Raw genomic sequence first — 57,671 nt, 5'->3', positions numbered from 1 at the left:
GACGTTCCCCGAGTTGTAGGCGCGGAGGTAGGCGTCATCCGTGGCCCGGATTGCGTTCTCGGCGTCCTTTTGTGATGCTGTGCCACCGGCATCCCCGGCCGGTCTCGGCTGATCGGCGTGCGCCGATCCAGGGACGTTCGTGATGAGGGCGATCACCACGAGGGAGAGGGCCATTCGCATGAGACTACATTCCTCCAGAGCGGCGGCCGGATTCCGAAACGGATCGAAGCCTGTCGCGTGACGTCCCCGAGGTCGCCTCGGACGTATCCCGCGATGACCGCGACCGGTGCCCGACGCGGTCGGCCTTCGGCGTCGAACAACCGTCGGTGCGCGCGAAGCACCGTCTCGATTGGCACGTGAGCCAGTTGATCCTAGGACGGATGTTCGGCCTATTCAAGTCGGCCGCACTTCGGGGCTCACGAGACTCGCAAGGAGCGTATCGGTCACCGTCGAATTGGCCGCGAAAGGTATTGATGAATCGCACATGGCAATCGCGGTTGCGTCGACTGGCGTGGGGGGGACTCCCGTTCTTCCTCGGATATGTGACGTTCCGCGGGGCCCAGCGGAGCAACGACTTCAAATATCCGTATAACGTGGCCCGACACGTGTGGAAGACGGGCGAGTTCGCGGTCGAGGCCCAGCCTCGATATCCCGTCACCTTTCACGCCTTGCTCTCGCCCATCGCGAGCCTCCCGATCGGCTGGGCGGCGGCGATCTGGGCGATCCTCTCGATCGCTGCGGTCCTGGCCTTGCCCGGGAAGCTCGCGAGGCTGACCGGGATCGAACCCGTCCGACAGCGACTCTCTTGGCTCCTGGTCCTCCCCGCCTTCGTCGATGCCCTCGTCCTCGGACAAGGGGATCCGATCAATATCTTCCTGGTTTCCGCAGGCCTTGCGGCGGTCAAGGAAGGGAAGGCCCTCGTCGGCACGGGGTTGGTCGGGTTCGCGGGCCTCATTAAGATCCTCCCCATCCTCTATTGGACGACGATCGTCTCCAGATGCCGAGCCCGAGCGGTCTGGGCAGGGATGCTGCTGACCCTGTCCTTAGCCTTGAGCCTGGTCATCGGCGCGGCGGGATGGTCGGGCGGGCGCACGGCCATCCTCGAGCAGTGGGAATGGATCCAGGACCACGAGAAACCCTGGCACCTCGTCGCGCGACACACCGACCTCCGCGCCAACAACGAGAGCCTGCCCATCGTCCTGGCCAGGACCTTCGGTGAGATCGGGATGCCTCGGCCGAGCCATTGCGTCTCAGTAGCCCGATGGCCCCTCGACACCGTCTGGATGGCGTGGTTCGGGATACTCGCCCTCATGATCGTCGTTTGGTGCGCCTCGATTCGTCCGGCGAGTCGGCTAACCCCGGGGCGAGGCTGGCTGGCGATGTTCGCACTCACGGCGTCTCTGATGCTCGCCAGCACGCCGATCTGCTGGCATCACTATTTCCTCTGGAACCTCCCGGCGGCGCTCTATCTCGCGGATCGGCGTCGACTGCTCATCGCCTTGGTCGGCGTCTCACTGCTCGGCACGCTATCACAGACCGCCCGAGGGGTCGGATGTCATATGGCCCTGACCTTGTTCCTCTTCGCGGTCGTCGCCTACGACGTCAGACGATCCTCAAGGACGGTCGGGGCGAGCCCTTCCGACGCGTGAGGATCGTCCGACTCTGATCCGCCCAGCCGGCTCAGGCCCTATGGTGGCCGTTGCTGGACTGGGCGTTCAGGATTTCGTCGGTGTAGTGCGACCCCTCGATCAACTCGGCCTGGTGCTCGTCGTGGGCGTGCCCCGCGGGTGCGGGGAAGAAGCTGTAAAGGACGGGCATCAAGTATCGGGTGAGCATCAAGGTGACGGTCATCCCCCCCACCACAACGATCGCGAGCGGCTTCTGCGCCTGCGAGCCGATCGACTCGGCCAGGGCGGCAGGGAATAGCCCGAGCGCGGCCGTCAACGAGGTCATGACCACGGGCCGGACGCGGAGCTCGGCCCCTCGCATGACGGCTTCGCGGACCGGGATCCCGACGGCTCGCATCTGGTTGAAGTAGGAGATGAGCAGCACGCCGTCCTGCACGGCGACGCCGAAGATCGAGATGAAGCCCACCGCCGCGGAGATGCTGAAGTGTGTCCCCGTGAGTCGGAGCGCCCAGACGCCCCCCATGGTCGCGGCGACGACGTTGGCCATGACGAGCAGCGCGTCCTTGAGCGAGTTGAAGGCCGTGTAGAGCAGGATCATGATGAGGGTGATCGAGAGCGGCACCATCCACATCAGCCTCGCGTTGGCCTCCTGCATCTGTTCGAACTCGCCCGACCAGACGATCGTGTACCCCTGGGGGAGTTTCGCCCCTGTTTTGGGGTCAAGCACCTTTCGCTGGGCCTCGGCGATCGCCCCGGCGAGGTCTCGGTCGCGGACGGCGAACTTGATGGGAATATATCGTCGGTTGTTCTCGCGATAGATATAAGACGCCCCCGACTTGTGCGGGTTGATCTTGGCCAGTTGCGAGAGCGGGATGCGCGTCCCCGGCCCGCCGTCCGAGCTGGGGACGTCGATCGGGATCCGGCCGATCACGGTCGGGTCGTCGCGGAGGTCGTGGGGGAGCCTCAGGACGATGTCGTAGAGCTTCTCGCCCTCGACCATCTGCGTGAATGCTCGACCTCCGATCGCTACCTGGATGACCGCCTCGACGTCGGCCACGTTGACGCCGTAGTACGCGCACGCATCGCGATCGATCGCGATTTCAAGGTTGGGCTGGCCGACAATGTGGAACAACCCGACGTTTTCGATCCCCCGAACGGTTCGGAGGATGTTGACGATCCTCTGGCCGGTCTCTTCCAGGGTGTTGAGGTCATTCCCGCGGAGCTTCACCGAGTTCGCCCCCTTCACGCCGGAGAGGGCTTCCTCGACGTTGTCGCGGATGAGCTGCGAGAAGTTGAAGTCGAGCCCCGGGAACTCCTTGAACCGAGCCATGAGCTCGTCCTGGATCTTCTCGCGGGTCATCCCTTTCCGCCACTGCTCCATCGGTTTCAACGGGACGTTGAATTCGATGTTGAAGAAGCTGGTGACGTCCGTGCCGTCATCGGGGCGTCCCACGTGCGACATCACGCCGCGAACTTCGGGGATCGACGCGATGACCTCGCGGAGCCTCGGGGCCATCCGGGCCGACTCCTCGAGCGAGACCGTCCTCGGCATCAAGGCCCGGATCCAGAGGTTCCCTTCCTCGAGCTCCGGCATGAACTCGGCACCGAGGCCGGGGATCAGGGTGATGGTGAACGCGAGTAGGCCCCCCATGATCATGAGCGTCAGGTAGCGATGGTCCAGGACCCGGTTCAAGGCCTTGAGGTAGCGCCGCTTCATCAAGCGGTCGACGAACGTGTCGGTCTCTTCTTTCTTGTTCTGGAAGAGGAACGAGCAGAGCACCGGCGCGAGGGTGAGCGCCAGGCAGAGGGCCCCGAAGATCGCGAACGCATAGGTGTTCGCCATCGGCCCGAAGAGGGCCCCTTCCGGGCCGGTCATCACGAAGAGCGGCAGGAAGGCGCACACGATGATCGCGGCCGAGAAGAAGAGCGCCCGCTCGATCTCGTGGGAGGCATCCGCGATCCGCTCGATCAACGGTCGAGTCCGGTCGGCAGTCCTCGCGGTGATGTGGCGATAGATGTTCTCGACGATGATCACCGAGCTGTCGACGATGATGCCGAAGTCGACCGCGCCGATCGACAGCAGGTTCGCCGACTTGCCCTGGGCGAAGAGCACCGCCACGGAGAACAGCAATGCCAGCGGGATCATCACCGCGACGATACCCGCGCTCGCGAGGTCGCCGAGGAAGACGAAGAGGACCGCCACGACCAGGGCCATACCCACGACCAGGTTGTGCAGCACGTTGTGGGTGGTGACGTGGACCAGGTCGGTCCGCTGGTTGAAGACGCGGATCTTCATCCCCTTGGGCAGGAGCTTCTCCCGCTCGATCTCCTGGAGCTTCTCCTGGACCTTTTCCGAAGTGGGCAAACTCTTTTCATATTTGCGCATCAGAACGATGCCTTCGACGACGTCGTTCTCGTCGCCACGGCCGACGAGGCCGAGTCGGGGACGGTGGCCGACGATCGCCTGGGCGACCTGCCTGACGTAGATCGGCACCCCACCGGACGTCGCCACGATGACCTTGTTGATGTCGTCGAGCTTCTCCGCCTCGATCTCGAATGCGCGATCGACGTTCGCGGGGTCGAGCGGGTCGATCCCCTCGCCGAGCAGGCCGATGGCCCGAACGTTGTGCGACTGGCTCCCCAGCATGAGCAGGTCGCCGCCGACATTCGCATTCGACTTCGTGAGTGCGTCCTCGACCTGCTGCAAGGTCACGTTGTACTGGCGGAGCAACCTCGGGCTGACCAGCACCTGGTATTGCTTGACCGTCCCGCCGTACCCCGTGACGTCGATGACGCCGGGCACGGTCTTAAGCGCCCGGGTCAAGACCCAGTCCTGGATGGCCTTGAGCTGATTCGTCGTATACCCGGGCCCTTCGAGGACGTAGCGCACGATTTCGCCCGTCGGGCTCCAGGGCGAGAGGCCCGGGGTCACACCCGGCGGGAGGTTGCCGACGGCGGCGATCCGGTTGATAACCTCCTGGCGAGCCGCTTTGTAGTCGGTCCCATAAGCGAACTGGCATTTGATGTCGTTCAGGCCGGCGACCGAGGTGCTGCGCATGTCCTCGAGGTCGGGCATGCCGTTGAGCGCGGTCTCGAGGGGGATTCCGACGAGGCGCTCCATCTCCTCGGGGCTCGCGCCCGGGTTCTGGGTGATGACCTCCACCAGCGGAGGGGTCGGGTCGGGGTAGGCTTCGACGTTGAGGTTGTTCGCCGAATGGATCCCGATCCCCACAAGTGCGATGACCCCGAGGATCACCACGAGTCGATTGTGAAGACTCCACGTAATGATGGCGCGGACCATGACGGTAGGGCCTCGCTGAGCGGGTCGAAGAGGGGAAGCAACGGCCACCAAGCCCCCCATAGGAGGGCGATTCGGCTAGGGCCACGTTGGGGAGGGGCGGCGGAAGTCGCCGGGCGATGGGGTGGGAGAAACGCCGGTGCCGATTAGCAGCGCAATCGAGTGGTGGACGATCCCAGGGGCGAGGAGGCCAGGGTGCGAGGGGGGAGACCCGAGGAGGAAGGCCGTTCCTGCCGAATGGTTGTTGGTCTGCTCGACAGACCCTTGACGGGTTTGAACGTCTTCCAACGCTCGTCGTCGTCTTCCAACCCGTCGAGTCGCTCACGGTCGAGGGCGGAGACGGCGACCGTTTTCGAATGCAATCCGTGCTCGCGGTGGAGCGTCGCGTGTCGAGGAACCTCGGAATCGGTTCGGGGGGAATCCCGGTTCCAGCTGGACCCGAGCACGATCAGCAAGGCGGCCAGGCAGAGCCAGGCCCCGAGGATCCATGCGATCGGTCTCGCCGAACGTAGGGGTGAGCTCACGCTTCAAAACCTTCGGAAGGTTGCGCCGGAATGGCCAATGTGGTCATTCTACGAAAAATCTCTTCCAATGTTCTACAGAGGAGTTTTCGGGTTGGGACAACTCGTTCCAGGGTCGGGACGGATGGGCGGATTATTCCGCCGAGGGAGGGCGGGGTTCCGGCTTGAGATCACGGCCTCCTTGCCACAAACTCGTCCAAAGCGAGTGCCCATCACCTTCGGACCGGGGCGGCGAGGAGCGGTTGGCTATGACGTTGCGATATCTCGGCGCGATACTCGTCGCGGCAAGTTTCGTCCGGGTCTCCTTCGGAGCAACCGGAGACCGGCCGAACGTCGTCGTGATCATCACCGACGACCAGGGGTACGGCGACCTGAGCTTGAACGGCAACCCGAAGCTCCGGACTCCCCACCTCGACCGACTCGCGAGCGAAGGGGCTCGGTTTTCCCGGTTCTACGTCATGCCCGTCTGCGCCCCGACACGGGCGTGCTTGCTCACGGGACGATACGCTTATCGAACGGGGGTCGTCGACACCTACCTCGGCCGAGCGATGATGCACTCCGACGAGGTGACGCTGGCCGAGATGCTCTCGGCCGCCGGATATCGGACGGGGATCTTCGGGAAGTGGCACCTCGGTGACAATTACCCGCTTCGCCCCCAAGATCAGGGATTCCAGGAGTCGCTGGTCCTCCGAGGCGGCGGCATCGGGCAGCCTTCCGACCCGCCCGAACCGGGGGGGAGCAGCTACTTCAACCCGGTCCTCCAGCACGACGGCCGAGAAGAGACGCGAAAGGGGTATTGCAGCGACGTCTTTACCGACGCCGCGATCGAATTCGTCTCGAACACGCACGACCGCCCGTTCTTCGCCTACCTCGCCTTCAACGCGCCACATACGCCACTCCAGGTCCCCGAACCCGATTACCAGGTCTACAAGGCGATGGACCTGAGGCGCGAGGCCCTGCCGACCGGCGGCTTTCCCTTGCCGAACGAGGTAGAACCCGACACCACGGCCCGGGTCTACGGCATGGTGGCCAACATCGACGCGAATGTCGGCCGTCTCATGAAGCATCTCGACGATCGGGGACTGGCTCGAAACACCATCGTCGTCTTCCTGACCGACAACGGGCCGCAGCAACCTCGATACAACGCCGGGATGCGAGGGCTGAAGGGGACCGTGTACGAGGGAGGGATCCGAGTCCCTTGCCTGATCCGGTGGCCTGGACGTGTGCCGGCGGGGCGAATCGTGGGGCCGATCGCGGGGGCCGTCGATTTGACCCCGACACTCCTCGACGCCTGCCGGGTCCAGAAACCCTCGGAAATCGCCTTCGATGGCCGCAGCCTCTTACCACTACTGTCCGGGGACGCTCGCGAATGGCCGGAGCGGACCCTGTTTGCCCAGTGGCACCGCGGTGATACCCCGCAACGCGAACGGGCGTTCGCCGCAATCACGGATCGTTACAAGCTCCTTCGGCCCGAAGTGACCCCCCTTCGTCCCGTCGAGCCTCCGTTGGAGCTCTACGACCTCAAGGACGACCCTGACGAACTCCACAACCTCGCCGAAGGCTCACCCGACGTGGTTGCGAGCCTCCGATCTCGTTACGACGCCTGGTACGACGACGTGAGTAAGACGCGTCAATTCGTTCCACCACGGATCATTCTCGGGGCGCCCGAGGAAAACCCGACCGCCCTGACTCGCCAGGATTGGCGAGGGCCCCGAGCCGGATGGGGGGCCGATGATCTCGGATACTGGGAGGTCGAAGTCGCCAGAGAAGGACGTTATCGGGTCGATCTCAGGTTCGCCGCACGCCCGGCCCCCGGCTCCGCGGACCTGACCATTGGCGATGTCCATCTTCACAAAGACCTCGATGCCGGTGCGGCCTCCTGCTCGTTCGACACGGTCAGTTTCCCCGCCGGATCGGGTCGTCTGGAACCCTCGATTACCGTCGCAGGGAAGACGACCGGCGCGATGTATGTCGTCGTCCAGCGGCTTCCCTGACAAGTCCGAATGTGCAGGCCTTCGGAGACGCTCGTCTCCGTCGAGGAGCCTGGGACCGATCCCGCGGACCACCCGGTCGGATTGCAAATCGGGCCGAGTCCTCGAATACTGGAACCCGGGACGTTCGGGGACATCCCCCGGTGTGGTGAGTGGGCTTTCGTTGGGTTGATCAGGGACAGAGGCGAGTCCGTGTCTAAAGCCATTAACGAGTCGGGTGTCGTCTACCAGGGTTCCGGCCGTCGGATCCTCCGGCTTCGGGCCATCCCGGTTGGCGTGGTGGGTGTTGCGGTCGCCTCGGTGATGTTCGTGACCTTCGGGTGTGGCGAGGCTCCGAATGCGCCGGCCGATTCGACGGTCGCTAAGCCGACCACTCGCCCCGTCCTGGAGCCGACCGTAGCCGAGGAAACGCCCGAGTATCCTCCGACGCCGGTCCCTTCGGCTCCGGCACCCGGAGGGATGGTCTGGATCCCCGGAGGGACCTTTTCGATGGGCGCCGAGGACGCGACGTCCTCGGATGCCCAACCCGTCCATCGCGTGGATCTCGATGGCTACTGGATGGACCGCTCCGAGGTGACCAACCGGCAGTTCGAGCAGTTCGTCCGCGAGACGGGCTACGTGACCGTCGCCGAGAAGGCCCCCGATCCGAAGGACTTCCCCGGGGCGCCCAAGGAGCTGCTCGTGCCTGGCTCGCTCGTCTTCACGCCCCCCTCAGGCCGGGTCTCCCTGGACGAGCCGTACTCGTGGTGGCGGTATGTCCCCGGGGCCAACTGGAAGCACCCGGAAGGTCCTGAGAGCTCGATTCAGGGGCGAGAAGATCACCCGGTCGTTCAGGTCTGCTGGGACGATGCCGCGGCCTATGCGAAATGGGCCGGCAAACGGCTCCCGACCGAAGCCGAGTGGGAATTCGCCGCCAGGGGCGGCCTCGACCGCAAGCGCTACTGCTGGGGTGACGAACTCCTGCCGGAGGGCAAGTGGCGCGTGAACAACTGGCAGGGCCAGTTCCCGGTCGAGAATACCGTCGGGGATGGCTATTCAAGGTCCGCACCCGCGGGCTCCTTTCCTGCCAACGGCTACGGCCTGCAGGACATGGCGGGCAACGTCTGGGAGTGGTGCTCCGACTGGTATCGACCCGGGTACGACGTCCGAAAACGCCACGACCCGCGCGGGCCCGAGTCGAGCCACGACCCCGACGAGCCCGGGATCCCCAAACGGGTGCAAAGGGGCGGCTCGTTTCTTTGCAGCGACCTCTACTGCACCCGCTATCTCCCGGGTGCCCGAGGCAAAGGAGCGACCGATAGCGGGGCTTCCCACCTCGGATTCCGTTGCGTACTCACCCCTCCCCGCACGCAGCCCGGCGCGTGATAGACTTCCACGGGGTGGACTCCCGCAATATCGAGAACAACCCACCCGTCACCCGCGCCCAACGCCCTGCCCCTCGATCGTCCCGGTGCGGTGCCGGACTCGTCCGAGTGCCGGAGCCGGGAAGAGGTTCGTTGCGTGTCGGATTACCTGCCTCACGATCACTACTGGCTCTTACCGCCCCTCCTCACGACCCTCGGTTTCGGCCTCGCGCTGATCTTGTTGGCCCACCTGCTCCGGTCGCAGCGTTCTCCCTCGAGCACCATCGCCTGGCTCCTCGTGATCCTGCTGATCCCTTACGTCGGCGTCCCGCTCTACTTGACGTTCGGCGGCCGGAAGATGCGGCAGAGGGCCAGGAGGAAGGAGCCCGTCTATCGCAACCGCCGACCTCCCCCCGCCCACACCCTGGGAGGTACGACCGAGCGCATCCTCCAGACGCATGGAGTTTCGCCGCCGACGACCGGGAACCGGATCCGGGTCGTGACGAGCGGCGAGGACGCCTATCGAGAACTTATCGCGCTCATCGACCGGGCCAACGAGACGATCTACATCACTACCTATATCCTTGGACCGGACGAGGTCGGCACCGCGATCGTCGCGCGGCTCGCGGCACGGGCCAGGGCGGGAGTCGAGGTGCGGCTCTTGATGGATGACGTCGGCTCCTGGCGCGTGCGGGTTCGCCGCCGTTTCCTTGCTCCCCTGCTCGCTTCGGGGGCAAAGATCGCGTACTTCATGCCGATCCTCCACATCCCATTTCGAGGCCGGACGAATCTCCGCAATCATCGCAAGATCGTGGTCGTCGACGGTCGGCATGCCCTAACCGGCGGAATGAACCTGGCCGAAGAGTACATGGGGGCGACCCCCTCGGTCACGCGATGGCGGGACTATTCGCTGGTGATCTCCGGCCCGGCAGTCGCCGACTTCACCGAACTGTTCCATTCGGATTGGAAGTTCGCCACCAGTGAGGACCTCAGGCGTCGTGAGATCGGCTTCGAGCCGACGGAATCCGGGGGCAGCGTCGCCCAGGTTGTTGCCAGCGGCCCCGATGTGGCCGGCGACCCGCTCTACGAAGCGCTCGTCTCCGCTGCCTTCGCCTCCACCCGCCGGCTCTGGGTGGTGACGCCCTACTTCGTCCCCGACGAGACCCTGGCCAAGGCCCTCGACCTCGCCGCTCGACGAGGGGTCGACGTTCGCCTGGTCATCCCCGCGCACTCGAATCACCTGATGGCCGACCTCGCCCGTGCGAGCTATATGCGGCAGGTCCACGAGTCGGGCGGTCGAGTCCTCCTCTTCCGCCCCGGCATGCTCCACGCCAAGGTCGTCCTGATCGACGACCAAATGGCGATCGTGGGGTCGGCCAACATGGACATGAGGAGCCTCTTCCTCAACTACGAAGTGGCGACCTTCCTCTATTCCCGCCCCGAGATCGAGGCGACCGCTGAGTGGATTCACGGCCTCATGGCCGAGTCCTCGAGCGGGCTCCCGGTCCGGGACCGGCTCCGTGCCCTCGCCGAGGATGTCGTCCGACTCCTCTCTCCGCTCCTGTGATCACAAGGGTCGGGCCAGGCCGGAGCCTGTTGCACTTTGAATCAAGACAAAATTCAATTAAATGATAATAACATGTGGCGTCGAGGTTGTCCGTGGAACACGGAATAACCGCGATCGGTCGCATGACGGCCCCCGTCTTGCTACGATGAGCGCGAACCTGAGGACACACAGGAAAGCGGCTCGAGGAAACGTGCGATCTCCGGAAAAGATCGGGCGGAAACCTACGAATGACTGGCCGACGGCCAACTCTCTGAGTCTTCGGGAGAAAGGAACGACGATGAAATGGCGGATATTGAGCATCCTGGTCCTTTCCCTCGTCTCCTCGACGGGTTGGGGACAGGTCGTGGATCCCCGCGTCGGCGTCCATGACAAGGCCGGCTTATTTTCGCCCGACGCCATTCGTCGGGCCGACGAGGCACTACGTGCCATCCACCGGGAGACCCGTTGGCAGGTTGCGATCGACACCGTCGACTCGCTCGAAGGCCGCCCGATCCAGGAGCAGGCCATCGCCAACGCGGCCGCAATCAAGATCCACGGGCTGTATGTTCTGATCTCCAAGGAACCGCACCGGATCTGGATTGAGCCCAGCCGGTCGGCGGAGGCGACGTTCTCCAAGTCGAAGGTCGACGGGGTCGTCCAGGCTTTCCTCGGGGCCTTCAAGGCCCGCGACTTCGATCGAGGCCTGAGCGAGGCCATCGCGGAAATACGAAAGTCCGCCGAACCGACTCAAGCGTCAACGGGTCGTGCGGGCCAAGTCGCAATCCCGACGCCCGCCGAGGGTGCCGGAGCGAAAACCCCTGCACCCCCGGCGCCGGGTGCCATCCCGGCGGAGGCACCAGTCGAGGGGAGTGGAATGACCTGGATTTGGATCCTTGGGGCCGGTGCCGGAATCCTCCTTGTGCTTTGGCTCGTGAGCAAGGGCTCATCGAACCGGGCACAGCCGCAGGATATGTATACCCCGCCTCCGAGACCACAGGAAGCTCCGCAGCCTTCCACGCCCGGTTACGGCGCTGCGAGAGGCCCTGCCCCAGGCATGGGTGGTCCGCCGACTTATTACGGGCCGGGTGCCGGTTATCCCCAAGGGGGATATCCCGGATCTCAGCCCCCATATCCCCCGGGGGGATATCCCGGTCAGCAACCCCCATACCCTCCGGCCGGCTATGCTCCGGGATACCCCGCCCCGCCGCCGGCGCATTCTGGAGGGGGCCTCATGAGCGGGGTGTTGGGGGGCATCGGAGGAGCCATCGCCGGGAACATCCTTTACGACCAGTTCGGCAGGCCGCACCAGGCCCCGGCCGATGTCCTCCCCCCTCACCACGAGTCGGGGGCGGTCCTACCGCCCTCCCCTCCCGTGATCGAGCCGAGTCCGCCCGAGGAACAATACGACCGGAACGCAGGTTCGGGCGGCGACTGGTCTGGGGGAGAGAGTGCACCCCCTGACGATGTTGGGGCCTGGTCCGAGCCCGGCGCCGATGGGAACCGGGATTCTCCCTCCCCTGAGTCCGACGAAGGTGTATCGGGTGACTGGGGAAATGATCCCAATTCGGGCTTGCCCGAAGAGTCTGGAACCTCAGGCGACTGGGGCTCTTCGACGGACGACTCCGACGCCTCGGGAGACTGGGGTGGCGAGGCCTCGGACGAGGACAAGGGACAGGGAGGTTCCTGGTAAGACGTTGCTGGCTTCGCGAGGCGATCGAGCTTCGAGACCTATTCGATCGGACGGAGAGTCCTGGTGAGTCCTCGACTCGCCAGGACTCTCCTTTGGAATTCGAGATTCAAAGTTCGTTTATGTGAGCGATTCCATTCGTGAAAGGAATCCTCAAAGCCCGCATGTGCTGGTTCGCTGGTCAAGTCTTTCCCACACCTCGCACGGGCGCTTCGTCGAGCCCGGCATCCGGGATCAATGCGTCGAGGACGTACCGGTAGACCTCGGTCATCTCGAGAGTTCCCGCCCCCGAGGGGGCCGGGCCATCACCGATGAAGATCGGACGATCTTCCACGAGATCGGCCAGGAGTCCATGGCTCCCGCGGACCAGGCCTGTGTCGAGCGGGACGACGTCGAAGAGCGTGCGGAATCCGAGTTTCTTCTGGATTAGTCTCATCATCGCCCTCCCTTTGGGCCAGGCCAGATGCGGGTCGAAGAAGAGCTCGCAAGGGTCGTATCCTGGCTTGCGGTGGATGTCGACGGTCCTCGCGAAGTCGGGGGCGACCTTGTCGTCGAGCCAGTAGGGGTAGGCGAACCACGCATCGGCCTCGGACAGGACCACGAGCTCTCCCGACCTCGGGTGATCGAGGCCGACCTCTCGACGTTCCTCGCCTCCGAAAACCCGGGCGATCCCGGCCTCAGCCCCGAGCAGGTCCCGGACACGCCCAAGGTCCTGAGTGTCTCGGACATAGACGTGGGCGAGTTGATGGTCGCAAACCGCGAACGCGCGGCTGCCGAACGTGTCGAGCACTTCTCCGAACGGACCGGGACGGGCCTGGAGTAGTCCGGCGCGACGCAGTATCTGATTGATCGGGATCGCGCGATTGACCTGGATGTGTCCATACTCACTGACGACCCACACCCTGGCTCCGATACGACTCGCGGCGTCGAGGATTTCTCCGCACGCGTCGTCGAGCTCTCGGACGAGTCGCGGGAGGTCGGAACCCTCGGGGCCGAAGCGTTGGGGGTCGTAGTCGAGGTGGGGCAGATAGACGAGGGAGAGCTCGGGGCGTTCGGCCTCGAGCAACGCCGACGCACATCGAGCGATCCAGCGGGTGCAAGGGAGGCCGGCCGTCGGTCCCCAGAAGGTGCGGAAGGGGAAAGGGCCGAGATCGCGTTCGAGCCGATCGGTCAGGCCCTCCGGCGTGCCGGAGATCCCGAAGGCCTTGTTGCCGTCAGCGCCGTAGTGGGGTTTCGGAGTGACGCTGAAGTCGACGTCTGCCCCCTGATTGAACCACCAAAAGAGCTTCGCCGTCCGGAACTTTTGGCCCCGAGCCTCGGCCAGCCGTCGCGCGGTGGTATAGAGCGGCTCGGCCTGGATCAGCGCGTTCGACTGCTGCCAGAATCGGACCTCGCCCGTGTCCCGATAGAGCCAGCCGTTCCCGACGACCCCATGCGTATCGGGCGATCGGCCCGTGAGGAAGGTCGCCTGTGCCGTGCAGGTCACCGCGGGCAGGACTTCGCGGAGCGGACGTTGCCAGCCCGATCCGGCGAGCGAGCTTAGCCTCGGGGCCAGGGCGAGTAGCCGGCCCGTCAGGCCGACGGCGTTGATCAAGACGAGCGGGGTGATGTCGTGCAAGGGACGGGATCCGTGGTCGGGCTCGCCCACGAGATCGGCCTTCGCAACGGGGCGGAGAGACCGGATCCGCGAGCGTCGAGGATTGGAATGGCCAGGAGCCGAGAAGGAGGGAAGACCTCGCCCTACCCGGTCCGTAACTCTCGGAGATCGATTTTAGCAAAGCGTGCTTCGTTTCTCCCCCGATCGGGCCGCCTCGACAGAAAGTCCCGGAGTGTCGCACCGGCCCGCCGTGTCCTGCAACTTATCGATCGGGGGCTTCAGAAGGTCGCGGCCCAAAGGAAAACGGCCGGGATCCCTGGGGATCCCGACCGTTGATTGCGGGCGTATCGGAATGCCGGCTCGATTAGCGGGCTGCGCCGGGCACGGGTGACCGGCCCGGCGCGAGTCCCGCTCTCGTCCCTGGAAGGACTTACGAGGTCTTCTTGGTGCCGTTCAGCGAGGAGAGCGAGTTGGCAAGGCCCTGGATGGCCTGTGCGACCGAGGTTTGCTGGTTGCTGGTGCTGCTGCTCGAGTTGGTGCTCGAAGTGCTGCTGGACGTCGAGCTCGAACTGGTGCTCGTCTGACTGGATGAGCTCTTCGTGCCGGTCGAGGCGACGGATGTCGACCCCGTGCCCGAGGTGCTCTGTCCGGTCGCGCCGGTGCCGGTCGAGGTTGTGCTCTGTCCGGACGTCGAGGATCCCGAGCCGCTCGAGCTCGAGGTGTTCGACTGCTGGACGTTGCCTCCGTCGAACAGGACGTAGGCGGGGAGATAGTTGGCAGGCGTGTCGACACCGACGACGTTCTGGTTGACCTTGAGGTTGTCGGGCGCGAGTCCTCGGTACTTCGCGACCTGACGTGCGGAGACCCACGCGTACTGCGGTTGCAGATGCTGCAAGCCGTTGTAGTCGCGGATCGCGGTCGGGTCGACCAGGTATCCGGCGTTCGTGGCACGCTGGCGATTCGTGATGACGAACGCCTTCGGGGAGGGGAGGAGCGTCTTCCCTTCCATCTTGAACTGGGCGATCGAGACCGAGCCGTTGAGCTGGCCGTCGGCCGCATAGTCGAAGAAGTTGAAGCGTCGCTGGAGCACGTCGGGTTGGTCGGGCTGATCTCCCGCAATGGTCGTCGCGTTGAACGGGACGCGATCGGTGCCACCCAGGAACCGGGCCATGGCCCCGGCTTCGGCCAAGCCCATCGACGCCGCGTTGTTCTGGAAGTCCTGGATCTCCTGGGCCGTGATAAGCCCGTTGTGGTTCTCGTCGATGTACGTGAAGTCGTTGTGCTTGAGCAGATAGTCGATCGCGATCGTCCCTTCGATCGCCGCGATTGCGTTCCCGATATCGATCCGGGAGTACGATCGGTAGTGAGTGCTGCCGGTCAGCGTCGGCGGAGCCGAACTGCTGATGCCGTCGTTGGGATCGAGGACAGGCACCGCCGTCCACTGGAGGATGGAGTTGATGCCGTCGGGGTTGTCGTACTTCAGGAGGTTCTTGAGACCACCCACCCCGAAGTTCAGGGTCCGCGCCCCGACCGGAGTCGTCAGGTACGCATCGGAGGTGACGCCCTGGGCGTTGATGTTCGCCCAGTAGTCCAGGGCGGAGGCGACCATCGCGAACGATCCCGCCACCTCGGCCGAAGAAAGCGATGTTCCCCCCGCCGTGAACGTCAGGTGGTCATTCGGATCGGTGACTCCACCGCTGCTGCTGCTGCTCGAACCGCTCGAGGTCGACGTGGAACCAGGAGCAACGGTGCTTGCTCGCCGACGGAACGTCGGGACGTCGATCGCCGGGGCGGCATAGTCGGTCGTCGTGCTGCGGTTCGACGAGGCCAGGATCCGGTCGCTATAGAGGACGGGGTTGCCCAGGGTCAAGGCCCCGACTGCGGTCGTTGCGCCCGTCGTCGAGCTGCCGGTGCTCCCGGACGAACTCGAGGTGGCGGACCCACCCAACGTGATCCCAGCCATGGTGGATGGGAAGAGTTGCGCGTTGAGATCGAGGGTCCCAATCGTCGGATCGTTCGGAGTCGTCGAGGCGGTGTTCACGAACGGCAGCGGGTTGGTCCCGGTGACCGACACGAACTCGCTGAGGATCGCGGGGAACGACATCCCGTTGGCGTCGCCAACGTTCGGGTTCTGGGAGTTGTTGCCGGCCGCCTGGGAATTGGCCGTCCCGCCCCCTGAAGTACTCGTCCCACCACCGGTGCCGCCCGTCCCTCCGGTGCCGCCTGTGCCAGAGCTGCTGCTGCTGCCCGACAAGTTGGACCCGAGCGGTGAGCCGAATTGGCCTGCGGCACCGACCGCGGTGATGCCCAGCGACCGGAACTTCTTCAACTGATTCTTGAAGGCCGCCACGATCTGAGGATACCGCCGGTACGCCGTCCCCTCCGTGTCGAACGTTTCGGATGTCCCGAACCCATACACCGCCGCGATCACGCGGTCGGTCTTGTTGGGCCGAACCGGGTCGTTGACGAACGGGTGGCTTGCGACGTACGCGGTCCCTTGATAAACCAAATTCGAGGTCGTCAACGCATTCGTCGGGGGAACCAGCGAGCCGGTCGAGCCGGTCCCTGAGCTGCCCGAGCTGGTGCCGCCGGAACTGCTGCTGGTCGCGCCGGTGCCGACGAAGAATGGATAGAAGACGTTCACCGGGTCGAGCGTCGCCTGTGGCACGAACTGGGCCACGACGCCCGCGACGAGCGTCCCGTGACCATCTATGGTCACCGGCGTGAGCGTGCTGTTGCCGCCCGACGAACTGGATCCACTCGTCCCCGTGCCGCCGGTGCTGCCTGTTCCACTGCTGCTAGTTCCGGTACCGGCGGGAGCCGTGTCGGAGTTGCCGTTACCCCCGATGGCCAGGTTCGTCCCCGGGGCGACGCGACCTCGGAAGGGCGGCGACGTGCCGTCCACACCGGTGTCGACGATGGCGACCGCGCTCCCCGATCCGTCGTAGGGAACGCCCATCGTCCGCAAGTCGTTCAGGCCGATCAACGAGCCGGTCGTCGAACTGGCGAGGCTCGCAATCGACTTGAACTGCCAGATCCCGTCGTCGTCCGAGGCATAGAGAGCCGTGCCGTCGGCCGAGAACGTGATGCTTAGGCTCGATTGATCGAACGCACTCGCCCCCGAGGCACCGGAGGTATTGAACCCCGCGGCGAAGACCGTGATCTGGCCGCTTGGGGTGATGCGGAGGATTCGACCGCCTTCATTCGTGCCGCCCGTCAAAACGGATTGCACGTTGCCTTCGGCGTCCGTGACGAAGCTCAGGTGGCTTCCATCGTTCTGGATCGGGACGTTCACAGCAGTCGTCGGGAGCGGGGCGACTGGCGCGATGTTCAGGACGACACCCGTCGCCAGGTCGGAGACGAAGAGATTGCCGGCGGAAACGGGAGTCGAGAGAGCTGCCCCGCTCGTGCCGGAAGCGGTGCCGCTCGTGCTGGTGGAACTGCCGCTCGCGAGCGACTGCCCTTGCGAGAAGTAGCCGTACTGGTCGAACGCAATGTCTTCAAAGCGTCGGGCTTGAGTCGTGACCAAATCGGTTTGGTCGGGAATCAGGGTTGTCGAGCTCGCGGCCAGGGCCGTCGTCACGATCAGGGATTCGCCGTTGAGCCCCTGGACACCGCTAAGGCCAGGTCGTGCCGCGATACCGCCGCCCGCCGGGGTCCCGAAGTCGGTAAAGGCCGAGTAGACCGGGGAGAAGTAATCCTGGTTGGCGGCCGTCAGGCCGACGATCGGACCCTGATTGAGCGCCGTCGAATTGACGCCCGTGGGCAGCGTCGTGGAGCTGATGTTCTGCCCCGGCGAGTAGCCGTTCGCGTTGAAGTAGAGTGCGGTGAAGGTCGTCGAACCTGAACCGGATGCCATACCGGTCCCGCTGCCAGCGATCAAGCCGCGGAGGAACGACTGGTCTTCGACAGGCGGCACGAGGACGGCGGACGGGTTGAGGTCGAACTTCACGCCCGAAGAGTTGGCCGTCTCGGAGACGAACATCCCGAGGAAGCTACCGTCCGGCCCGATCTGATAGATGACGTTCTTGTTCGGGTCGGTGCGGTCGACACTGCTGACGAACATCGACGGCGAGCCGTTGAAGTATCCTTCGGGGTCGAACGTGATGTCATACCAGTTCGTGAGCCCGGTGGATCCACCGGCCGACTCCGAGGCCGTGCCGCCGGGCTCGAGCTGGTTGATCACCGTGTTGAGGTCGAAGAACACCGTGGACTTGCCGGTAACCGGGTCGACGCGATAAATCACGCCCGGCCGATTCACGGCCCCGGTGTTCTCGCCGGCCCCTCGCGAGATCGCGTAGACCACGTTGCCGAAGACGCCCCCCGGACCTGCCTCGATCCGGACGATGTCCCCGCCGAACGAGGACGCAGGGGTCAACAAGTTGACCGAAGTCGTCGGCGCTGCTGAGGGATAAGGAGTGGGAGTCGTCGACGTGGCGGGGACGAGGGTGACGGTCCCCATGTTCGCGTCGGTCTGGGTTGCCGGGGCGATCAGTGACGCCTGCAGCGGCGAGGTCGCCAAGAAGGGGGCCAATAGGGCTCGCTGTTCCAGGGTCTGCACGGAATCGAGCCGAATATCACGGCGACGCCGCCGCGCTGGGCCACGCGCCTGCGGTCGGGATGGGTGAGACATTCCATTCTCTCCTTAGGCTGGACGGGGTCCTTCCTGGACCGAGGCCGATACGCCCGGCAGTCTACGATATCGGTGCAATCGGCGATGACGGTTGAGCCGAAAACTCCAGCAAGGCCTGAGAACCGGCCCGACCGTCATGCGCGGAAAGCTTCTTTGGTCTTGAATCGGCCGAAAGGGGGGAGGAGAATTACCCAAAGATCTGATAGGACCCGCGGAATCGTCAAAGACGTGATAGAGCGGTGGATCTCTGAATCAGGCACGAAGCCCGGAGGACCGGTCGGTATTGGATGCGAATGCCCGCGATGGGCATCCGGGACGCCGACGAAGAAGGCGGGATCGACGGGCGGTCTTGAGAAAGGAAGCCCCCCACCCCAGCCTCCCCCATTTGATGAGGGGAGACTCGAAGGGATGTCGGGATCAGGGGGCGGAGACGAAACCGAGGAAGGCGCCTCCTCATTGCGGAGGCACTGGGGAGGGCGCGAGCTCGATTACTCGACGATGCCTTGCGGCCCGGAGGGGGGCCGGCCGACCACTGGCGAGGAGAACGCTTGTTGGGCCGAGCCGGCCCGACGGCGGACGTCCAGCTCGATCGAGCCGAAGGTCTGCTCGTGGCGCTGGATCGTCATCCCGAGCGCGCTCAGCAGTCGCTTCGCCGTGTAGAAGTTCATGACGATCCGCTGATTCGCCTTCACTTCCTGACGTCCGGTGGCGAACGGCTGGGGGTTCAGGCCGAAGTCCAGGATCACTTCTTCCGGGGTGGCCGTCACTCGGCAGAAGTTCGAGTACGACGGCAACGTTCCCGAGTCATCGACGACCACTTCGGTCGTCTGTTGCTGGATCGGCTGGTGCTGGGGATTGATCGCACCTTCCGGCAGGTCTTTTTCGCTCATGTCGATCTCCCGTGACGGTTTATCCCTCCGCTCTGGCGAAGAAGGGCGAGCCTACCATACCTCCCGGCAATGCGACAACCACGCCTGCACACCCCTGACGAATTTCCCCGACGTCGGGTCGGCTTGCGTTAATACAACGAGGCCGGGTCGGGGCTTGCGACACGCCAAAGCCCCCTCGAGGTTTGGGGGTTTGGCCTTCGCATGTTCCGATCCGGCCAATTTGTTTCAAGGCCTTCCACGCGGCACTCGGCCATGGTGACCAGCAGGTCGTCCGTGCCATCGTTTGAGCGGCGGGGCGGGGATTCAGATCCCGACGAGGACCGATGGCTCGACGAGTCGGTCGAGCTCGGCCATCGTCCGGTCGGATGCCCCGTTCTGGGCGAGGACGTGGGCACGACCGGCCTCCCCGCGCGTTGCTGCCGTTTCGGGGTCGTCGAGGTCCGCGATCAGGCAGGTGGTCAACTCTTGGGCATTGGCCACTCGGCGCGCCCCGCCAACGCTGAGGAGTTGCTCGACCGTCTCCCGGAAATTCTCGGTGTGCGGCCCAAACAGGACCGACGCCCCAAACGCGGCGGGTTCCATCATGTTCTGCCCCCCCCTGCCCGGCATGAGACTCCCGCCCACGAACGCGACATCCGCCAAACCCCAGATTGCCGAGAGCTCGCCGAGGGTGTCGACCAGGATCACGGGAGGCGGCTCGATCCGAGTCTTGGGGACGTAAGGCTGGCTTCGGCGAATCAGCGGTTCGCCCTGGTCGCGGAGCCACGACGCCACCTTCTCGAAACGGTCCGCGTGTCGGGGGACGATGACAAGGCGAAGCCGAGGATGTCGCACCCTGGCCGCCCGGTAAGCGTTCAGGGCGGCCGACTCCTCGCCTTCCATCGTACTACCCGCGACGAAGACGAGGTCCACGGCCGAGAGACCAAGCTCCCGACGAAGGGCCAGGGTCTTCGGATTGTCTCGGTCGCACTCGAGGCCATCGTATTTAATGGAGCCCGTCACCCGGACGTTCTGCCGGGGGATCCCAAGATCGACGAATCGCGCCGCGTATTCGTCGTTCTGGGCGGCCACGGTGTCGATCCGGCGGAGCGTCGGGCCGAGGGGGCCACGCAACCGGCTGTAGCCGCGATGGCTCCGGGAGCTTAGTCGGCCGTTCACGATCGCCACGCGGGCGCCTGCCTCCTTCGCCGATAAGACGAGGTTCGGCCAGAGCTCGAGCTCGACGAGGGCGAGGACCGTCGGCCGAATCCGGGAGACCGCCCGGCGCGTCGCCCAGCTAAAGTCGAGCGGGGCGTAGAAAGTGACCAGGTCCGGGAATGTCCGCCTCGCCACCGAAAGCCCCGTACTCGTCGTGGTGGAGATCACCACATCCCAGCCGGGCCTTCGACGTGCCAATTCGGCCACGATCGGCTTCAGGAGAAGAACTTCACCCACGCTCACCGCGTGGAACCAAAGGCAAGGACCATCGCCGATCCGCAGCGGTGACTCGCCGAAGACCTTCTCGGACCAGCCCTCGCGATAACGACCGGTTCGGAGAGATCGGACGATGAGGATCGGTGCGAGAGCAAGGAGGAAGGCCAGGTAGATTAGATTCAGCACGAACGGCATGGGGGAATCCTTTCCCGGACCAACATCTCAAAGACGAGCGCAATCGGCGGCAACTCTCCTTAAGCAAGTCATGTGCCCACCGTACCGACTCGAGCCCTTCGGTTCAGACCCGTTTCCAATCCGTCGTAAGCTCAGGCACAGCTCGGACGCCGGTCAATCGCGGAATGAAGAGTCAAAGGTTGTCCCAAAGCTTTGCTGGATCGAGAGATCGGTTCCAATCAGTCGTGATACGACGCGGCCGCACGGGCAGGGTTGCACGTGCGGCTCGCAGGGCGTGGTCGGCCAGAAGTTGTCGTCCTGACGCGACTCCGTCAGAAAGAATCGGTCGCCGCTTCCTTCCGCATGCAGCAGGCTTTGAATTTTTTACCGGAACCGCAGGGGCAAGGGTCGTTTCGACCGACTTTCTTGCCAAGGTTCCGAACCGGCTCGCTCTTCTTCTCCGTCGACTGCTGGCTCGCGGCGATCGCACTCTCCTGCTGGGCACGGACCCCGGAGGCCGGAGCCGCCGCCAACTCGGAGGGTGCGGACTGGTGGATCGTCTGCGCACGATCCAGGTTGAACCTCGAGCCGAGATAGTTGAGGAAGTCGGGATCGAACTGCTCGACGCGGAAGATCAGGTCGGTCACCTTGTCCGAGACGCCGTCCCACATCTCGGAGAAGATCCTCATCCCCTCACGCTTGTATTCGACCTTGGGGTCGATCTGGGCATACCCCTGGAGACCGATCGAGCTCCGGAGGTGGTCCATCGCCCGGAGGTGTTCCATCCAGCTCGAGTCGAGGATCTGGAGGACGAGCACCTTCTCCATCTCGCGCATTTCGGGGCGATGTCGAGAGTCGAGTGCGTTGACGAGGAGGAGACGGGCATCGTCGCGTGACATGCCGGTAAACGCGTCCGCGGTCGTCTCGACTCCGAGCTCTTGCTTGGCCCAACTCGCCAGCTCGGCGATGGCCTTGGCGTTAGGCGACGAGACAGACTTCGGGTTCACGACCTCGGGCCCGAACGCGGCGTCAATCCGACGTTCGAGCTCCGCCGAGAGCTGGGCCCCCGCATAGTGCTTGTGGGCGACCTCGACCAGCAGCGACTCGATTTCCGGCCGAAGCAAGGGCCGCAGCTCTTCGGGATCGATCGCCGTATGGAACCGGTCCGAAGCCCAGGCCGCCAGCCCTTCTCGGTCGTAGCGCGGAGCCTGGCTCTGCGACCGCTCCGCGAGGAAGCGGGTCAGGGCGACACGCACCGGAAACTCGGCCTCCTTCTGGCCGTAGAGGACACGACTCTGCGACTGGATCTTCTCGACGACGGACGACTTCGAGAGGTTGGCCCACTCCGTCGGATCGACTGCGATCCCGAACTTGTGGTGGAGCCAACCGGCCAACGAGCGACGTCCCCAATCCTCCTGGAGGAACTCCCGCGCCGGCGTCAGGTCGACGGCGGTGATCGCGGCGACGGCCCGTTCGCCGAGGAGATCTTCGAGCCCCTGGCGGTCGAAGTCGAATTCGCCGCGCTCGTAGCGAGCGAACTTCCGGAGATCCTTGTCCTTCAGGGTCAGGCCATAGCGGGCGTTGACCCACGAGACGAGAGTCTGCCAGGTCCAGTCGGACGGGTCCGCGTCGGACGGCAGGTTTTTCTCGACCTCTTCCCGGATCAGGTCGGTCGCCTGGCTTTCGGCCTGCCGCCTGGCCTCTTCTTCGGCCTCTTCAAAAGCTTCGCCGCGGAAGTCGCGAGCGTTCAACTCGACGCCCAGCCGCTGGCCGACCCACTCCGCGAAGCTCGAGGTCCCGTAGTCGTCGGCGAGGAACCGATCGGCGGCGGAGGCGACTTGGGAGTCGATCATCTCGAGGATCGAATCCTTGGGCGGGAAGCCGTCGAGCAGGCGTTGGCGGAACGAATAGATCCGCTTCCGCTGCTCGTCCATGACCTCGTCATACTCGAGGAGGTTTTTCCGCGAGTCGAAGTTCCGCTCCTCGACCTTCTTCTGGGCTCCTTCGATCCGGCGCGAGACGAGCTTGCTCTCGATCGCCTCTCCTTCTTCCATCCCGAGGCGGGTGAGCACGGCCGACACCCATTCGCCGGCGAACTTCCGCATCAGGTCGTCTTCGAGCGAAAGGAAGAAACGCGAGGTACCCGGGTCTCCTTGCCGACCGGCCCGCCCTCGGAGCTGATTGTCGATCCGACGGCTCTCGTGCCGTTCGGTGCCGATGATGTGCAGGCCGCCGAGCGTCGCGACTTCGCGCCCTTCGGCTTTCATCTCGGGCTCGTACTTGCCGACAGCCTGGACCCAGACTTCGGGGGGGACTTCGAGCCGGGTCGGATAAAGGGGCCGACCGTCTTCGTCGTTGAGCCGCTTGAGGTCGGCCCAGGCCATGAATTCGGGATTCCCGCCGAGGATGATGTCGGTGCCCCGGCCGGCCATGTTGGTGGCGATGGTCACCGCCCCTTTGCGGCCGGCCTGCGCGACGATCTCGGCCTCGCGCTCGTGATACTTCGCGTTCAGGACCTGGTGGGTGATCCCATGTCGCGCAAGGATTTCGGCGATTTCCTCGGACTTCTCGATCGACGTCGTCCCGACAAGGATCGGTCGGCCGGCGGCGTGGACCTCGCGGATCTCGGTGAGGATCGAGCCGAACTTCTCCCGGTCGGTCCGATAGATGACGTCGGCGAAGCTCTGCCGGGTCAACGTCCGGTTCGTCGGGATCGCGATGACGTCGAGCTTGTAAACCTTGTAGAACTCATTCGCCTCGGTCATGGCCGTGCCGGTCATTCCCGAGAGCTTCTTGTAGAGCTTGAAGAAGTTCTGGAGCGTGATCGTGGCGAGCGTCTGATTCTCTTCTTTGATTCGGACCCGTTCCTTGGCCTCGACGGCCTGGTGCAGCCCGTCGGACCATTGCCGACCGGTCATGAGTCGGCCGGTGAACTCGTCGACGATCACGATCTCGCCTTCAAGCTCGACGTAATCGCGGTCGCGCTTGTACAGGAAGTGCGCCTTGAGGGCGTTGTCGATCAGGTGCGGCCATTCCATGTTGCCGGGAGTGTAGAAGCTCTCGATCCCGGCGATGCGTTCGGCCTCGCGGACCCCGTCGTCGTTGAGGTGACAGGTCCGCTCCTTCTCCTTGACCTCGAAGTGGGTATCCTTCCTCAAGAGCCGGGCGATCCGGTCGGCCTCGGCATACTTGCGGACGTCGTCGAAGGCCGGGCCCGAGATGATGAGCGGGGTCCTCGCCTCGTCGATCAGGATGCTGTCGACCTCGTCGATGATCGCGTAGTAGAGCGGGCCTTGGGCCTGCTGCTCCTTGGTCGGCTTCATGTTATCGCGGAGATAATCGAAGCCGAACTCGTTGTTGGTCCCGTAGGTGATGTCGCATCCGTACACCGCCTGCCGATCGTCGGCGTCCATGTCCGACTGGATCGCGCCGACGGTCATGCCGAGGGCCACGTACAGGGGGCTCATCCACTCGGCGTCGCGTCGGGCGAGGTAATCGTTGACCGTGACGACGTGGACCCCTTTCCCTTCGAGCGCGTTCAGGTACGCGGCAAGGGTCGCGACCAGCGTCTTACCTTCCCCGGTCACCATCTCCGCGATGTTGCCACCGTGGAGGACCATCGCTCCCATGAGCTGGACATCGTAGTGACGCATCTTGAGGAACCGGCGGCCCGCCTCGCGACAGGCCGCGAAGGCTTCGGGGAGGAGCTCGTCGAGGGTCTCCCCCTTGGCGAGCCGGCCCCGGAACACCTCGGTCTTGCCGCGCAGGTCGGCGTCGGAGAGGGCCTGCATCGCCGGCTCGAGCTCATTGATTTGAGCGACGACGGGGCGCATCCGACGGATCTGACGCTCGTTGGAATTGCCGAAGAGCCGAATCAGGCCCTCGGAAACGCCCTCAGACATCGCGCTGAACGCGTCGGTCGTCTTATCCCAAATATCACTAAGCAGTTCCATTGCCGGGTCGCCTTGCGCCGAAGATCCGGAAGAGTCGCAATAAGTCGATTGTACCGACGATCTTACAACCGACAACGTGTCACCGTCAAGCCGGATGGAAGTCCACCGGAATCGTCCAAAATGCCCGATTGCTCACGAGTTAATAGGACGATCATCGGCGAGATTATCGCAGCCGAAGCTCCCGCTTCGTCCGAACGGCATGGGGTTTTCTCGAATCGGAACGAATCGCCGAGCGTCGGGACCGGCGGTCGCGCGTCAACAACTTGGCATCGATGCCCTGCCGAGGGTTACGTACAATCCCAAGGGTCGGTTCAGGATGAGGTTGGATCGGGCTCTCGTCTGGGAGGGAGGGTTGTCGATTGGTGGAGCGCGAGGCGACGAAACCCCGGCGATTGGTATTCCTCGGCAGCGGGACGTCGACCGGCGTACCCGTCTTCGGCTGCGACTGCGACGTTTGCCTGTCGGATGACCCGCGCAACAAGCGAACCCGCCCGAGCGTCTTGCTCCAGTTGCCGGGGGGAAACCTCGTCATCGACACGACGCCCGAGATGCGGCTGCAACTGCTCCGCGAACGGATCACCCGGGTCCACGCGATCGCATTTACGCACAATCATGCCGACCACCTGTTCGGCCTCGACGATGCTCGCCTCTTCCCCAAATACCTGGGTGGTCCGGTTCCCGTTTATTGCGAAGCGGAGACCGAGGACAGCATCCGTCGAGTCTTCCACTACGCCTTCCATGAGCGGACCGCCTCATTCCCGCCCGGGAGCGTGCCCAAGCTCCAATTCGAACGGATTGTCCCAGGCCACCGTTTCGACACGCTCGGCGAGTCGATCCTGCCGATCCGACTCGAGCACGGTCGTCTCGACGTCCTCGGGTTCCGAATCGGCGACCTTGCTTACTGCACCGACGTGAGCCGGATCCCCGACCAAAGCTGGGAATGGTTGGAAGGGCTCGACATCCTGATCCTCGACGCCCTCCGGTACGAGCCTCATCCCACCCATTTTAACCTCGAGCAGGCGTTGGCCGTCGTCGAGCGGGTCCGGCCGAAACGTACGTTCTTCACACACCTTTCGCACGGTTTCGACCACGGTTCGCTCGACTCCACCTTGCCCCCCCAAGTCGCTTTGGCCTACGATGGGCTGACTTTGGATTTCTGAGAAAATCCCGCCTCGAAACTGACGTCTCGGCCCCTCGGTTGGTGCCGACGTCGGCGCGAATACCGGTTGGAGTTGGAGCGCATGGCCCCCGATCGATCGCTCGTCGAACGCCTGTCCAAGCACGGTCAATCCCACCTCCTGAGCTGGTGGGATGATCTTGGAGAGGGTGATCGGGCTCGGCTACTTGGCGAGGTCGAGGCGATCGACCTCGAAGAGATCGAATCCCTGGTCAAGGAACTCGTCAACCCCGAGGCGTCGGGGTCGCAGGCACTCGGCCGGGTCGAGCCGATCGAGGTCTTCCGACTTCCGAAGACCGACGGGGAACGCGTGACCCGGCGGCACGTCGCCGAGATCGGCGCCGAGGCCCTCGCCGCCGGCGAGGTCGGGGTGATCCTCGTTGCCGGCGGCTCCGGGACTCGACTGGGCTTCGAGGGGCCGAAAGGGACGTATCCCATCGGTGCGGTCTCGTCGGCAAGCCTGTTCCAGATCCACGCCGAGAAGGTCCTCGCGCTCGGGCGTCGGCACGGCAAGGTGATTCCGCTCTACATCATGACCAGCCCGGAGAACCACGAGGCGACCTCGCAGTTCTTCTCCGAGCATGACAACTTCGGGTTGAAGCACGTCCGCTTCTTCGTCCAGGGGCAGATGCCCGCCGTGGATCGCGAGTCGGGCAAGATCTTCCTGGCGAACCAGGGCCACGTCGCCCTCAGCCCCGATGGCCACGGCGGTACCTTGAACGCCCTCGCCGCTCCCGGTCCGAACGGAGGCTCGAGTTGTCTCGACGAAATGCGGGAGTGGGGAGTACGGACTCTCTTTTACTTCCAGGTCGACAACCCGCTGGTGAAGGTCGCCGACCCCGCGTTCCTCGGGCTCCATCGGCAGGCCGACGCCGAGATGTCTTTCAAGGTGATCGAGAAGCTTGCCCCCGACGAGAAGGTTGGTGTAGTCGTCCGGGTCGACGGGCGTCCGCAGGTCATCGAGTACTCCGACCTCCCCACCGAACTCGCCGAACGGCGTGAACCCGACGGCGGCCTCGAGCTTTGGGCCGGGAGCATCGCCGTGCACATCCTGGAACGCGAGTTCATCGAACGACTCCTGACCGACCTCCGGCTCCCCTTCCATCGCGCGATCAAGAAGGTCCCCTACGTGGGCGAGGCCGGGGCGATCGTCCAGCCTGCGTCGCCGAACGCGATCAAGTTCGAGCGGTTCATCTTCGACGCCCTTCCCCTGGCGACGCGATGGACCCTGGTCGAAACCGACCGCGCGGTCGAATTCGAGCCGCTCAAAAATGCGACCGGTCCGGATTCGCCCTCGACCGTCCGCCAACGCATGAGCGATCTCTTCGCCGGTTGGCTCGAACGGGCCGGGGCCATCGTCCGGCGCAACCCCGACGGGTCGGTCCCCTTCGGGATCGAGATCAGCCCGCTCTACGCGCTCGACGCCGAAGAATTGAAGTCGAAGGTCGCTCCGGGGCTCCAGGTCGAGGATGCGCTCTATCTTCATTGAAGAGGAGTCGAAGACGGTCGGCATTCGACCGAACGGCGTTCCCGATCCGAACTACCCCTGCCCTAGCCCCATATATTTCGAGAGATTGGACCGACCATGCTTCATGCCGTCGTGATGGCCGGAGGAAGTGGCACCCGTTTCTGGCCCAAGAGCCGTCGGAACCGCCCCAAGCAACTGCTCCGACTCTACGGCGACGCGACCATGCTCCAGCAGACGGTCGCCCGGATCGAGCCGCTGGTGACCGCCGAACGGGTCCTGATCATCACCGGGGCGGACCAGGCCGAGGCGGTCCGCGCCCAACTCCCCCAACTGCCCCCCGAGAACGTGGTCGCCGAACCCTGTCCCAGGGACACGGCCCCTTGCGTCGGCTTGGCGGCCCGGATCGTCGCCAATCGTGATCCCGAGGGTACGATGATCGTGATGCCGGCCGATCACGTCATCGAGCCCCCTCAAAAGTTTCAGGCCACCGTGAAGGCGGCTGTCAGCGTGATCGACGCAGATCCAACGGCGTTCGTCACCTTCGGAATCAAGCCCACGCACCCCGAGACCGGTTACGGCTACATCGAACGCGGTGAGGAACTCAACTCGATCGACGGGATCGCCTTGCATCGCGTGGTGCAGTTTCGCGAGAAGCCCGACTATGAGACCGCCAAGGCTTTCCTCGCCGAAGGTCGGTTCGCGTGGAACTCGGGGATCTTCGTCTGGCGCGCCCAGGCGATCCTCGACGCTTTGAAAACGCATCGCCCCGGACTTGCCGAGGCGATCGAACGCGTCGGCCAGTCGCTGGGCGGTGCCGACGAACAGGCGACGATCGCCCGCGAATATCCGAACATGGAAAAGGTCCCGATCGACAAGGCCGTCATGGAGAAGGCGACCAACGTCCGGGTGCTCGAGGTCGTCTACGACTGGAACGACGTCGGCGACTGGCGGGCACTCACGGCACTCGTGCCTCCCGACGCTTCGGGGAACACGATCCAGGGGCAAGTGCTCGCGACCGAGACGACCGGGTCGATCATCGTCTCGGACGACGGCGGGTTGGTCGCGACGCTCGGTGTCGAAGACCTCGTCATCGTCCAGTCGGGCGGCGCCACCTTGATCGCCAAGAAGGATCAGCTCGACAAGCTCAAGGCGCTCGTCGAAGGCCTCGACAAGGCCGGGTACAAGTCCCTGCTCTGAACGCCCCCTTGTTGATAGACGCGTCTCGATCGCGGGGAGACTCATGCCCAGGGTGCTTGGACTCGATTTCGGTACGAGGCGGGTGGGCGCGGCGTTAAGCGACCCGCGCCTGCTCATCGCCACTCCCCTCGAGGTGTATGAACGGCAAGACCCCGCGCGCGACGCCCGGCATTACCAACACCTGATCCAGGAAAATGAGGTCGACAGGCTCGTGGTCGGCCTCCCCCTCCACACCGGCGGGCGCGAGGGGACCTCGGCCGTACTCGCTCGAACCTGGGGAGCCTGGCTCTCGGCCGCGACCAGCTTGCCGGTCTACTACTTCGACGAGCGCTACACCACGTCCGAGGCCGAGGACAGCCTCATCGCCGTCGGCTTCAAGCGGAGCAAGCGCAAAGGCCTACGAGATATGCTCGCGGCCCGGATCCTCCTCCAAAATTACCTCGATGCGGGTTGTCCCGTCTCCGAGGCGCCTGGAACTCCCCTCGCCGACCCCATCGAGGAACCCTCGTGACTGGGCCGACGACTCTGATCGTCGGCTGCGGTTACCTCGGGCGAGTCGTCGGCCGCCGCCTGATCGATCGGGGTGATCGCGTCTTCGGTACGACCCGTACCGCCGAAAAAGCGAAGGGCCTGGCCCTCGACGGGATCGAGCCCGTTGTCGCCGAAGTCCTCGATCCCAACACGTTGGGCGGCTTTCCGGAGGCGGGCCGGGTCCTGTATTGCGTCGGTTTCGACCGGCGTTCGGGGGCCTCGATGCGGTCCGTCTACCTCGACGGACTGGCAAATGCTCTCTCTGTTCTGGATTTGAAAAAGACTTTGTTCGTTTACGTGAGCTCGACGGGCGTCTACGGCCAGGATGACGGTTCCTGGGTCGACGAAGACTCGGAGACGCGGCCGACTCACGAGTCCGGACGTGTCTGCCTCGAGGCGGAGCAGCTCGTGAGAGCGAGGATCATCGAGAGGGGCGGGGCGGCCGTCATCCTGCGCCTCTCTGGACTCTACGGGCCGGGCCGGATCATCGGTCGGGCGGGTCTCGAGCGGGGCGAACCCGTGGTGGGCGACCCGAAACGCTTCCTGAACCTGATCCATGTCGAGGACGCCGCGAGGGCCGCCGTGGCCGCCCTGGATCGGGGGCAGGACGGCCGGACTTACCTCGCCTCCGACGACTTGCCCCTCCCTCGACTTGAGTATTACGAGCGGGCCGCCGGCCTCCTTGGTGCTCCTCCGCCTCGATTCGTCCCGGCTCCCGAGGGGAGCCCCGAGGCCAGACGCCAGGAATCCAACAAGCGGATCTCGAATCGCCGAATGAAGGCCGAGCTGAATGTCGTGCTGGACTACCCCACCATCACGATTGGACTCGAGGCCGAGCTCAGCAACGACGGGCGTACGACGCTCTCCTGACGGATTTCTCGCAAATCGGCCTGTCGCTTGCATGTCCGCCTCTCAAGGGCGCGACGACGAATTCGGAGCGGTGGGCTTCCGAGATCGAACGATGAGACCGTTCGGCGTCCGACACTCTCTAATGAGGAGCCTCGACTGATGGCGAACGCATCGTTCGAGAAGGCGATGAAGTTGGCGCTGCTAAGCGGCCTGAAGGTGACCTTTGGCCCCGCGCTCTTGAAGACGTCCCAACGGCAGCCGGACGCCGACCTCTGGGTCAAGGCGGCGATGGCTGAAATGGTCTTCGACAAGCTTCCCTTCGTCCCGAGTCGATCCAACCTCGCCGTGCTGATCCCCCGCGCCGTCTCGGGAGCCTGGGTCGCCCGCGAGAGTATGCGTGCGGACGGTGTGGAAGACCCGTTGGCCGCGCCGATGGGGGCTGCGGTCGCCGCCGGCGCCGCCCTGATCGCCCCGATGCTCCGTTATTCGCTGCGAAAGGTCCTCGGGATTCCCGACCCGATCCTCGCGGTCGCCGAGGATTACATCGCTCTGAGGATCGGCACAGAGGCCGTCGGCCTCTCGATGGACGAGGTGACCCAGGTCGCGCGAGAGGCGGTCGAGGACATCAAGGATCAGGTCGTGCCGGCGCTTCAATCGGTCGGGGCCGGTTCGATGTAACAGCCGAGGGGGCCCTTCGAGATCGACATACTCAGATCGGGCCCGTAAGCCAGGACCTGATCACGCTTCAACTCGGCCTTCTCGCGATGTGTCGTGTAGACGATCGCCCGGCCGGTCCTGTCGATCCGCGAGGTGAGTTCCTGGGCCGTCGTCAGCGGATGGCCGAAGAGTTTAACGAGCATCTCGATCACGTAGGGGAAGCTGTGCTCCTCATCATTCAAGATGATGACGTTGTACGGCGGTTGTCGACGAGTTCTCGTGTCCGGGTTCGTTTCGGATTTGGGCGCGGAGCTCGTCGATACGATGGGTTCTGCCGTGGCCGTATCGCTCTCGTAGGCGTCGCTCATCGGTCGGCTCCCGAACCGTGGTTGTCTCGGTGGCAAACTCTCGCATAGTATATCCTTGGACTCTCCGCCAATCATTGGCAACCTCATTCGCGAAAAGGTCCGAGGAGAATTGATGTCAGAGATGAGCCCCGGGACGGCCTTGCGTCAGCTCCAACAAGCCCAGGCCGGATTGAAGAAGGCAAGGCAAGTCCTCCGGCTGGCGAAAGGGGACCCCAACGCCTCGCGAGGCGTCTTGAAAGCGGGTTGGGAGAGCCTCGCCGCCTGCCATCGACTGCTCGCGACCATCCCCCTCGCCGCGGCGAACGAGCCGGTGATGACCAAGCAACTCGCCGTCCAGCGCTATGCCACGGCCCTGCTCGTCCGACTCCGTCGGTTCTCGAAGAACGGAATTCTCGTCGACGACGATGACGACGACTTCGAAGGTGACGAGGATTGAAGACCGAGGTCGCGATCGAAGCTCGGGATTGTTCGGGGCTTTAGGCTTCCCGAGTCTCGCGACTGACCGTAAGTAGAACTGGCCGTGCTGTGCACATGGTCGATCCTCAAGGGATCGCGATCCGGGTCGCTCGAGTGGTTGCGGCCCCCGCGCGAGGATCCCGTCGTCAAGTCGCGAAATTCCACGATAGTCAAGGTATGATCCTCCACGAAACCCGCGGCACTTCGACGTGCCGTGTTCCTCGTGGAGCGAGAGTTCTTCGAGACCGAAGACCGAGGTCGGATTTGCAACGCCGAGACGCGACTCAAGATCAGGGGCCCGGGCCGAGGCGCCCCAGGCCCGAAGGACGAAACCGACCGGGCGAGTCGGTCGTCGATGAGATTCCCAACCGTTCGCTCGAAACCTCGGGCGAATTGCCGATCGTGGCGATTCGGGCGTCGGGTCACCATCCGTTCGTTTATCGGAAGATGGTCATCGGTACGGTCGGATCCATTCGCCCCAATGATGGCGACCTCGTGCGGGTCGTCGATCGCGACCACATCCCGGTCGGCTTCGGTCTTTGGAATGGCCGTTCCCAGATCAGCCTCAGGCTTCTCGCCCAGGGGATCGACCCGCCCGGCCAGGGCTTCTGGGATGGTCGAGTCGACCGGGCGTTGGCCCTCCGCCGTGAGTTTCTCCGCCTCGATGAGGTCACCAATGCCTATCGCGTCCTCCACGCCGAGGGCGACGGCCTCTCCGGCTTGATCCTCGACCGCTTCGACGACGTCCTCTCCGCCGAGATTTTCAGCCTCGGGATGTATCATCGGATCGGCCCAATCCTCTCCATGTTCGCGGAACGACTCGGGACGCGGCATTTCCGGGTCCGGGTCGACGAGAGGATCGCCCTCGCCGAGGATTTCCCAGGTCGACCCCTCGCCAGTGAGAAGCTTCCTCCTCGCGTGACGATCCACGAAAACGGGGTCCGTTATCGGGTCGTCTTCGAAGAGAGCCACAAAACAGGCTTCTTCTGCGACCAACGCGAGAATCGCCGGGAACTGACCCGCTACTGCGCCGGGAAATCGGTCCTCGACCTCTGTTGCTACACGGGTGGGTTCGGGATCTCCGCGCTCGTCCGGGGCGGGGCGACCGAAGTCACATGCGTCGACCTCGATGAGAAGGCCATCGCCCTGGCGAAGGACAACGGGAATCTGAACCAGGTTCGCCCGACATTCGTCCATGCTGACGCCTTCGGCTACATGCGGCAGATGGGCCTGAATGAGCGCAAATACGGAGTCGTCGTCCTCGACCCTCCCAAACTCATCCCGGGTCGCCTCGACATCTCGTCGGGGAAGCGGAAATACTTCGACCTGAACGTCCTGGCCATGAATCTCGTTGAGCCTGGTGGATTGCTGCTGACCTGCTCCTGCTCGGGCTTGCTCGGCCCTGAAGAGTTCCTCATCCTCCTCCGCGCCGCGGCCCGCAAGGCGGGTCGATCCGCCCAGATCCTCGCGGTGACGGGGGCGTCGGCCGATCATCCGGTCGGCCTCGAGGCCCTCGAAGGTTCCTACCTCAAGGCCGTCTGGATTCGCATGGGCGACCCCACGGGGGCCGGACGGATCGAACTTACCGACGACGACTCGCCGGAGTACGAGGACGAAACCTCGTGACCTCGGACGGTTACTTTCTCGATCGAGCGAGTTTTGTTCGCGTCTTCATGGTTTGTCCCGTACGACATTCGACTTGACGTTCGACTTATCGATTGCGGTTCCTCGCCGGTTGTCCGCTCAGACATGATTCGGCATTTGATCGTGGATGAAAAGCAAATGCGGTTCTTTTTCGATCCTCAATCGAGTCGGCGGACCAGGGACGCGTCACGACTTCGATGCGCGTCCTGGACTGACTTCGCGCAACAACCGTCGTCGCCGGTCGGTTTGTCGGTCAACTTGACTTCCTCGCCCGGCACGAGTCGCTTAGGATAAGGCCGCGCCCGCGGAGGGAAATGCTCCGACCGCCCTGATTCTGCTCTCGCGAAAGGGTACCTCGTGCCGAGCCTGACCGTCGAAAACTACGTGAAGGCCATCGCCCTGATCGCCGCTCGGAATCCGTCAGGGACGACCGTCGCCACCGGGGAATTGGCCCACGCGCTGAACGTCTCCCCTGGGACGGTCACGGGCATGCTCAAGACGCTCTCCGAGGCGAGCCTCGCGACCTATACGCCTTACGAAGGGGCCAGGCTGACTGACGCCGGCCAGCGCCTGGCGATGAAGATCATCCGACGGCATCGCCTCCTCGAGCTCTTCCTCGTGCGGACCCTCAAAATGTCCTGGGACGAGGTCCACGAGGAGGCCGAGCACATGGAGCATGCGGCCTCCGAGCGGCTCGTCGATCGGATCGACGCCTTCCTCGGACATCCGGCCGTCGACCCCCACGGCGATCCTATCCCCGGCGCCGATGGCTCCCTGACCGAACCCCAAGGGACTCCGCTCGCAAGGTTGCTCCCCAAGGAACGCTTCAAAATCGTCCGAGTCGTCGATCAGGACCCGGCATTCCTTCGTTATCTCAGCGAATGTGGGCTCGACCTCCACGCCAATGGAGAGCTCGCAGAGAACCGTCCCGAGGCGGGTGCCCTGGTGATTCGACTCGGAGATCGCTCCATCGCCCTCGGGGTCGAAGCCGCCGGCAAGGTACTGGTCGCTCCGCTCGTCGAGGACTGACGGGCAAAGCGACCCGCTCGAGTCGTCGACTCGAGCGGGGACAGCCTCAGGCTCGCGCACGCCCGGGCCATGACGCGCGAAAGACCGGGCTCCTCAATTCGTGTAACGTGAGCGCGCGAGGTTCGCCGCGATCGATCGATCCCACTATTGAAAGGGATCCCAGTCGACGCCCCAGGTTTGGTACATCGCTTTCAGATTCACCATCTCTTTCCGGGCACGTTCGCTCGGTTGCGAGATCGTGAGGGGTCTTGGGGCGATCAGGGCCGCGAGCTGGGCGACATCGAAGTCGCGGAGCAATCCGAAGCAGAAAAGCTCCGGAGAATGCTCGTAAGGGGTTTTGTCTTCGAGCAATTCTTTCAAGCTACCCGACGGCCGAGACAATTCGACGCGGTCGATTGCCAAGTCTTCAAGCCCGGCGGCGACGAGCGCCATGCAACTGGTTCTCGGTCCGATCGCCCGCAGCGTGAGCTTCGTCGACGGGTTGGACGACTTCGCCCAGCGGGCCACCGTCGCCAACTGCTCGGCTTCGATCCCCAGGCAACGAGATCCCACCGACTCCAGCAGCATTGAATAGAGATAGGCATGGTCGGCGACTTGCGCTTCGCCGATCGAGAACGGGTCGACGACCACGACACGACGTCCCTGGTCGAGAAGGCCCCGAACCTCATCCACGGTCCGAGCCCGCCCGCCATCGTTGACGAGCAGGGTTGTGGCATCCTTCGTCCCTTTGGTGAATTCAACGACCGGGACCGACCAATCGCCCAACTGAAGTCGCCAGGACGTCGCTAGGACTCCATCCTTGTCCGACTCGCCGACCTTGGTCGCTCGCACGTCGTACCGAGGGGCACGGACGATCTCGCGCAGCTTGGCCGCCCGATCAGCCCGCCACGTTTTGGCCGATTCCACGCCTGTTGGCATCTTGATTTGAAGCGGCAGTGAACGGCTCAGCTCAATGGCCAATGAGTGGAGGCTCGCGTTCTCCTTGGGAAGCGGGACATCGAGCACGCTCGAGGCCTTGACTTCCGAATCCGACGGGATTTCCTGGGGATTGAACTGACGATCGTCTTTATAGAAGTTGTCGCCGACCATCTGGTAGAACGCCTGACGGTTGTCGACGAGGTAGTTGTGCGTGCCGGGATCCGAGTTGATGTGGGTCCGGAGCTGGGCGTCCTTGCCGTAGAGGGAAAAGATGGGCTGGGCGGCCTGAAGCAACGGTGGGAGTGCATGTCCGGCGGCGAAGCAGCAATTATCCTCGGCATTGAATGTGAGGAGGGCAGCTCGGGGCGCCAGCAATGCGGTCATCCCGGCGTAATCGGTGACGGTCGCGAGGTCGCAGGGGGTCTGCTCGGAGTCTCCGAGGTCGCTCGAGTGGCGGCAACGCGTCCGGAAGCTCGAGTATCCGGCAACGGGATTGGTGAGAGTAATCCTGGTGTCGAAGGCGCTGGCGAAAATCGTCTGCCAACCCCCACCCGATAGTCCCGTCATCGCGACGCGGCCGGGGTCGGCATTTTCGTGGGAGAGGAGCACGTCGATGGCACGGGTCATGGCAAGGTAGTGCGTGGCGATCCCCGACGTCCCGCAGAGATCAATGTGATTGATCAAGTCGTGGCGATAGTCGCCCCCACCAAACTGGCCCATGCCAAACCACTCGGTGTTCAGGACGAGCATGCCTCGCTTGGCCTGATTGATGCAGATCACCTGCTTGTAGTCGGCGGACTTGCCTTCCTTGTCATGACCGTTGACGTTGAGCACGACGGGGACCTTGCCCGAAAGTGACGTTGGCTCGTACAGGAGTGCGGGGATCCAGAGCCCCGGGACCGCTTCGTACCGGAGCTTCTTAATCCGATAACCGGGCCCCCCCTCGACCGTGTCGAGCCATTGGACCTGGAGTTTCGAACGTCGCCAGGCGTCTGCCTCGCCTCGGAAGATGACACGTCGGAGGCTTTCCTCGCGAAGTCGCTTCGCCTCCAGCTCCCACTGGCCCACCGACTTCACCGACGGGGTCCGGGGAATGGCGAGCTCGCAGTAATCCGCAGCCTCGGCGAGCGTCTGCTTGGGCCCGATGATCGGGCGCGTGAGGGCGGTCGAGATGGCATCTTCCGCAAAGGCATGAGGCGCGAGCCACGCGGTCGTCAAGAAGAAGAGTGGGAGGGCGGGAAGTATCGTTGAGCGTCGGGGCATGGATGACCTCGAGTCCCGAGGGGTGGGGAAGGCGCTTCGCGATTAGAGCCGAGGTCAGATCCGCTCGCAAGACTCTGTCCGGATTCCCCAGAACCTCCAGGTTCCGTACAAGTTACAACTCATGACCTGACGGCTTTCGAGCAAGGCATTTTTGCGGTATCTCTTGGCCTGACGGGAGGTCTGGTGGAGTTGTCCGGCATCGCACGATCGGCTAAGCTGAGCGAATGTCCGAGAAGACCGCGACCGTCCGCCCACGAGGTGTGGGGAAGGTGGTTGTTAACCGCCGGGGAGCCTTGGATCCCATGTCGTTGATCCGCCGCCAAAGGGTGGTCGCCACGACCATTTTGTTGAGCGTGTTGCTGCCCGCCACCGCCTGGTCGCAAGGTGCGGGGACGCCGGCGGTTGCCGAGCGAGTCGAGACGTCGAAGTCCTTCTTTCAGTGGATGATCGAAGCGTCGGGGCCGATCGGGCTGGTCATCATGGTGATGTCCTTCTACCTGATCGCGCTCCTGGTCTGGATGGCCTTCCAGTACCGCCGATCGGTGGCGCTCCCGACCGCACTGATCCAGGAAATCACGATGCTGGTCGGCCAGAAGCATTTCGCCGAAGCGTACCAGCGACTCGTCATGGACACGTCGTTCCTGGCCAGGGTCCTCGCGGCCGGAATCCGCAAGCTCCCCTCCGGTGCGGTGCCCGCCCAGCGTGCCATGGAAATGGCCAATGACGAGGCGACGATGGAGATGGAGCACCGGACGACGTACCTCGCGACGGTCGGCACGCTCGGCCCGATGATCGGCCTGGTCGGCACGGTTTACGGCATGATCAAGAGCTTCCGAATCATCGCCACGGCCGGGGCCTCGCCGCAGGCGAGCCAGTTGGCCGAGGGGATCTCGACGGCCCTCTTCGCGACGCTCGAGGGGATTGCGCTTTCGATCCCCGCGATTTATTTCTACGCCCTGTTCCGCAACCGAATCGCAAGGCTCTCGCTCGAGGTCACGATCACGGCCGAGTCCTTGATCGAACAATTCGGTCCTCCCGGTCGGACGTCGCAACATCCGCTGGCCGCGGCGGCCATCCCCCCCTCCCGGACGGCGTTGCCTCCGTCGGACAAGCCCTGATCGCCCCCGCCGGATCGAGGTTGTTCCCCGTCGAGCCAAAGCGCACGAGATCCGCAAGGCGAGTGCAGTGAGGGTCGGCTCCTCTTCCGCCTGATGTCCCAAGGAATCCAATAATGAGCCTCCGTCGCCGATACCGAGATGCGGAGGAGTTCACCATTAACTTGACTCCTCTCCTCGACATCGTGCTCCAGCTCATCACGTTCTTCATGATGCTGATCCACTTCGGCAACAAGCTCGAGGGCGAGACGAAGGAGATTCGGCTTCCCGTCGCCCCCGCCGCGCTGCCGGGGTCGGACCTCAGCCTGGATCGACTGCTCGTCGTGATGGATCGCGGCGGCCGGCTCCTCATCGAAGACTCGGCCCTCGAGGGCAGGGAAGCCGAGACGTGGTGGGCCGACCAGGCGAAACGACGGCTTGCGGGCCTCGAAACCCTGGGTGGTCGGTCCGAAGAACTCCCGACCGTCGTGATTCTGCGAGCCGACAAGGACGTGGCCTACGGCACCGTCCGTAGGACCCTCGCCCTTGCCCAGGAGCGAGGCTTTGCCCACTTCAGCTTGGTCGTACTCCGGAGTCCCCAACGATGAGTACCGGGACGGGCCGATCGAGGTCTCGCCGCCCTGGACCTCCGGCGGAGGTTCAATTCCCGGTCACGCCGATGCTCGACATGGCCTTTCAACTCCTCGCGTTCTTCATTTTGACATTTCAAGCGCCGTCATCGGAAACTCACGTCGACCTCGAGTTGCCGGCCAAGCCCCTGGCCCTGCCGGGCGAGACGACGGGGAAGGCCCAGCCCGCCCCCGCCCGAGCGGTGGACACCGACCTCGAGAACGATCTGTACGTACGCGCCACGGCCAACGAATTGGGCGACCTCAAGTCCCTGAAACTCGGCGAGGCGGTCTTGAATGATGCGAGAATGCTCGGGAATCGGCTACGCCGATACGTGACCGTCCTCGACGGCCGTCCCTTGCGAGTGCGTCTCGTCGCCGACGACAATCTGCGGTACGAGCCGGCCGCCCGGATCCTCGCGGCTATCTCCTCGGCGGGTGTCTCCTCCGTCAGGCTGACCAGCCCTTCCGTACAACCTGAGCCCAGCCCGAGCTCCCTCGGTACCACGCCATGAGGACGACGTGTTGCCCTGCCTTGCTCGGTCTCGGACTGGCGTTGTCAGCCATGAACTCCTTCGCCCAGTCGGAATCTGGGCTAAGTCTCGCCGACCTCGCGGAATATCGGACGGCCCTGATCGATCGCGGGGAATCGAAGCCTGTCGCGGTCTCGTTCACCGAACTCTGGAACCACCCCGAGTCCTATCGAGGACGCCGGGTCGAAGTCGTCGGTAAGGTCGCGAGAACATTTCACCAAGGGGCGATCGGGACATTTCCCCCTCTCGTTGAACTGTTTGCCGTCACCCCCAGCGGGAACCCATACACCCTCGTGTACCCGACGGAGGCTGGAGGGTCGAACCCTGCCCCGACTGCGGCGAACGTCCGCTTTGTCGGCACCTACATCCGCACGATCACGTACCAGGCCGGCGATGGCCCGAGGCTCGTTCCGCTGATCGTGGGAGCCCATCCCCCCAATCCGATCAGAATCGAAGCCTCGGCCGAGACGAAGTCATCGATTTCGCAGATGGACCTGTTCGTCGGGTTGGCCGGTGCTTTGGTCGTGGCGATCATCCTCGCACGACAGCACCTGAAGCGACCGGTTCCCAGGTCGTTCGACGGCCTGCACAACGTCCCGTCGGATTGGACGCACGGAAGTCTCGAAGACCTTCAAACTCCGGAGAAGGCTCAGATCGACTCGCGGACCGAGGCCGAAAGGTTGGAGGAGTGATCCCGATCGGTCGGTGCGTCGCCGAGTTCCTGATCCGTCGAAGGGTGATTGGCCATCGAGTTGTCCGGTGAAGGAGCGCCGATGTGCTGCCGGCTGAAGACGAACCAGCGCGCCATGGAGAAGCTGATGCCGGTCGCCGCGACAATTCCGACGAGAGCCGCCGCGAGCCGGTGCCGCTCGAAGTAAGGCACGTGGCTCGGGAGGAGCAATCGGAGCACCAGGCTTACCCCGATCCCGAGTGCATTGCTCAGGGCATAGGCGACGTATTGACGGAGAAGTGACTGCTCGCGTGCGTAGCTGAACGTGAGTCGACGGTTGAGCGAGAAGTTCCAGGTGAGTGCGATCGCGATGGCGAGGATGCCCGAGATGGCCAGCGATAGCGGGCCACCGACCATCGGGGTCGTCTTATCCGCGAGCGTCGTGTACGACAGGACCCATTGGAAGAAGGCGTAGAACGTCAGGTCCACGACCATCCCGGACGCACCGACGACGCAGAACTGGATCAGTCGCGAGAAGTTTCCGAAGCGGTCGTCGGTCATCCGCTTGACATGTCGCAAGTCGTCGACCGTCAACGTCCGAGGTTGTCGCCGCTGGTAGTCCGGCACGAAGACGTCGAGCCGAGGCGCGGTGGTCCTCGCGAGGATCTCGAGGGTAAACAGGGAGCCGACGGGAGAGAAGTGGGTCCGTCGGGCGAGGGCTCGACTGACCCCGAACAAGCCGGAGAAGGGCGCCGAGGTCCCGAGCAACCGTTTCGAGAATCGCCGAAGCCAGTCCGTGACGGACAAGAGCCTCGGCTTCGATGAGATCGAGCGACCCCGGCTCGCGATCACGACTTGCGTGCCGTCCGCATCCAGAGTGTCGAGCACTCGAGCGATATCCTCGGCCGAGTAACCATCTTCGAGGTCGGCCACGACGAGGTGTTCGCCCTTCGCGGCCTGCAAACCGGCAACGGCGGCGGGAGAAAGTCCCGGCTTCTCCCCGGCCGTCGAAGACCACCAGTCTTCGGTCAACGAGAGGGGGGCGGTCGCCTTGACGTCACTCACACTCACGATGTCGATCGTGTGTCCTAATGCCTCCAACCTCGCATGAAGGTTTCGGATTTGATCCACCCCGATGGTGGTCCGGTCCGAGAGTGGTAGGATCAGACTGGCACGCGCCATGGGAGTTTAAGTTCCGTTCGGACTCGATAGCTTTGGTAACCGGCGATGCGAGCCCATGGAACAAAGGCCCATGGCCACATCGCCGAATCGCTTGTGTGCGTGTAGGACCGAGGGCATCGTGCCCTTGGGGGCTCTCAATCGCCGAGAGTCTCAAAAAATCCTAGTATGCATTCCGGGGCTTGGCAATGCATGTTCAGGCGGGTCGCCCAATCTCCTCGGAACGTGGGTAGATCTTGTGCCTGGGGCTCGTCCGGAGGACCTGCTCTCGTCCCCAGGTGGTGACCTGGCGAAATGTCTCGGAACGGATGAACGTGTAAAACGCCTGATCGTCAACCCACTCGCTCAGGACCGCGTAAGAGAAGGGGTCGTCGACCCTTTGATAGAGGAAGCTGGACTTATGACCAGGGATCGTATTCATCAAGGCGAGGACGTCTTGGAACTTGGAGGTGAAGAGCGACGCCTTCTCGGGGATGACGTCGTAATACATTCCAACGGTAACCATGTCGAGATACTCCGAGCCTTTCGTCTCTCCGAGGATCGATTCTGCCTGATTCGGAGGGTGTCAAGAATCGAGGGGGGCTGACGCATCGAGGTCGATCGCCCCGTCGATCCACCCTCCGCCGAGGACGAGGTCCTCTTGATAGAGCGTCACGACCTGTCCGGGAGTGATGGCCGACTGGGGGGTGTCGAATACGACGCGTACCCGACCGTCGTCGAGCGTCTCGACCGTGGCGGGAGCGGCCGAGTGTCGGGCTCGGATCTGGGCCAGGCACGCAGTCCGACTTTCGGGAACGTTCCCCTGCCAATTAAATCGAGACGCGACTAATGCCGATTTCTCGAGGGAACCGCGCTGGCCGAGCGTCACGGTCTTGGATACCGGCTCAATCTGCACGACGTATCGCGGCGAACCGACGGCCACCCCAAGCCCTCGTCGTTGCCCGATCGTGAACCCCTCGATCCCGGTGTGCTCCCCCAGGACCGTCCCATCTTCATCCACGAGCTTGCCCGCGGTGTTGAGGTCAGGTCGGCGTGCCCGGACGAAGCCGAGATAGTTGTCGTCGGGGACGAAGCAGATCTCCTGGCTATCGGGCTTATCGTGGACCGGCAGGTCGCACTGCTTCGCGATGGCACGGATCTCGGACTTCGGCATCGACCCGACAGGGAACAGGACGTGGGGGAGCAACTCTCGGCGGAGGCCGAAGAGGACATAGGACTGATCTTTGGAGCGGTCGATCGCCCGCGCGACACGAGGCACCCCCTCCGAATCCTCGGCGATCCGCGCGTAGTGCCCCGTGGCGACGAAGTCGGCCCCGACTTGCTTCCCATACGACCAAAGTTTGCCGAACTTCAGCCAAATATTGCACATGACGCAGGGATTAGGCGTGCGTCCCCTCGCATACTCGTCGGAAAACTGATCCATGATCCGCTCGAACTCTTTTTCGAAGTCGAGCGCATAAAAAGGAATATCCAGCCGGTCGGCGACGAGTTGGGCGTCGATGGAGTCGGTTGCGCTGCAGCATGTCTTGGCTCGGCGTTCGACATCGTCGGAGTGGGCGCCGGTGCGCATGAAGAGACCGATGACGTCGTAGCCTTGCTGTTTCAGCAGGTACGCCGCCACGGAACTGTCGACACCCCCACTCATCGCCAGGACGACCCGCTTGCCCATTGCCTCACCTTGCCCTCGACCCTTCGCGTGTTCTCCGGACCCTATCCTAGTCCAGAGGCCCCGAAATCGACAATGGCGGTCGTGTCGCCGAGGACTGAGACCGAGGCCTCTCGACCTGTTTGGACCGACTCGGGGCGAGCCGAGTCGATTGCCAGCGAACTCGAGAGGCTCGGCTATCGAGGGGGTGGAATCGTGGGCCCGAGGGCCTTAACCGAGGTGTCGAGGATGGAGGAGTCGACGCTGCCAACGGTTCAAGGTGATCACCCACGACGTCGCCATGTAGAACGCCGGGTAGAACAAGGACGTCAGCGCGAGTGTCCGCGCCAGTTCGTTCGCACTTGCCGAGTGCTCCCGGCGCAGTTGCCAGAGGATGCCGGCGAGCAGGCACGCCCAGACCACTCCCAGGATGTTGCTGAGGACGTTGAGCAGACCTGGTTGCGACGGGTAGAGGTATCGACTCGGCACGAACGTCAGGAGGCTCAGCGTGACCACAACCCCCAGCGACGTCCATTCGGGAAGATGCAACACATAGAGATAAAAGGCGACGACATTCCACAGCGAGGGGAAGCCGAGGAAATAGCCGTCCTCGGTCTTCGCCTCGACCTGGCAGAATCCGTAGGCGCTGGCCAGGAGAGGGAAGAGGAGCCAGGCTTCCTGGCCGGTCGGGAGGATCCCCGCCCGCCAGATGAGGAGGAGCGGCAGGAAGGTGTAAGTCAGGAAGTCGGTCAGGTCATCGAGCTTCCGGCCGTCGAAGTTGGGCAGCACCTTCTTGACCCCGATCCTTCGGGCGAACGTCCCGTCGGTGGCGTCGATGACGGTGGCCAGGAGCATCAAGAAGAACGAGGAGCGATAGGCGTCGGTGCCCCCTCGGACGAGCAGGACCGAGATTAGCGCTGCGATCACGAGGCCGGAGGCCGTATAGAGATGGACGCACCAGGCGAGGAATCGTTGGACGGGCCTCGAATACCTCGGTTCCTCGAAGGCTCCATCCACGCCGATCACGAGGGCCCTCGGCGATTTCCTGAGGATGACTCTCCGCATGATCAATTCCCCGACTCCTTCGCGAGTTCGTCTATTGAGTGGCCAAGGGTTCACGGTGCATTTCGAGGACGCCCCCTTTCTGCCGACGAACGATCTCGTAGCAGAGCCCGCCCGTCGCCAGGAGGGCGATCGTGGCGAGGGGCGCGATGTGGCGTCGGTACCAATTGGTCCCATAAATCTCGGGGCGGGGCCAACCCACGTTGACGAGGACCGCCATGCCCCAGATCACGGCCAGCAGATTGACGGGGAGCCCCCAACGGCCGAGCGAGAAGACCTTTTCGGAGGGGGGCTCGCACGCGGATCCGGTCCGCAGGCGACGGACCAGCATCGGTGCCGTGACCAGAAGATACGCGAGGTTGGCCCAGACGATCGCGACCGACGCCATCAGTTCGATGATCTGGGGATAGTCGACGTTCAGGACCAGGACCGCGGCCGCGAACGCCCCGATCAGGATTGCCGGGAGCACCGGGCTCCGTGACCTCTCCGACATCCGCGCGAGGGATTCGGAGAAGGGCAAGTTGTTGTCTCGGGCCATCGCGAAGACGAGCCGGACGGCGGCGGCATGCACGGTCAGGGTACAGACCACGATCGCGAGGGCGACGTCGCAGAGGAGGGCAAGCCCGACGCGATCCCCGAGCGTTTCTTTGATGAGGAGGGGCATGCCTCCGCTGACTCGGCCGAGCGCAGGGTTGTTCAGATCTCCGACGGCTCGCAACGCGAAGAAGATCAAGAGACCGCCCGCCGCGCCCACGGCCGCGAGGGCTCCCAAGATCGCTCGAGGGGCCCGTCTTCGTGGGTCGTTCGTCTCTTCCGCGAGCGTGCCGGCCGTGTCGAAGCCATACATCACGAAAGAGGGGGTCAACGCGGCGGCGAAGAACGGGCCGAGGTATCCCAGGGGGAGTGTCGCCCCCCTACCCTGCGTGTCGAAAACAACCTCGGGGCCTCGGCGCACCTTCCAGGCGAGCAACGCGATCAGGATCACGGTCCCCGCCATCTCGGCGAAGACGCCAACGTTGTTGATCCTCGCGAGGAGGCGGACCCCGACCGCGTTGACCACGACGCTGAATGTGATGAGCAAACATCCCAGGAGCACGGCGTTCCGTGACGAATCCTCCGGCCGTGTCGGGTCGCCAATCAGGTGGAACCGGCCGGAGATCTGGGGAAGGGTCGCCTGGAGTGCCACCGCGACCGATGCCAATGAGATGACGGCACAAGCGAGATAGACCCAACCGGCCATCCATCCGATCCACGCTGGCCCGATTTGCTTCGACCACTGGTAGACCCCTCCGGCGAGGGGATACGTCGCGGCAAGCTCCGCGAAGCAGAGCGCGACCAGGAACTGCCCGAGGAAAACGACCGGCCAGGTCCAGATGAAGGCGGGGCCTCCCGCGCCGAAGCCGAGATAGAAGAGCTGCGGCAGTCCCGTCAGGATCGAGAGGTACGAGAAGCCCGCCGCGAAGGAGGAAAAACCGCCGAGCGTCCGGTCCAGTCGCTGTCGATAGCCGAACGACGCGAGGTCCTTCGCATCCCGATTCAAGGCTGACTGCGACACGAAGGGACCCTCCGCCGGGATTCGAGCCATCAGAAAAAGGCGAGGGAAACCAAAGCTTCGGAACGGGTTACGCCCTTGTCGGCATTCACGACGTTCGCCGCACCGCCCGAGGACGGGCCGTGACTTCGGGACGATCCGAGCCTTCGGTTGCTGAGGAGGGCTGCCGATGAAGGATCGGAGTATAACACGGAACCCACATAGTCTGCTCTAGGGTGCTGGCGACAAAAGGAATGGTGGGCGTTGGGGATTTTGCGCAACCTCGCCCGAGGTCGGCAATGAAGGAACGGAGTATAACACAGATCCCACACAAAAGGGGCGGTCTCGTGATCCGTCGTGGAGGTTTCTCGTCAGTCCACGAGAAATCCCGAGATGGTTGGCCCTCCGTGTCGTTGGAAAGGCCTAACCAGCCAAGTGTTAAATGTTAAAGCGACGGCCGACGGTCGGGCTCTCGAGGCGAAGCCACATCACATCCGAGCGGACAAGCCAGACTCGAGGGCGGGATGCCGGCGTCCGCTCAAGCGAGGATCTCGTTCACGACCCGGCCCGAGACATCCGTGAGCCGGAAGGGGCGTCCACTGTACTGGAAGGTGAGGGCTTCGTGGTCGAGTCCCAGGAGCGACAGGATCGTGGCGTGGAGGTCGTGCATGTGCACCTTATCCTGCACGGCCTTGTGACCGAACTCGTCGGTGGCGCCGAACGAGAACCCAGGCTTGACGCCAGCCCCGGCCAGCCAGACCGTGAACCCGTTGGGGTTGTGATCGCGTCCCGTCCCGTTGCGCTCGGCGTAGGGCGTCCTGCCGAACTCACTTCCCCACCAGACGAGCGTATCTTCGAGCAAGCCGCGCCGCTTGAGGTCGGCGAGTAGGCCGGCGATCGGCTTGTCGACCGCCCTGGCGTGGTCGGCGTGCTTGAGCAGGTTCGAGTGCTGGTCCCAGGCCGGGTTCGCTGTGTTGTCACCGTAGGTTACCTGGACGAAGCGCACCCCGGATTCGGAGAGCCGTCGAGCCAAGAGGCATTGGCGGCCGAAGTTGTCCGTCGCGGGTTCGCCGATACCGTAAAGGGCGTGCGTCTCTCGCGAGTCGTTCCCGAGTTCGAGGACTGTCGGTGCACTCGCCTGCATTCGCCAGGCCATCTCGTAGTTCGAGACGATGGCCTCGAACTCCGAGTCGCCCGGGACGACCCTGGCTTGCTCGGCGTTCAATTCGTGGAGCAGATCGAATTGGCGGCGACGATCCGGAGCCGTTCGCAAGGGGTTGGCCAGGTTGCGAATCGTCGCACGAGAGGCCGGCGCGCCTGCGGCGCCGATCGCGGTCCCCTGGTAGATTGCCGGGAGGAACGCATTGCCGTAGTTCCTGGACCCGCCGTTACCTCCCGAAGGGCCGATCGTGACGAACCCGGGGAGGTCGTTGTTCTCGGAGCCGAGACCGTAGAGGATCCACGACCCCATCGAAGGCCGGACGGCGTTCGTCGCCCCGCAATGAAGGAACAGGGTCGCAGGGCCGTGGGCGACCCCCTCGGTGTGCATCGAGTGGATGAAGCAGAGGTCGTCGACGTGGCGATTCATCTCGGGGAAGAGAGTCGATCCCCAGTGCCCCGACTCGCCATGTTGCGAGAATATCCAGGGCGACTTCAACGTGCGTTGAGACGACCCGCGCTCGCCGGTCTTGGCGATGACCCGAGCGTCGTCGAAGGCGAGTTGCTTGCCGTCGTCACGAGCCAACCGCGGCTTGTAGTCGAAGGAGTCGACGTGGCTGACGCCCCCTTGCATGAACAGGAAAATGACCCGTTTGGCCTTAGGGACGAGCCCGGTCCGCTTGGCTGCGAGCGGATTTGTCGACCCTCGCGCGTCGCGATCGGCGGCCAGGCCGGCCATGGCGAGATAGCCGAAACCGCAGGCGGCACTCCTCAACATCTCGCGACGACCGATCGGCACGGGCATGGTCTCCGCCTCCCACTCGGCTCACTTGGTGTACAGGAAATCGATCGACCCGAACAACGACTGGATCAGCATCGACCAGGACTCGACCTTCGCCTCGCGGGCGTCCAGGTCGTGCTCGGCTTCCAGGAACCTAATGGCGATTCGACGTTCTCGATCGGTCGGTGGTCGTCCCAGGACGATCCGATAGGCAAGATCGATTCGAGCCTCGACGCTTGGGCAAGGCTCGTCCAGGAGTCGTCGGGCCGCGATCCTCGACTGCTCGACGACGAACGGATGATTCAGGAGGAAAAGGGCCTGAGGGACCACCGTGCTCACGTTGCGCTGGCCGACGACCATGCTCGGGTTGGCGAAGTCGAAGGCCTCGAAGAACTCGGGCAAGGCGTTTCGGAAGGCCGGTGAATAGACACTCCGCCGGTTTTCCTCGTGGGGATAACCGAAGTCGGCCGCGAGACCTCGACGGAAGCTCGGTCCCCCCTTCTCTGGACGGAGCGTCCCGCTGACTACGAGGATGGCATCCCGGAGGCACTCGGCGTCGAGCCTGCGACGGTTATGCCGCCAGAGTTGGCGATTCTCCGGATCGACCGCCCGAGAACGAGGGTCGTCGAGCGTCGAGAGTTGATACGTCTGGGAGAGGACGATCGTCCGGATCAATGACTTGATCGACCAGTCTTCCTCCATGAACCGGAGAGCGAGCTCGTCGAGCAATTCGGGGTGGGACGGAGTGTCGCCGGTGGTCCCGAAGTTGTCCGTGGTCCGCACGAGCCCGGTCCCGAAGAGCCAATGCCAGACACGATTGACGAAAACTCGCGCCGTCAGCGGGTTGTCGCGGGACGCGAGCCAGTCGGCGAGCTGTCGGCGCCCGCTCTCGGCGCGGGGCATTTCGACCCTCGGGCCGTAGCTCGCAACCTGGAGGAACCCGCGGGCGACCGACTCGCCAAGGGTGTGGACATTGCCTCGAATATGAATTCGTGAATCCTCGACCCCCTTCAGCTCGAGGACCGAGACGACCGACTCGCGCCGGGGTGCTTCCGACTTGAGTCGCTTCAATCGGGCTTCGAGCTCCGAGAGCTCCGTCGGCGAAGGCGCATGGGGCGCGGCTGCCGGATCGACAGGGATGAAGAGGACGGCGTCGATAACGACGTGTCCATGCGTTCCTTCGTTGGAGATGAGGACATATCCCTGTCCATTGCGTTCGAATCGGTATTGCCCGAGCGACACGAACCGGCCGGCGATCGGTGGGGGCTCCCGGAGGTTGACCGACGTCGTCGTTTCGCCGCCGGCCGACAGGATCGTCACCGGGACTGCCGACGCTCGGTTCGAACCCGGGGAGTAGGCCAGGCGGACTTCGTACTCCCCTGCCCTGGGAAGGTCGGGCTGAAAGGTCAGAGATTTCTCCCCTTTGCCCGAGTCGAGGTCGTGGAGATAGCCCTGGCCGATGAAGTCGGGCGAGTGGCGAGAATGCTTCCACTCCCCAACCCGCCTGGCGGCCGAGTCGTCGAGGACCACGCCGGGAAGGTCGGACTCGGCGATCGCCCCTCGAGCGAGCGACTTGATCCCGCCTCGGGCGGCTCGAACGGACTCGAGTTTGATGCGTTGCTCCAACTCGGCGATGGCCTGATCGGAGCGGCGAAACTCCTGCTCTTGGGCCGAGTCGACCGGCAACGCGCGTTCCACCCACTTGGAGACATTCGCATCCTCGTGGGTTTTGACGTTCCGCAAGATCCCCGCGAGTGCGTAGTAGTCTCGCGTCGGGATCGGGTCGAACTTGTGGTCATGACAACGGGCGCAACCGATCGTCTGGGCGAGGAAGGCCTTGCCGATGGTATCGATCTGCTCGTCTACCACGTCCATGCGGAGTTGGGCCTTGTCCTGTTCCTCAAGATTCGAGTCGCCCAGGGCCAGGAAGGTTGTCGCGACGAGTTGCCTTCGGCGTTCGACCAGAGAGGTCGAGGGCAAGAGGTCTCCCGCGACCTGCTCACGAACGAAGCGGTCGAAAGGGATGTCGGCGTTGAAGGCCCCGATGACATAGTCGCGGTAGCGCCAGGCCTCCTCAAGGACCAGCCCTCGCAAGGTCATCGACTCGGCGAAACGAACGATGTCGAGCCAATGTCGCCCCCAACGCTCCCCAAATGCCGGGGAGGCGAGCAATCGATCGACCAAATGCTCGTAGGCATCAGGAGACGGATCGGCAACGAAGCTGTCGATGATGTTGGGAGAGGGAGGTAGGCCGAGGAGGTCGAAATAGAGCCGACGCACGAGGGTGGGTCGATCCGCCGGGGCGACCGGTCGGAGACCTCGAATTTCGAGCCCCGCCAGGACGAACCGATCGACGTCGTTCCTGGGCCATCCCGACGTGCCCGTGCGAGGTGCCGGGTGATGCCGAGGCTGCTGATAGACCCAGAACCGACGCCCTGCTTCCAGGTCGATCGTGGACTGGGCTGAGGTCGCCGGACCCTCTCGAGGGTCGGGCGCACCCATCGTGATCCAACGCTCGAAGTCCGTGACGACGGCCGGCGCGAGCTTGCCTTTCGGGGGCATCTCGAGGCCCTCGTACCTCAGGGCCTCGACGATCAGGCTTTCGGAGGGTTTCCCCGCGACCAGAGTTGGGCCGGTGTCACCCCCCGCGAGCATGCCAGCGCGGCTGTCGAGCCTGAGTCCGCCTCGGACTTTGTTCGCACCGTTCGAATGGCAGGAATAACAGTGTTCGACCAGGACCGGTCGAATCTTCTTCTCGAAGAAGGAGATGTCCTTATCAACATCCCCTGCGCCGACGGCCGGAGTCGAAAGCAGGGAGTATACCGCCAACGCCAGGAGGCTTGAGGGCTTTCCCAACGTTCGCATGTCGCGTCACCCTCGCTGAGGCGTATTCCGTGCCGTGAACAAGGCCCCTAACTCGAAGGGAATCCAAGACCACAGCGTACGTGACCAGCAAGCTCTTCGATTATATCAAACCCTCTGTGCGTGGACACAGGTTTTCGCGACCGTTGCTCGCCTGCCCGCCCTGTGCGGATTCGGGCTCCGGTAGAAAAGCCGCGATGAGCTCTCCGTCGGCTCCTTCACCGCGCTTCCGAGGGTTTCCAGTGCCGCGTCACTTCGAGGGGCTTCCAGGTGTGCCTACCCGAGGCGTTGCGCCACGTCCCGAACCCTGGAGGATGTCCGAGAGGGAGAAGACGGCAAAGACGATCTGTGCGGCATTTCCCTGCTCATACAGGAGACCGATGCGGCGATCTGGCAAGGCCGCCAGGCAGGAATAAGCCGAAAAGCCCGCGTCTACGGGCAGCGCGATCGGCCAGGAGCGACCTTCGTCCCGACTTGCCCTCAACGTCATGCCTCTTCGAGACCTGGTCGAAGCGGGGTTGCTGAAGAGGAGCAGCGGCTTCAACGGGGGTTCCTCTGCCTGGACACGGATGAGGCTTGCTTGACAGACGGGCTCGATGAGTGTCTCGTCGAATTCAGGCTTGGCCCAGGTCCGGCCTCCGTCGCGGCTTCGGGAGATCATTCGCTTCCCACCGAGTTCCTTGTGGCTACCTTTGCGGCCCCAGTCGTTCCTCATGTTGATGAGGAGTTCTCCGTCCGCCAGCTCCACCACCTGGCACTCATCCGTGTTGGGGCCGACCGTCCCGCCGAGCTCCCAGGTCTGCCCGTGGTCGTCACTGTAGATTACGTGGGAGTGCATCGCCCGCGAGCCGTCGACGACCTCATCGTGGTCGCAAGGGATGACCAACCGGCCTCGCCTGCTTCCGTGTTCGAGTTGGATGCCGACGCCCGGACCGGTCGCGTACCACTGCCAGCCATCCTTCTTAACCGACGAGGTGACGAAACGTGGAGTCGACCACGTTCGGCCCTCGTCGCGACTCGACGTCACGAGGACGTCGCGGTTGTTTCGACAGAACGTCAGGACGACCGTCCCGGTGTCGCGGTCGACGACCGGGCAAGGGTTGCCGATCGTAAGAGGCTCGGTCCCTCCCTCTTCATAAACTATCTGAACGGGGCCCCAGGTGCGCCCCCCGTCGGTGCTTGTCCGAAGCAGGAGGTCGATGTCACCGTGATCGGCATGTCCCGTCTTACGCCCTTCGCAGAACGCCAGGACCGTCCCCTTGGGTGTCACCAGCAATGACGGGATGCGATAGGTGTGATAGCCACCCGTCCCGCTCTTGAAAACCTCGGTGACAAATGGATCGTCGGCACGGACCCTGTCGGCGTGCATGATCAGCCAGGCGATCACCAGGAATCCGAAACGACCAGAAGTCGCGAGTCGGGTCATATACGTCCTTCTCGAAAGAATCCGAGACCAAAGGGATATGCGTTCGCAAGGTCCGCGAATGGGGTTTATCGCTAGCGAGCGGCCTTCGGCTGCCAATGGGGCCAGAATGCCGCGTGCCCGCGTTCGAGCGAGGTGAGGCGCGTCTCGGCCTGATCTTGGAGTCTCATGACAAAGAGCTGACGGACACCGGCCCGCTTGGATCCGAAGGCCAGCCAACGGCCGTCAGGTGAGGGTTGAGGATGGTAGTGCAACGTCCCTTTGGAGGTCCGGGAAAGTCGCTCTTCCTTGCCGTCGAGTCCCACGCGGAAGAGCTCGGTCGCGCCGTCGGCGGGCCGGGTGTAGAAGACCGAACGACCGTCGGTGGACCATGCCGGGACGTCGCTGCTGCCGCCGTGGAAGTCGGGCACATCGAGGAACTCGACGGAACCCCGGTAATCGCCTCGGTCCGCGAGCTTCCTCAGGCCGGTTCCGTCGGAACTTACAACATACGGGTGACAATGCTCGTGTTCGCCCGCGAGGAACAGTACGTGGGACCCGTCCGACGACCATTGCGGGCCGAAGTTGAACGGCTGGCCGGTCACCACCTTACGGGGATGAGTGCCGTCACGATTCGCAATGTAGACCTGATAACTTTGATGGTAGGTGATGCGTTTTCCGTCCGGCGAGGCGCTGAAGCCGTAAGCGAACTCTTTCGAGTCCGCGGTCAAGTCGCGTTTGTTCCGGCTCGACCGATCCATCTGGAACGGGTGCGAGTTCCCGTCGATCAGGGCCTGAAAGCCCAGGCGGCTCGGGTCCCCCGGCCAGAAGAAGAGCCCGGTGTTATAGAAGCTGACCCGTTCCACTCCCGTGAGGTTGCTGGCTTCGCCGTTGGCGAGGTCGACCAGGAACGAGTCGTAGAGCCGTCCTTCCGCCGTGAACCGAAAGGTCTTGTGTTCTTCCTCCCAACGCGCATTCTCCGGACTCTGCCAGCCTCGGCCGACGATCGCCAGACGACCGTCCGGCGACCACCCGGCGAACTGAGTCCAGGAGTCGGCCTGTCGCGAGAGTTCCTCGGCGATGGGACGAGCTCCCGTCCCGTCGATCCGGACGACCTTCGCACGCATCGTCGAGACATTCGCGTGACGACCGCCAGGCAGGTTCGTCCGGAGCTCCGTGTAGCCAAGCCACGCCTCCGTCTCCTCGGCTCCTGCATCTGCGGTCGTCGCCGCGAGGATCGCGAGGCTCAAGGCGACCCCGCGCACGAGGCTGTTGAGAGAGAGCGACCTCCTCAAAGCCCGCGATGCCTTCCGTCGAACGAGCTGCGAGAACACAGGGCCCACGATGTCACCTTTGACTCGGAGAGAACTCGAGATCGGCTTCGTCCCTTTCCCGAATCGGGTTGACGACCGGATCCTCGACCGCTTCAGGGTCTTTCAGGCACTCGGAAAAGGCAAGGTGGTCGCGGCCTTTCTTCGACTTCGGTCAACCCGAGAACTCGGAACCGGGGACGATGCGCCAACGCCGACCTCGGCACGCGACGGCGATTACGTCTGAGATTTCAAAGGGTGTAGCTAAAGCCGAAGTCCCGCTGACCGTAGAAGGGAATATAGAGGCTCGTCCCAATGGTGATGACGTTGTTGGAAAAGCCGACCCCGAGGGATCCCCCGGCGTTTTGAGACGCGATAATGAATCCACCCGACGCACTCAGGTTCCCCGAGTAGTTGGAGTTCGAAGGATCGATGAAAATCCTCCCGGCCAAGGAACCATAGACGCCGTACTCGCCGAGGTCGACGGCGGGGGTGATCAGGTATCCGAGGATGTACCAGGCGGGGATGCTGAAGTTCTGAGAGGCCCGGAAACCGAGCGAGACGTCGGCATAGAAGCTGATCGACGGGACGCCGTTGGCCCTGGGAGTATTCTGGAGGCTAACGGTCAGCGACCGGCTGACCAGGTTGGTCGAACCGGGCAAAATCGAATCGGTGGACGCGCCGGCGAACGTCGCGCTCGCCAGGAAGGCCCCGGTTCGAAGGTTGACGTCGCCGGTCACTTGGGCCTGTCCGATGAACACATGCATCGGGGCGCTGAACGAGATGCGGTCCTTGTTCCCGGTGAAGTCGACGGTCCCGAAATGGTAGCCTCCCCAATCGGCGGAGCCGTGGAAGTCGGCCGTCACGTTCCGGACCATGTCCGAGAGCGAGTTGCCCGAAGCCGACAACTCGGCGGTGAATGAGGGACCTGCCTTGAAATAGCCTTCCAGGGCGGTCCCTTCGAAGGGATCCGTCGTGTTGCCCGCCACGCCGAAATAATTCGGTCGCGCGACCATCGACACGTCATAGAGCCGGCTATTCGGGACGTCCCCGATAATCCCTCGGAACGGGGCGAAGACGAATGTTGTGTCGAATCGTTGGTCGTACGACTTTGTCCTGGGGACGAAGATATTGCCGGACCAGTCCCGCTTCACCGTCAGGACGGGGTCGAACCCGGCGGCGACGAAGGCGGCCGTGGCGTGCCCGACGTCGACACTCAAGCCGACGCCGCCGACCTCGGTCTCGGCCGTCACGGTGCCGTTCACGCCAATGTCGATGCCGCCGAGGTTGGAGTTGATCCAGGACTGGCTGAAGACCGTTGACGTTGCACTCCCGTACTTCGCCGCGGCGTCGGACGACTTTTTGTTGGGGTCCACGTTGATGACGGCCATGCCCGACGCGCTCGCCGGGAGCGTGCCAAGCTTCAGATCGCTGACCTTGCCGTAGAAGTGGCCGGAGAACGTGGGACCGGTGTAGCTCGAGGATTCCGGGACGAACGGGATCATCCCCTTCAGCGACGCACCGAAGGCGATCGGCCCGCCGGCGACGTAGACGAATGGGTCAGAAGGATCCAGGACCACGGTGATCGTCTGCGAGTTGCTGGCGGACGCGGTGACGTTGCCGAACGAGACCGAGCCTCCTGTATTCTTCTGGGCATAGAAATAGGTGCCATCGGGACGGAGCGGGACGTCGGAAAATCCGGCCATCGCCATCAATTGTTGACCTGTCTTCATGCCGAAGCCGTCACCCGGCAAGGTGATTCCCAGGCCATATTCGTCGTTGAACTCGGCGAAGAGCGCGTTCGCGTCGAGCGAGGTCGGGGCACTCGACTGCGGCGGGAGGGCGAGGGCGCGGATCGTGTTCGCACCCGTATCGCCCGGCGCAGCATTCACCGCGGAGGGGCTTGTGGCATCCCCGAAGTCCGCGCTCGCCACGGTCCCGGCGTGGGCTCCCCACAGGCCCGGATCGGTCTGGATCGTGATCGTGCCCGTCAGGCCGATGGACAATCCCTGGACTTCGGGGAGGTTGGAGGAGGCCCCGAGGTCGATCCTGGATGGGCCATTCGTCGTGTAGATCGCGTACGGCATGCCGGTCGCAGGGTCGGTACGTACCGACTCGGACCAGTTCGAGGTGATCGCGAAGCCTTCCCCGCTCGGATCGGAGAGCGTCAGCACGTTGCCATCGAGCCAGGCTACTCGTTTACCGGTATCAGCCTCCGCCGAAGGGAGCGGAGTGCCCTTGTTCAGACCGAAAACCTCGAGGGAGACTGCGTCCCGCTCTCGGACATTCGGATTCTTGTTGACCACGACGATTGTGTAAGTCCCGCTCGTCTCGGCCTGGAGGAACAGATTCGGACTTCGAGAAAAGCTGGTCCGACCAACCACGTGCCCGGAGGGATCGAGGATCTTGATCCGGGTCCGATCCTTCAACCCATTCGTCTCTTGTACGGAGACGGCGAGGTTGTCCCCGGCGTCGACTTGCTGGCTCCATGCGTCCATCGGCTTGCCTTGCCGGAACGGAGAGTTGAAATTCAACGGTTGCAACGGCAATGCCGACAAGGTCGTCGCGGTCTGAACGGTGTGCCCAACCCCCGAAGCTTCGAACCGCGACTTTGACACCGACAGGAGAACTCGCTCCTCCAAACAGTCGAATTGCGTCGAGCACCTTCGCGACCGGCGTGCCATCGAGAGGAGGGAGGAGTTCCGGTTCTGCGACGTCATCGGTGTCAAACTCCAAGGTGTTGAGCATCGGTGAATGGACGAGGAGGCGCGGTCCCTGGCACTTGCCGACCAGACGAGTCCACCGGACTGTCGGACACGGCTCGCGGTCGAGGCGCACCGAGACCAGAGCCGAGAGCCCCTGGCCGTCAAGGACAGGATGGCTCCACCTGAGGTTGCAAGGTTCTGCGGGCGACGATCCGCCTGTCACGAGGGGTATGGGACGTTCACTGCGAGTCAACGACGTCGAGACGCCCGACTGAGTGCGGCTCGGCGGACGGAGCTTGATCATGGCAGGTGGGCCATGATTCGCCTGGATGTCCTGGAGATCTCGAGACAGGAGAATGGGGGGATCGCTCTCCGGCCGACCGAACCAGGGCCCTCGAAGGTGTCACGAATTGCCGGTGAGAGGGACGATTTCGGAAAGCACCCGCCTTCGGCGGGTCGTGAATCGGGACGGCAGGACGATTCGTCCCCCCCTTACGTATATTAAAGAAACGGAGTTCTCTAGAAAACCTTACATTGGCCAACGTAAGAAACGCACGGGATGAGCAAATCACCGAGAAAAAGAGAAACCCGACGCAGGAATGGCGCATGAAGGCTAGAATTCACTCATGAATGAGACTCGGCAAAGCCTGTTGCTTCGTGCGCAAACGGGCGAATCGAACGCCTGGAAGGACCTCACGGACCTGTATCGGCCCCTGATCCTCGGTTGGCTCAAGCGACAGGGTGTGTGCGCCCGTGATCAGGAGGATCTCTGTCAGGAGGTGCTCCTCAGCGTGGTCAAGCATTTGCCCGGCTTTCAGCATTCCGGCAACCGGGGGGCCTTTCGGTCCTGGCTGCGCACGATCGTCTGCAGCCGGACGACCGACTACTGGAGGGCCGCCGACGTCGGGGGCGAAGTCGGTGCCGCCGCGGCACTTCAGCAGGTCGCCGATCCCGACAGCCAACTCAATCGGCGCTGGGATGAGGAGCACGATCGCTACGTGCTCGCTTGCCTGCTCGATCTGGTCGAAGAGGAATTCGAGCCGATCACGATGCAGGCCTTCCGGCGTCTGGCCTTCGATGGCATGAGTGGCGCCGACGCCGCGAAGGAATTAGGCTTGTCCGTGGCGGCTGTCTACGTGGCCAAGTCGCGCGTCCTGAACCGGATCCGACACAAGGCGGATGGGCTGATCGACTGAGGGCGGTCGATCGGATCCTTGATAAGTCTTCGACTCCTGTAAGGTTCTCGCCACCAGCTCCGTTTCAATCTCCGGCGCTTGGCGATTTCGCTCCGCAGTCGGATGGATCGTGACCATCACCGTGATTGAGGCCATGTCGAACCATCCAGGCGACGAGACGCTGCGGGCGCTGTCCCTGGGCCAACTCACCGACGCTGAGTTGACTCACGTTTCCAACCACCTTGGCGAGTGCCCGGAATGTTGCCGGCGGATCGATGCACTTGCCGTCGTTGACCGCCTGGTCGATCGACTCAAGCAGGATGCGGCGATCGGAGACCACGCCCTGGTCAGCCCTTCCCAACGTCGCCCGGCAGTGCGAGCCCTGCGTCGATCGCCCGAGGTCCGGTCCACCACTCGACAATGCGACACGAGCGTCATTTCGGTCATCCTCCCTCCTCCCAGGCAAGTCGGCGACTACGACATCCTCGCCGAAGTCGGCCGGGGAGGCATGGGGGTCGTCTACAAGGCGTGGCATCGTCGCCTGCACCGGCCGGCGGCCTTGAAAATGGTCCTGGCAGGCGAGTTCGCGTCGTCCGCCCAGGAACTCCGGTTCCGCTTGGAGGCGGAGCTCGCCGCGCGGGTGCTGCATCCGAACTTCGTCCAGGTCTATGAGATCGGCAGCTATGAGGGCCGCCCATTCCTGGCCCTGGAATGGATCGAGGGGGGCAGCCTGGCGAATCGGCTCGACGGCAAGCCCTGGCCACCTCGCGATGCGGCGGCGCTCCTCGAAACGCTGGCGAACGCCATCAACGTGGCACACGCCGAAGGCGTCGTTCATCGCGATTTGAAGCCCGCGAATATCCTGCTGATCGAGAAGAATCACCGCGGGGGTTCGGAGGCAGGGCCCGGAACGAAACTGGAGATCCCTCACAGTCCGACCTCGACGGGATTGGTGCCGAAGATCACCGATTTCGGCCTGGCGCAGCCGATCGAGAATGGCCCGAATATCACGCAGAGCGGACTTCTCGTCGGCACGCCGGGGTACATGGCCCCGGAGCAGGCCGCGGGGAAGCGCGCCCTCGTGGGGCCGGCGACGGACATCTATTCTCTCGGAGTGATTCTCTACCAACTCGTCACGGGACAATTGCCATTCCCGGGGGACAGCACACTCGAGCAGCTTCGGGCGGTGGCGTCCGACGAGCCGACGCGTCCTCGTCGCTTGCTGCCAAGCCTGCCGCGTGACCTCGAGGCGATCACGCTCCACTGCTTGGAGAAAGAGCCTCGACGTCGCTACCCGACCGCCCTGGCCCTCGCCGAGGACCTCCGGCGCTTCCTCGAGGGCGAGCCCGTCCTGGCCAGGCCGGTGGGCGCGGTCGCCAGACTCGCCCGAGCCTCCCGTCGCAGGCCGCTCATCGTGCTCCTGCTGGCGCTCCTCACCGCGTCCCTGTTGGGAGGCCTGGGTGGTGTGACCTGGAAATGGTTGGAAGCGGATGAGCAACGTGAACTGGCGTACGCCCACGCGCGGCAGGCGGAGACCGAGAAGCAGGCGGCCCTGGATCAGGCCTACCGGGCCTGCGTGGCCGCCGCCAACTCCGCCTTGCAGAACAAGGATGTGGCCGATGCGTCGCGACATCTCGCGTCCGCGCCGGCCGCCCTCAGGGGATGGGAGTGGCATCACCTAAGCAACCGACTTGATGACAGCTC

The 57,671-nt window shown here is 63.9% G+C and carries 40 protein-coding genes (2 of these 40 cut by a window edge); 20 read left to right on the top strand and 20 right to left on the bottom strand.

Annotated features, from left to right (window positions below):
- Positions 1-180, bottom strand: the 5' portion of a protein-coding gene (locus tag ACYOEI_RS20615) for an SgcJ/EcaC family oxidoreductase (protein WP_462851446.1). The gene continues 756 nt to the left of window position 1, outside the view; 180 of the gene's 936 nt are visible here — the first part of the coding sequence; the start codon lies at positions 178-180; its stop codon lies off the left edge, out of view.
- Between the two features lie 293 nt (positions 181-473).
- Here ACYOEI_RS20615 and ACYOEI_RS20610 point away from each other — a divergent pair, with 293 nt between their 5' ends.
- The gene (locus ACYOEI_RS20610; RefSeq protein ID WP_462851445.1) at positions 474-1,649 is read left to right on the top strand and encodes a glycosyltransferase family 87 protein; all 1,176 of its coding nucleotides are present in this window, start codon (positions 474-476) and stop codon (positions 1,647-1,649) included.
- Positions 1,650-1,680: 31 nt separating this feature from the next.
- On the opposite strand, the gene ACYOEI_RS20605 is transcribed toward ACYOEI_RS20610, so the two are convergent.
- Both ACYOEI_RS20605 and ACYOEI_RS20600 read right to left on the bottom strand, forming a co-directional pair.
- Positions 1,681-4,929, bottom strand: a complete 3,249-nt coding sequence (locus ACYOEI_RS20605; RefSeq protein WP_462851444.1) for an efflux RND transporter permease subunit — start codon at positions 4,927-4,929, stop codon at positions 1,681-1,683.
- Between the two features lie 143 nt (positions 4,930-5,072).
- On the bottom strand, positions 5,073-5,450 hold the full coding sequence (locus ACYOEI_RS20600; RefSeq protein ID WP_462851443.1) for a hypothetical protein: 378 nt from the start codon (positions 5,448-5,450) through the stop codon (positions 5,073-5,075).
- A 245-nt stretch (positions 5,451-5,695) separates the two neighbouring features.
- Between ACYOEI_RS20600 and ACYOEI_RS20595 the strand changes: the two genes are divergently transcribed.
- The 4 genes from ACYOEI_RS20595 to ACYOEI_RS20580 all read left to right on the top strand — a co-directional run bounded on the left by ACYOEI_RS20595 (position 5,696) and on the right by ACYOEI_RS20580 (position 12,017).
- Positions 5,696-7,441: an arylsulfatase gene (locus ACYOEI_RS20595; protein ID WP_462851442.1), complete on the top strand. Its 1,746-nt coding sequence runs from the start codon at positions 5,696-5,698 to the stop codon at positions 7,439-7,441.
- A 189-nt stretch (positions 7,442-7,630) separates the two neighbouring features.
- Positions 7,631-8,803 carry a formylglycine-generating enzyme family protein gene (locus ACYOEI_RS20590; protein ID WP_462851441.1) on the top strand — a complete coding sequence of 391 codons (1,173 nt, stop codon included), beginning with the start codon at positions 7,631-7,633 and terminating at the stop codon, positions 8,801-8,803.
- Between the two features lie 135 nt (positions 8,804-8,938).
- Entirely contained in the window at positions 8,939-10,348 is a 1,410-nt protein-coding gene (locus tag ACYOEI_RS20585; RefSeq protein WP_462851440.1) for a phospholipase D-like domain-containing protein, read from the top strand.
- Between the two features lie 277 nt (positions 10,349-10,625).
- Positions 10,626-12,017: a TPM domain-containing protein gene (locus ACYOEI_RS20580; RefSeq protein ID WP_462851439.1), complete on the top strand. Its 1,392-nt coding sequence runs from the start codon at positions 10,626-10,628 to the stop codon at positions 12,015-12,017.
- 178 nt (positions 12,018-12,195) lie between these two features.
- Here ACYOEI_RS20580 and ACYOEI_RS20575 read toward each other — a convergent pair whose 3' ends face one another.
- The 5 genes from ACYOEI_RS20575 to secA form a co-directional block, all read right to left on the bottom strand.
- The gene (locus tag ACYOEI_RS20575; RefSeq protein ID WP_462851569.1) at positions 12,196-13,623 is read right to left on the bottom strand and encodes an alkaline phosphatase family protein; all 1,428 of its coding nucleotides are present in this window, start codon (positions 13,621-13,623) and stop codon (positions 12,196-12,198) included.
- A gap of 418 nt (positions 13,624-14,041) precedes the next feature.
- Entirely contained in the window at positions 14,042-18,244 is a 4,203-nt protein-coding gene (locus ACYOEI_RS20570; RefSeq protein WP_462851438.1) for a hypothetical protein, read from the bottom strand.
- 488 nt (positions 18,245-18,732) lie between these two features.
- Complete coding sequence (locus tag ACYOEI_RS20565; protein ID WP_462851437.1) at positions 18,733-19,134, bottom strand: DUF3467 domain-containing protein; 402 nt, start codon at positions 19,132-19,134, stop codon at positions 18,733-18,735.
- Positions 19,135-19,437: 303 nt separating this feature from the next.
- Positions 19,438-20,742, bottom strand: coding sequence for a 3-deoxy-D-manno-octulosonic acid transferase (locus ACYOEI_RS20560; RefSeq protein ID WP_462851436.1), 1,305 nt, complete (start codon positions 20,740-20,742; stop codon positions 19,438-19,440).
- Positions 20,743-21,053: 311 nt separating this feature from the next.
- Positions 21,054-24,674, bottom strand: a complete 3,621-nt coding sequence (secA, locus tag ACYOEI_RS20555) for a preprotein translocase subunit SecA (protein ID WP_462851435.1) — start codon at positions 24,672-24,674, stop codon at positions 21,054-21,056.
- Between the two features lie 362 nt (positions 24,675-25,036).
- On the opposite strand from secA, the gene ACYOEI_RS20550 reads away from it, so the two are divergent.
- From ACYOEI_RS20550 to ACYOEI_RS20525, 6 genes are all read left to right on the top strand, one after another.
- Positions 25,037-25,834: an MBL fold metallo-hydrolase gene (locus ACYOEI_RS20550; protein WP_462851568.1), complete on the top strand. Its 798-nt coding sequence runs from the start codon at positions 25,037-25,039 to the stop codon at positions 25,832-25,834.
- A gap of 81 nt (positions 25,835-25,915) precedes the next feature.
- A complete protein-coding gene (locus ACYOEI_RS20545; RefSeq protein ID WP_462851434.1) occupies positions 25,916-27,340 on the top strand; it encodes a UTP--glucose-1-phosphate uridylyltransferase in 1,425 nt (474 codons plus the stop codon).
- A gap of 96 nt (positions 27,341-27,436) precedes the next feature.
- Positions 27,437-28,516, top strand: coding sequence for a mannose-1-phosphate guanylyltransferase (locus ACYOEI_RS20540; RefSeq protein ID WP_462851433.1), 1,080 nt, complete (start codon positions 27,437-27,439; stop codon positions 28,514-28,516).
- 43 nt (positions 28,517-28,559) lie between these two features.
- Positions 28,560-29,027: a Holliday junction resolvase RuvX gene (ruvX, locus tag ACYOEI_RS20535; protein WP_462851432.1), complete on the top strand. Its 468-nt coding sequence runs from the start codon at positions 28,560-28,562 to the stop codon at positions 29,025-29,027.
- The gene (locus ACYOEI_RS20530) at positions 29,024-29,917 is read left to right on the top strand and encodes an SDR family oxidoreductase (protein WP_462851431.1); all 894 of its coding nucleotides are present in this window, start codon (positions 29,024-29,026) and stop codon (positions 29,915-29,917) included. The genes ruvX and ACYOEI_RS20530 overlap by 4 nt, the downstream gene beginning before the upstream one ends.
- A 138-nt stretch (positions 29,918-30,055) precedes the next feature.
- A complete protein-coding gene (locus ACYOEI_RS20525) occupies positions 30,056-30,574 on the top strand; it encodes a hypothetical protein (RefSeq protein ID WP_462851430.1) in 519 nt (172 codons plus the stop codon).
- Here ACYOEI_RS20525 and ACYOEI_RS20520 read toward each other — a convergent pair.
- Positions 30,547-30,921 (bottom strand): ATP-dependent Clp protease adaptor ClpS, encoded by a 375-nt coding sequence (locus ACYOEI_RS20520; protein WP_462851429.1) that lies wholly within the window; start codon positions 30,919-30,921, stop codon positions 30,547-30,549. The genes ACYOEI_RS20525 and ACYOEI_RS20520 overlap by 28 nt on opposite strands.
- Before the next feature lie 112 nt (positions 30,922-31,033).
- Between ACYOEI_RS20520 and ACYOEI_RS20515 the strand changes: the two genes are divergently transcribed.
- The 3 genes from ACYOEI_RS20515 to ACYOEI_RS20505 all read left to right on the top strand — a co-directional run bounded on the left by ACYOEI_RS20515 (position 31,034) and on the right by ACYOEI_RS20505 (position 34,050).
- On the top strand, positions 31,034-31,357 hold the full coding sequence (locus ACYOEI_RS20515; protein ID WP_462851428.1) for a hypothetical protein: 324 nt from the start codon (positions 31,034-31,036) through the stop codon (positions 31,355-31,357).
- Positions 31,358-31,641: 284 nt separating this feature from the next.
- Positions 31,642-33,003, top strand: a complete 1,362-nt coding sequence (locus ACYOEI_RS20510; protein WP_462851427.1) for a class I SAM-dependent rRNA methyltransferase — start codon at positions 31,642-31,644, stop codon at positions 33,001-33,003.
- A 375-nt stretch (positions 33,004-33,378) separates the two neighbouring features.
- The gene (locus tag ACYOEI_RS20505) at positions 33,379-34,050 is read left to right on the top strand and encodes a metal-dependent transcriptional regulator (protein ID WP_462851426.1); all 672 of its coding nucleotides are present in this window, start codon (positions 33,379-33,381) and stop codon (positions 34,048-34,050) included.
- Between the two features lie 144 nt (positions 34,051-34,194).
- On the opposite strand, the gene ACYOEI_RS20500 is transcribed toward ACYOEI_RS20505, so the two are convergent.
- Entirely contained in the window at positions 34,195-36,231 is a 2,037-nt protein-coding gene (locus ACYOEI_RS20500; protein ID WP_462851425.1) for an alpha/beta hydrolase family protein, read from the bottom strand.
- A gap of 302 nt (positions 36,232-36,533) precedes the next feature.
- Here ACYOEI_RS20500 and ACYOEI_RS20495 point away from each other — a divergent pair, with 302 nt between their 5' ends.
- The 4 genes from ACYOEI_RS20495 to ACYOEI_RS20480 all read left to right on the top strand — a co-directional run bounded on the left by ACYOEI_RS20495 (position 36,534) and on the right by ACYOEI_RS20480 (position 39,179).
- Positions 36,534-37,349: a MotA/TolQ/ExbB proton channel family protein gene (locus tag ACYOEI_RS20495; RefSeq protein ID WP_462851424.1), complete on the top strand. Its 816-nt coding sequence runs from the start codon at positions 36,534-36,536 to the stop codon at positions 37,347-37,349.
- Positions 37,350-37,462: 113 nt separating this feature from the next.
- Positions 37,463-37,933 (top strand): ExbD/TolR family protein, encoded by a 471-nt coding sequence (locus ACYOEI_RS20490; RefSeq protein WP_462851423.1) that lies wholly within the window; start codon positions 37,463-37,465, stop codon positions 37,931-37,933.
- Complete coding sequence (locus tag ACYOEI_RS20485) at positions 37,930-38,469, top strand: ExbD/TolR family protein (protein WP_462851422.1); 540 nt, start codon at positions 37,930-37,932, stop codon at positions 38,467-38,469. Before ACYOEI_RS20490 ends, ACYOEI_RS20485 begins: the two co-directional genes overlap by 4 nt.
- Positions 38,470-38,519: 50 nt before the next feature.
- Complete coding sequence (locus ACYOEI_RS20480; RefSeq protein WP_462851421.1) at positions 38,520-39,179, top strand: hypothetical protein; 660 nt, start codon at positions 38,520-38,522, stop codon at positions 39,177-39,179.
- Here ACYOEI_RS20480 and ACYOEI_RS20475 read toward each other — a convergent pair.
- The 10 genes from ACYOEI_RS20475 to ACYOEI_RS20430 all read right to left on the bottom strand — a co-directional run bounded on the left by ACYOEI_RS20475 (position 39,137) and on the right by ACYOEI_RS20430 (position 54,705).
- Complete coding sequence (locus tag ACYOEI_RS20475) at positions 39,137-40,228, bottom strand: GtrA family protein (protein WP_462851420.1); 1,092 nt, start codon at positions 40,226-40,228, stop codon at positions 39,137-39,139. The genes ACYOEI_RS20480 and ACYOEI_RS20475 overlap by 43 nt on opposite strands.
- Positions 40,229-40,532: 304 nt before the next feature.
- The gene (locus ACYOEI_RS20470; protein WP_462851419.1) at positions 40,533-40,841 is read right to left on the bottom strand and encodes an antibiotic biosynthesis monooxygenase family protein; all 309 of its coding nucleotides are present in this window, start codon (positions 40,839-40,841) and stop codon (positions 40,533-40,535) included.
- Between the two features lie 60 nt (positions 40,842-40,901).
- Positions 40,902-42,005, bottom strand: a complete 1,104-nt coding sequence (mnmA, locus tag ACYOEI_RS20465) for a tRNA 2-thiouridine(34) synthase MnmA (protein WP_462851418.1) — start codon at positions 42,003-42,005, stop codon at positions 40,902-40,904.
- A 207-nt stretch (positions 42,006-42,212) separates the two neighbouring features.
- Entirely contained in the window at positions 42,213-43,046 is an 834-nt protein-coding gene (locus ACYOEI_RS20460; RefSeq protein WP_462851417.1) for a CDP-alcohol phosphatidyltransferase family protein, read from the bottom strand.
- A gap of 31 nt (positions 43,047-43,077) precedes the next feature.
- Positions 43,078-44,598, bottom strand: coding sequence for an amino acid permease (locus ACYOEI_RS20455; protein ID WP_462851416.1), 1,521 nt, complete (start codon positions 44,596-44,598; stop codon positions 43,078-43,080).
- Between the two features lie 514 nt (positions 44,599-45,112).
- Complete coding sequence (locus tag ACYOEI_RS20450) at positions 45,113-46,537, bottom strand: DUF1501 domain-containing protein (protein WP_462851415.1); 1,425 nt, start codon at positions 46,535-46,537, stop codon at positions 45,113-45,115.
- Between the two features lie 21 nt (positions 46,538-46,558).
- Complete coding sequence (locus ACYOEI_RS20445; protein WP_462851414.1) at positions 46,559-49,378, bottom strand: DUF1553 domain-containing protein; 2,820 nt, start codon at positions 49,376-49,378, stop codon at positions 46,559-46,561.
- A 247-nt stretch (positions 49,379-49,625) separates the two neighbouring features.
- Entirely contained in the window at positions 49,626-50,801 is a 1,176-nt protein-coding gene (locus tag ACYOEI_RS20440; RefSeq protein ID WP_462851413.1) for a sialidase family protein, read from the bottom strand.
- A gap of 71 nt (positions 50,802-50,872) precedes the next feature.
- Positions 50,873-52,120, bottom strand: coding sequence for a TolB family protein (locus ACYOEI_RS20435; RefSeq protein WP_462851412.1), 1,248 nt, complete (start codon positions 52,118-52,120; stop codon positions 50,873-50,875).
- Positions 52,121-52,338: 218 nt separating this feature from the next.
- Positions 52,339-54,705, bottom strand: coding sequence for a hypothetical protein (locus tag ACYOEI_RS20430; protein ID WP_462851411.1), 2,367 nt, complete (start codon positions 54,703-54,705; stop codon positions 52,339-52,341).
- A gap of 713 nt (positions 54,706-55,418) precedes the next feature.
- Between ACYOEI_RS20430 and ACYOEI_RS20425 the strand changes: the two genes are divergently transcribed.
- Complete coding sequence (locus ACYOEI_RS20425) at positions 55,419-55,988, top strand: RNA polymerase sigma factor (protein ID WP_462851410.1); 570 nt, start codon at positions 55,419-55,421, stop codon at positions 55,986-55,988.
- 109 nt (positions 55,989-56,097) lie between these two features.
- Positions 56,098-57,671 carry the start of a protein kinase domain-containing protein gene (locus ACYOEI_RS20420; RefSeq protein ID WP_462851409.1) on the top strand. It continues 2,029 nt past the right edge of the window, so the window shows 1,574 of its 3,603 coding nt (coding positions 1-1,574); its start codon is at positions 56,098-56,100; its stop codon lies off the right edge, out of view.

This window comes from Singulisphaera rosea, from assembly GCF_054877945.1.
This window is presented reverse-complemented; position numbering and strand designations above follow the sequence as displayed.

Bases quoted from the DNA above. Each gene is read 5' to 3' on its own strand.
- ACYOEI_RS20525 (WP_462851430.1), top strand. From the start codon at position 30,056: ATGGCGAACGCATCGTTCGAGAAGGCGATGAAGTTGGCGCTGCTAAGC.
- ruvX (WP_462851432.1), top strand. From the start codon at position 28,560: ATGCCCAGGGTGCTTGGACTCGATTTCGGTACGAGGCGGGTGGGCGCG.
- ACYOEI_RS20440 (WP_462851413.1), bottom strand. From the start codon at position 50,801: ATGACCCGACTCGCGACTTCTGGTCGTTTCGGATTCCTGGTGATCGCC.
- ACYOEI_RS20605 (WP_462851444.1), bottom strand. From the start codon at position 4,929: ATGGTCCGCGCCATCATTACGTGGAGTCTTCACAATCGACTCGTGGTG.
- ACYOEI_RS20450 (WP_462851415.1), bottom strand. From the start codon at position 46,537: ATGCCCGTGCCGATCGGTCGTCGCGAGATGTTGAGGAGTGCCGCCTGC.
- ACYOEI_RS20470 (WP_462851419.1), bottom strand. From the start codon at position 40,841: ATGGTTACCGTTGGAATGTATTACGACGTCATCCCCGAGAAGGCGTCG.
- mnmA (WP_462851418.1), bottom strand. From the start codon at position 42,005: ATGGGCAAGCGGGTCGTCCTGGCGATGAGTGGGGGTGTCGACAGTTCC.
- ACYOEI_RS20515 (WP_462851428.1), top strand. From the start codon at position 31,034: ATGTCAGAGATGAGCCCCGGGACGGCCTTGCGTCAGCTCCAACAAGCC.
- secA (WP_462851435.1), bottom strand. From the start codon at position 24,674: ATGGAACTGCTTAGTGATATTTGGGATAAGACGACCGACGCGTTCAGC.
- ACYOEI_RS20490 (WP_462851423.1), top strand. From the start codon at position 37,463: ATGAGCCTCCGTCGCCGATACCGAGATGCGGAGGAGTTCACCATTAAC.
- ACYOEI_RS20445 (WP_462851414.1), bottom strand. From the start codon at position 49,378: ATGCGAACGTTGGGAAAGCCCTCAAGCCTCCTGGCGTTGGCGGTATAC.
- ACYOEI_RS20540 (WP_462851433.1), top strand. From the start codon at position 27,437: ATGCTTCATGCCGTCGTGATGGCCGGAGGAAGTGGCACCCGTTTCTGG.
- ACYOEI_RS20500 (WP_462851425.1), bottom strand. From the start codon at position 36,231: ATGCCCCGACGCTCAACGATACTTCCCGCCCTCCCACTCTTCTTCTTG.
- ACYOEI_RS20425 (WP_462851410.1), top strand. From the start codon at position 55,419: ATGAATGAGACTCGGCAAAGCCTGTTGCTTCGTGCGCAAACGGGCGAA.
- ACYOEI_RS20560 (WP_462851436.1), bottom strand. From the start codon at position 20,742: ATGCCGTTCGTGCTGAATCTAATCTACCTGGCCTTCCTCCTTGCTCTC.
- ACYOEI_RS20485 (WP_462851422.1), top strand. From the start codon at position 37,930: ATGAGTACCGGGACGGGCCGATCGAGGTCTCGCCGCCCTGGACCTCCG.
- ACYOEI_RS20595 (WP_462851442.1), top strand. From the start codon at position 5,696: ATGACGTTGCGATATCTCGGCGCGATACTCGTCGCGGCAAGTTTCGTC.
- ACYOEI_RS20545 (WP_462851434.1), top strand. From the start codon at position 25,916: ATGGCCCCCGATCGATCGCTCGTCGAACGCCTGTCCAAGCACGGTCAA.
- ACYOEI_RS20570 (WP_462851438.1), bottom strand. From the start codon at position 18,244: ATGTCTCACCCATCCCGACCGCAGGCGCGTGGCCCAGCGCGGCGGCGT.
- ACYOEI_RS20520 (WP_462851429.1), bottom strand. From the start codon at position 30,921: ATGAGCGACGCCTACGAGAGCGATACGGCCACGGCAGAACCCATCGTA.
- ACYOEI_RS20610 (WP_462851445.1), top strand. From the start codon at position 474: ATGAATCGCACATGGCAATCGCGGTTGCGTCGACTGGCGTGGGGGGGA.
- ACYOEI_RS20495 (WP_462851424.1), top strand. From the start codon at position 36,534: ATGTCGTTGATCCGCCGCCAAAGGGTGGTCGCCACGACCATTTTGTTG.
- ACYOEI_RS20480 (WP_462851421.1), top strand. From the start codon at position 38,520: ATGAACTCCTTCGCCCAGTCGGAATCTGGGCTAAGTCTCGCCGACCTC.
- ACYOEI_RS20460 (WP_462851417.1), bottom strand. From the start codon at position 43,046: ATGCGGAGAGTCATCCTCAGGAAATCGCCGAGGGCCCTCGTGATCGGC.
- ACYOEI_RS20580 (WP_462851439.1), top strand. From the start codon at position 10,626: ATGAAATGGCGGATATTGAGCATCCTGGTCCTTTCCCTCGTCTCCTCG.
- ACYOEI_RS20565 (WP_462851437.1), bottom strand. From the start codon at position 19,134: ATGAGCGAAAAAGACCTGCCGGAAGGTGCGATCAATCCCCAGCACCAG.